The 57,671-nt window shown below is 72.2% G+C and carries 48 protein-coding genes (1 of these 48 running past the window's edge); 22 read left to right on the top strand and 26 right to left on the bottom strand.

Features of this window, described 5'->3' with window-relative positions:
* Nucleotides 1-1,016, top strand: partial view of a GNAT family N-acetyltransferase gene (locus tag ACILRH_RS13580; RefSeq protein ID WP_395694099.1) — the 3' portion only. 64 nt of this gene lie to the left of the window's left edge; the window shows 1,016 of its 1,080 coding nt (coding positions 65-1,080); the start codon falls outside the window, past its left edge; its stop codon occupies nt 1,014-1,016.
* Here ACILRH_RS13580 and ACILRH_RS13575 read toward each other — a convergent pair.
* The 3 genes from ACILRH_RS13575 to ACILRH_RS13565 all read right to left on the bottom strand — a co-directional run bounded on the left by ACILRH_RS13575 (nt 986) and on the right by ACILRH_RS13565 (nt 5,217).
* Entirely contained in the window at nt 986-2,236 is a 1,251-nt protein-coding gene (locus ACILRH_RS13575) for an MFS transporter (protein WP_395694098.1), read from the bottom strand. The genes ACILRH_RS13580 and ACILRH_RS13575 overlap by 31 nt on opposite strands.
* A gap of 262 nt (nt 2,237-2,498) precedes the next feature.
* A complete protein-coding gene (locus tag ACILRH_RS13570) occupies nt 2,499-3,032 on the bottom strand; it encodes a hypothetical protein (protein ID WP_395694097.1) in 534 nt (177 codons plus the stop codon).
* Nucleotides 3,025-5,217 (bottom strand): NADP-dependent isocitrate dehydrogenase, encoded by a 2,193-nt coding sequence (locus ACILRH_RS13565; RefSeq protein ID WP_395694095.1) that lies wholly within the window; start codon nt 5,215-5,217, stop codon nt 3,025-3,027. Before ACILRH_RS13565 ends, ACILRH_RS13570 begins: the two co-directional genes overlap by 8 nt.
* Nucleotides 5,218-5,422: 205 nt before the next feature.
* Here ACILRH_RS13565 and ACILRH_RS13560 point away from each other — a divergent pair, with 205 nt between their 5' ends.
* A complete protein-coding gene (locus tag ACILRH_RS13560) occupies nt 5,423-6,520 on the top strand; it encodes an MIP/aquaporin family protein (RefSeq protein ID WP_395694093.1) in 1,098 nt (365 codons plus the stop codon).
* Nucleotides 6,521-6,552: 32 nt separating this feature from the next.
* Here the strand turns inward: ACILRH_RS13560 and ACILRH_RS13555 are convergent, their stop codons facing one another.
* Nucleotides 6,553-7,182: a hypothetical protein gene (locus ACILRH_RS13555; RefSeq protein ID WP_395694091.1), complete on the bottom strand. Its 630-nt coding sequence runs from the start codon at nt 7,180-7,182 to the stop codon at nt 6,553-6,555.
* A gap of 115 nt (nt 7,183-7,297) precedes the next feature.
* Between ACILRH_RS13555 and ACILRH_RS13550 the strand changes: the two genes are divergently transcribed.
* On the top strand, nt 7,298-8,284 hold the full coding sequence (locus ACILRH_RS13550) for a malate dehydrogenase (RefSeq protein ID WP_395694090.1): 987 nt from the start codon (nt 7,298-7,300) through the stop codon (nt 8,282-8,284).
* A gap of 357 nt (nt 8,285-8,641) precedes the next feature.
* Here ACILRH_RS13550 and ACILRH_RS13545 read toward each other — a convergent pair whose 3' ends face one another.
* The 5 genes from ACILRH_RS13545 to ACILRH_RS13525 all read right to left on the bottom strand — a co-directional run bounded on the left by ACILRH_RS13545 (nt 8,642) and on the right by ACILRH_RS13525 (nt 13,584).
* Entirely contained in the window at nt 8,642-8,998 is a 357-nt protein-coding gene (locus ACILRH_RS13545) for a DUF3017 domain-containing protein (RefSeq protein WP_395694089.1), read from the bottom strand.
* Nucleotides 8,995-9,852, bottom strand: a complete 858-nt coding sequence (locus ACILRH_RS13540; RefSeq protein ID WP_395694087.1) for a bifunctional methylenetetrahydrofolate dehydrogenase/methenyltetrahydrofolate cyclohydrolase — start codon at nt 9,850-9,852, stop codon at nt 8,995-8,997. Before ACILRH_RS13540 ends, ACILRH_RS13545 begins: the two co-directional genes overlap by 4 nt.
* A gap of 168 nt (nt 9,853-10,020) precedes the next feature.
* Complete coding sequence (gene purH, locus ACILRH_RS13535) at nt 10,021-11,595, bottom strand: bifunctional phosphoribosylaminoimidazolecarboxamide formyltransferase/IMP cyclohydrolase (RefSeq protein ID WP_395694085.1); 1,575 nt, start codon at nt 11,593-11,595, stop codon at nt 10,021-10,023.
* A 124-nt stretch (nt 11,596-11,719) separates the two neighbouring features.
* Nucleotides 11,720-12,328 carry a phosphoribosylglycinamide formyltransferase gene (gene purN / locus ACILRH_RS13530; protein ID WP_395694083.1) on the bottom strand — a complete coding sequence of 203 codons (609 nt, stop codon included), beginning with the start codon at nt 12,326-12,328 and terminating at the stop codon, nt 11,720-11,722.
* Nucleotides 12,325-13,584 (bottom strand): DUF6350 family protein, encoded by a 1,260-nt coding sequence (locus tag ACILRH_RS13525; protein WP_395694082.1) that lies wholly within the window; start codon nt 13,582-13,584, stop codon nt 12,325-12,327. Before ACILRH_RS13525 ends, purN begins: the two co-directional genes overlap by 4 nt.
* A 102-nt stretch (nt 13,585-13,686) precedes the next feature.
* Between ACILRH_RS13525 and ACILRH_RS13520 the strand changes: the two genes are divergently transcribed.
* The 3 genes from ACILRH_RS13520 to ACILRH_RS13510 all read left to right on the top strand — a co-directional run bounded on the left by ACILRH_RS13520 (nt 13,687) and on the right by ACILRH_RS13510 (nt 17,465).
* Entirely contained in the window at nt 13,687-15,540 is a 1,854-nt protein-coding gene (locus ACILRH_RS13520; RefSeq protein ID WP_395694081.1) for a hypothetical protein, read from the top strand.
* 106 nt (nt 15,541-15,646) lie between these two features.
* A complete protein-coding gene (locus tag ACILRH_RS13515) occupies nt 15,647-16,141 on the top strand; it encodes an RNA polymerase sigma factor (RefSeq protein ID WP_395694079.1) in 495 nt (164 codons plus the stop codon).
* Nucleotides 16,134-17,465 (top strand): hypothetical protein, encoded by a 1,332-nt coding sequence (locus ACILRH_RS13510; RefSeq protein WP_395694077.1) that lies wholly within the window; start codon nt 16,134-16,136, stop codon nt 17,463-17,465. The genes ACILRH_RS13515 and ACILRH_RS13510 overlap by 8 nt, the downstream gene beginning before the upstream one ends.
* 28 nt (nt 17,466-17,493) lie before the next feature.
* On the opposite strand, the gene ACILRH_RS13505 is transcribed toward ACILRH_RS13510, so the two are convergent.
* From ACILRH_RS13505 to ACILRH_RS13490, 4 genes are all read right to left on the bottom strand, one after another.
* Nucleotides 17,494-17,985, bottom strand: a complete 492-nt coding sequence (locus ACILRH_RS13505; protein WP_395694075.1) for an HIT family protein — start codon at nt 17,983-17,985, stop codon at nt 17,494-17,496.
* Between the two features lie 132 nt (nt 17,986-18,117).
* Nucleotides 18,118-19,011, bottom strand: a complete 894-nt coding sequence (sucD, locus tag ACILRH_RS13500; protein WP_395694074.1) for a succinate--CoA ligase subunit alpha — start codon at nt 19,009-19,011, stop codon at nt 18,118-18,120.
* A 19-nt stretch (nt 19,012-19,030) separates the two neighbouring features.
* Nucleotides 19,031-20,191 (bottom strand): ADP-forming succinate--CoA ligase subunit beta, encoded by a 1,161-nt coding sequence (sucC, locus tag ACILRH_RS13495; RefSeq protein ID WP_395694072.1) that lies wholly within the window; start codon nt 20,189-20,191, stop codon nt 19,031-19,033.
* 172 nt (nt 20,192-20,363) lie between these two features.
* Nucleotides 20,364-20,771: a cobalamin B12-binding domain-containing protein gene (locus tag ACILRH_RS13490; RefSeq protein WP_395694070.1), complete on the bottom strand. Its 408-nt coding sequence runs from the start codon at nt 20,769-20,771 to the stop codon at nt 20,364-20,366.
* 335 nt (nt 20,772-21,106) lie between these two features.
* On the opposite strand from ACILRH_RS13490, the gene ACILRH_RS13485 reads away from it, so the two are divergent.
* Nucleotides 21,107-22,207: a peptidoglycan DD-metalloendopeptidase family protein gene (locus ACILRH_RS13485; protein ID WP_395694069.1), complete on the top strand. Its 1,101-nt coding sequence runs from the start codon at nt 21,107-21,109 to the stop codon at nt 22,205-22,207.
* Between the two features lie 224 nt (nt 22,208-22,431).
* Here ACILRH_RS13485 and pcrA read toward each other — a convergent pair whose 3' ends face one another.
* The 4 genes from pcrA to ACILRH_RS13465 all read right to left on the bottom strand — a co-directional run bounded on the left by pcrA (nt 22,432) and on the right by ACILRH_RS13465 (nt 27,332).
* On the bottom strand, nt 22,432-24,867 hold the full coding sequence (pcrA, locus tag ACILRH_RS13480; RefSeq protein ID WP_395694067.1) for a DNA helicase PcrA: 2,436 nt from the start codon (nt 24,865-24,867) through the stop codon (nt 22,432-22,434).
* Between the two features lie 36 nt (nt 24,868-24,903).
* Nucleotides 24,904-25,260 carry a hypothetical protein gene (locus tag ACILRH_RS13475; RefSeq protein ID WP_395694066.1) on the bottom strand — a complete coding sequence of 119 codons (357 nt, stop codon included), beginning with the start codon at nt 25,258-25,260 and terminating at the stop codon, nt 24,904-24,906.
* Between the two features lie 91 nt (nt 25,261-25,351).
* A complete protein-coding gene (locus ACILRH_RS13470) occupies nt 25,352-26,014 on the bottom strand; it encodes a LuxR C-terminal-related transcriptional regulator (protein WP_395694064.1) in 663 nt (220 codons plus the stop codon).
* The gene (locus ACILRH_RS13465) at nt 26,007-27,332 is read right to left on the bottom strand and encodes a PspC domain-containing protein (protein ID WP_395694062.1); all 1,326 of its coding nucleotides are present in this window, start codon (nt 27,330-27,332) and stop codon (nt 26,007-26,009) included. The genes ACILRH_RS13470 and ACILRH_RS13465 overlap by 8 nt, the downstream gene beginning before the upstream one ends.
* A 143-nt stretch (nt 27,333-27,475) precedes the next feature.
* Here ACILRH_RS13465 and ACILRH_RS13460 point away from each other — a divergent pair, with 143 nt between their 5' ends.
* The 12 genes from ACILRH_RS13460 (at nt 27,476) to ACILRH_RS13405 (ending at nt 42,465) form a co-directional block, all read left to right on the top strand.
* On the top strand, nt 27,476-28,750 hold the full coding sequence (locus ACILRH_RS13460) for a PspC domain-containing protein (protein ID WP_395694060.1): 1,275 nt from the start codon (nt 27,476-27,478) through the stop codon (nt 28,748-28,750).
* Complete coding sequence (locus tag ACILRH_RS13455) at nt 28,747-29,157, top strand: hypothetical protein (protein ID WP_395694058.1); 411 nt, start codon at nt 28,747-28,749, stop codon at nt 29,155-29,157. The genes ACILRH_RS13460 and ACILRH_RS13455 overlap by 4 nt, the downstream gene beginning before the upstream one ends.
* Complete coding sequence (locus ACILRH_RS13450) at nt 29,154-29,351, top strand: PspC domain-containing protein (RefSeq protein ID WP_395694057.1); 198 nt, start codon at nt 29,154-29,156, stop codon at nt 29,349-29,351. The genes ACILRH_RS13455 and ACILRH_RS13450 overlap by 4 nt, the downstream gene beginning before the upstream one ends.
* Nucleotides 29,352-29,386: 35 nt before the next feature.
* On the top strand, nt 29,387-29,929 hold the full coding sequence (locus tag ACILRH_RS13445) for a YbaK/EbsC family protein (RefSeq protein ID WP_395694055.1): 543 nt from the start codon (nt 29,387-29,389) through the stop codon (nt 29,927-29,929).
* 20 nt (nt 29,930-29,949) lie between these two features.
* Complete coding sequence (locus ACILRH_RS13440) at nt 29,950-30,465, top strand: DUF6328 family protein (RefSeq protein ID WP_395694054.1); 516 nt, start codon at nt 29,950-29,952, stop codon at nt 30,463-30,465.
* 16 nt (nt 30,466-30,481) lie between these two features.
* The gene (locus tag ACILRH_RS13435) at nt 30,482-31,519 is read left to right on the top strand and encodes an LLM class F420-dependent oxidoreductase (RefSeq protein ID WP_395694053.1); all 1,038 of its coding nucleotides are present in this window, start codon (nt 30,482-30,484) and stop codon (nt 31,517-31,519) included.
* Nucleotides 31,519-32,667, top strand: a complete 1,149-nt coding sequence (locus ACILRH_RS13430) for an acyl-CoA dehydrogenase family protein (RefSeq protein ID WP_395694051.1) — start codon at nt 31,519-31,521, stop codon at nt 32,665-32,667. Before ACILRH_RS13435 ends, ACILRH_RS13430 begins: the two co-directional genes overlap by 1 nt.
* An 86-nt stretch (nt 32,668-32,753) precedes the next feature.
* Nucleotides 32,754-34,616, top strand: coding sequence for an AMP-dependent synthetase/ligase (locus ACILRH_RS13425; RefSeq protein ID WP_395694049.1), 1,863 nt, complete (start codon nt 32,754-32,756; stop codon nt 34,614-34,616).
* Nucleotides 34,617-34,724: 108 nt separating this feature from the next.
* Nucleotides 34,725-35,399 (top strand): hypothetical protein, encoded by a 675-nt coding sequence (locus ACILRH_RS13420; RefSeq protein ID WP_395694048.1) that lies wholly within the window; start codon nt 34,725-34,727, stop codon nt 35,397-35,399.
* Nucleotides 35,400-35,515: 116 nt separating this feature from the next.
* On the top strand, nt 35,516-37,693 hold the full coding sequence (locus ACILRH_RS13415; RefSeq protein WP_395694046.1) for an MMPL family transporter: 2,178 nt from the start codon (nt 35,516-35,518) through the stop codon (nt 37,691-37,693).
* A gap of 54 nt (nt 37,694-37,747) precedes the next feature.
* A complete protein-coding gene (locus ACILRH_RS13410; protein ID WP_395694044.1) occupies nt 37,748-39,916 on the top strand; it encodes an MMPL family transporter in 2,169 nt (722 codons plus the stop codon).
* 2 nt (nt 39,917-39,918) lie between these two features.
* The gene (locus ACILRH_RS13405) at nt 39,919-42,465 is read left to right on the top strand and encodes a bifunctional FO biosynthesis protein CofGH (protein ID WP_395694042.1); all 2,547 of its coding nucleotides are present in this window, start codon (nt 39,919-39,921) and stop codon (nt 42,463-42,465) included.
* On the opposite strand, the gene ACILRH_RS13400 is transcribed toward ACILRH_RS13405, so the two are convergent.
* Both ACILRH_RS13400 and ACILRH_RS13395 read right to left on the bottom strand, forming a co-directional pair.
* Complete coding sequence (locus ACILRH_RS13400) at nt 42,450-43,478, bottom strand: acetate/propionate family kinase (RefSeq protein WP_395694040.1); 1,029 nt, start codon at nt 43,476-43,478, stop codon at nt 42,450-42,452. The genes ACILRH_RS13405 and ACILRH_RS13400 overlap by 16 nt on opposite strands.
* A 1-nt stretch (nt 43,479) precedes the next feature.
* Complete coding sequence (locus tag ACILRH_RS13395) at nt 43,480-45,891, bottom strand: phosphoketolase (protein WP_395694039.1); 2,412 nt, start codon at nt 45,889-45,891, stop codon at nt 43,480-43,482.
* Between the two features lie 145 nt (nt 45,892-46,036).
* Between ACILRH_RS13395 and ACILRH_RS13390 the strand changes: the two genes are divergently transcribed.
* The 3 genes from ACILRH_RS13390 to ACILRH_RS13380 all read left to right on the top strand — a co-directional run bounded on the left by ACILRH_RS13390 (nt 46,037) and on the right by ACILRH_RS13380 (nt 47,776).
* Nucleotides 46,037-46,477 (top strand): DUF5709 domain-containing protein, encoded by a 441-nt coding sequence (locus ACILRH_RS13390; RefSeq protein ID WP_395694037.1) that lies wholly within the window; start codon nt 46,037-46,039, stop codon nt 46,475-46,477.
* A gap of 53 nt (nt 46,478-46,530) precedes the next feature.
* A complete protein-coding gene (locus tag ACILRH_RS13385) occupies nt 46,531-46,674 on the top strand; it encodes a GPGG-motif small membrane protein (RefSeq protein WP_395694036.1) in 144 nt (47 codons plus the stop codon).
* Nucleotides 46,675-46,909: 235 nt separating this feature from the next.
* A complete protein-coding gene (locus ACILRH_RS13380) occupies nt 46,910-47,776 on the top strand; it encodes a TIGR03619 family F420-dependent LLM class oxidoreductase (RefSeq protein ID WP_395694034.1) in 867 nt (288 codons plus the stop codon).
* A 12-nt stretch (nt 47,777-47,788) separates the two neighbouring features.
* Here ACILRH_RS13380 and ACILRH_RS13375 read toward each other — a convergent pair whose 3' ends face one another.
* The 7 genes from ACILRH_RS13375 to ACILRH_RS13345 form a co-directional block, all read right to left on the bottom strand.
* Nucleotides 47,789-48,241, bottom strand: a complete 453-nt coding sequence (locus tag ACILRH_RS13375; protein WP_395694032.1) for an SRPBCC domain-containing protein — start codon at nt 48,239-48,241, stop codon at nt 47,789-47,791.
* Nucleotides 48,242-48,398: 157 nt separating this feature from the next.
* Nucleotides 48,399-49,982, bottom strand: coding sequence for a glutamine-hydrolyzing GMP synthase (guaA, locus tag ACILRH_RS13370; RefSeq protein ID WP_395694031.1), 1,584 nt, complete (start codon nt 49,980-49,982; stop codon nt 48,399-48,401).
* A 268-nt stretch (nt 49,983-50,250) separates the two neighbouring features.
* A complete protein-coding gene (locus ACILRH_RS13365) occupies nt 50,251-52,014 on the bottom strand; it encodes a GMC family oxidoreductase N-terminal domain-containing protein (protein ID WP_395694030.1) in 1,764 nt (587 codons plus the stop codon).
* Entirely contained in the window at nt 52,011-53,630 is a 1,620-nt protein-coding gene (locus ACILRH_RS13360; RefSeq protein ID WP_395694029.1) for a succinic semialdehyde dehydrogenase, read from the bottom strand. The genes ACILRH_RS13365 and ACILRH_RS13360 overlap by 4 nt, the downstream gene beginning before the upstream one ends.
* 182 nt (nt 53,631-53,812) lie before the next feature.
* Complete coding sequence (locus ACILRH_RS13355; protein WP_395694027.1) at nt 53,813-55,255, bottom strand: aldehyde dehydrogenase; 1,443 nt, start codon at nt 55,253-55,255, stop codon at nt 53,813-53,815.
* Between the two features lie 51 nt (nt 55,256-55,306).
* On the bottom strand, nt 55,307-56,428 hold the full coding sequence (locus ACILRH_RS13350) for a hypothetical protein (protein ID WP_395694025.1): 1,122 nt from the start codon (nt 56,426-56,428) through the stop codon (nt 55,307-55,309).
* A 2-nt stretch (nt 56,429-56,430) separates the two neighbouring features.
* Nucleotides 56,431-57,558 carry a phosphotransferase family protein gene (locus tag ACILRH_RS13345; RefSeq protein ID WP_395694024.1) on the bottom strand — a complete coding sequence of 376 codons (1,128 nt, stop codon included), beginning with the start codon at nt 57,556-57,558 and terminating at the stop codon, nt 56,431-56,433.
* Nucleotides 57,559-57,671: the final 113 nt, after the last annotated feature.

The raw sequence follows: 57,671 nt of genomic DNA, 5'->3' as shown, positions 1-57,671 counted from the left end.
GCGTCCTGGAGCAGTCGCTCGACCCGGTCTCGCAGCGCTGGACGACCGTCCCGGTGCCCTACTCCCGGGCCGATGCCGAGCACTTCGTCGGACGGATCATGCCCGGCGGGTGGGCCGACGACAGCGAGTGGGGATTCGCGCTCGAGGTGGCGGGCCGGTTCGCCGGCAGCGTGTCGCTGCGCCCCGCCGGCGACGGTCGGGCCGAGGTCGGGTACGGCGCCCTCCCGTCGGCGCGCGGGCACGGGCACGTCGAGCGGGGCCTGCGCCTGCTCCTGGACTGGGGCTTCACGGCCAAGGACCTGCGCACGGTCATCTGGTGGGCCCACGTCGGCAACTGGCCGTCGCGCCGGCTGGCCTGGCGGCTCGGCTTCACCGTCGAGGGCACGGTCCGCGACTGGCAGCCCCAGCGCGGGGACCTGCGCACCTCCTGGGTGGGGACACTGCTGCGCGAGGACCCGCGCGAGCCGCGCACGACCTGGCTCGACAACCCGGTGGTCGAGGGCGACGGCGCGCGGCTGCGGCCGTTCACCGACGCCGACGTGCCCCGAGTGGTCGAGGGGCTCGGCGACCCCGGGACGCAGTACTGGCTCGCGTTCCTGCCGCGCGAGCCCGACTTCGCGGCGGGCGCGCGCTACGTGGAGCAGGTGCAGGAGCGACTGGCGACCGGCCACACGATCACCTGGGCGTGGTCGGCGGCCGACGACGACGCGCTCCTGGGCGTGGTCGGCCTCTACCGGATCCCGGAGGAGGCCGAGCTGGGCTACTGGACGCACCCCGAGGCGCGTGGTCGCGGGCTCACGGTGCGGGCGGCGCGGCTGGCGGTCCGGCACGCATTCGGCGAGCTCGGCCTGCCGCGGCTCGCGGCCTACGCCTCGGCACCCAACGCCGCCTCCCTCGGCGTGCTCGAGGCGCTCGGCATGCGGCGGACCGGCGTACGCCGGCGGGCGGCCCGCACCGGAGCCGGTGAGGTCGTCGACCTCGTGGGCTACGACCTGCTGCCCGACGAGGTCGGCTGAGACTCGGCGGCTGCCGTGCGGCGGTGGACCGCGGCCGACCAGAAGAGCACCCCGATGCCGAGCACGGACAGCGCCGCGCCGACCAACGCCGGCGCCTGGTAGCCGTAGCCCGCGGCGATGACCAGCCCGCCGAGCCAGGCGCCGAGGGCGTTCGCGAGGTTGAGCGAGGCATGGTTCATCGCGGCGCCGAGGGTCTGGGCGTCGCCGGAGACCGTCATCAGCCGCAGCTGCAGGTTGACCACGAGCACCGACCCCACCGCGGTGACGAGGAAGATCGCCGGCATCAGCAGCCAGCCCAGCGGCGCGAGCGCCCAGACCAGGAGCATCACGAAGAACGAGGCCACGCCCGAGAGGATCAGCGAGCGGAACACCGACCACTCGGCGAGCCGGCCGGCCAGCCACGTCCCGGCGACCATGCCGAGCCCGAAGGCCGCGGTGAAGACGGGCACCGCGGACTCCGGGAGGCCACCGACCTCGGTGACCGTCGGGGCGATGTAGGAGTAGACCGCGAACAGCCCGCCGAAGCCCACCGCCCCGGCGAGCAGCGTCAGCATCGCCTGGCCGTTGCGGAAGAACTGGAGCTCGCGCCGTCCGGTCGCCGCCGGGTTGCCGGGGCAGGACGGCACGAACAGCGCCACCATGAGGACGGTGGCGGCGGCGATCCCCGCGGTGAACACGTAGGCCGTGCGCCAGCCGGCCACCTGGCCCAGCCAGGTCGCGGCGGGGACGCCCACGACGTTGGCGACCGAGAGCCCGAGCATCACGCTCGCGACCGCGCGTCCCTTGCGGCCCGGCGGCGCCAGGTCGGCCGCGACCAGGGACGCGACCCCGAAGTAGGCGCCGTGCGGGAGGCCGTCGAGGAAGCGCGCCACGAAGAGCACGCCGTAGCTGCCGGCCGCCGCGCTGAGCAGGTTGAACGCGGCGTACGCCGTCATCAGGCCGACGAGGAGCGCTCGCCGGGGCAGCTTGGCACCGAAGACCGCGATCAGCGGGGCGCCGACCACCACGCCGAGCGCGTACGCCGAGATCACGTGTCCCGCCTGCGGGATCGAGACGCCCACACCCTCCGCGATCTGCGGGAGGAGACCCATCGTGACGAACTCGGTCGTGCCGATCGCGAACCCACCGAGCGCGAGCGCCAGCATGGCGAGCGTCAGGTGGCTCGTCCGCACCGGGGCGGTCGGGAGGTCGGCGGAGGCGCCGGGCGCGGTCGTCGTCATGGGTCTGTCGGGAAGGCCTTCTCCGGTCGGTGATCGAGGCGGCTGACGGCGTGCTCAGCCCACCCAGTCTGCAACCGGACCCGCGTGACGGCCTATTCCGCGGCGGGCGTCGAGGCGTCGGAGGTCGACGCTGCGTCCCGGCTCTCGGCCCCAGTCGTCGCAGGTTCATCACGGTCTGTCGGTGAACCTGCACTTCCCACGGCGGGCAGGCCATGGGAAGCGCAGGTTCACCGACATCCCTTGATGAAGCGGCGGCGGGCGGCTACTGCACCACCGTGACCGCCGACTCGACCACGGACACGTCGCCGCTGTCGGGCAGGCAGGTCTCGGTGGCGTAGGTGCTGACCGAGGTGGTGCCGCCGGTCATCCGGACCACGTCACCGAGGCCGGCGACCGGCTTGTCGTCGCCGTCGTAGATCGTCAGCCGGCCCTGGTCGAGGATCGCGTGGAACCCGGCCGGCCACACCACCCAGACCTGGTCGGGCTCGTTGCCACCGCGCACGGTCGGGGTGAGGTAGACGCACCGCCGCGCGTCGATGTTCACGGTGCCCTCGATGACGGCGTTGCCCGGGACGTCCCCGCCGCTGTCCGGCGCCCACCCGGACACCGGCAGTCGCACGGTCGTCCCGCTCGGCGTGTCGTCCCCGGTCGAGATCAGCGAGATCAGGCCGAAGCCGGCCGCGGCCACCAGGATGGGCACGACGACCGCGAGCACGTAGCCCCGGTTGCTCAGGGCAGGCTTGCGCGTCCAGCGGTCGTACGCCGGCTGCTCCTCCTCGGGCGGGTGCTCAGCCAAGGCTCGAGATCGCCTCGTTCAGCGTCGCCGACGGGCGCATGACCGCGTCCGCCTTGGCATCGTCGGGCCGGAAGTAGCCGCCGATGTCGGCCGGCGAGCCCTGGACCGCGATCAGCTCGTCGACGATCGTCTGCTCGGCGGCCGCGAGCCGCTCGGCGAGCGGCGCGAAGGCGGCGGCCAGCTCGGCGTCCTCGGTCTGCTTCGCCAGCTCCTGGGCCCAGTAGAGCGCCAGGTAGAAGTGCGAGCCGCGGTTGTCGATGCCGCCCAGGCGACGGGTCGGCGACTTGTCCTCGTTGAGGAACGTCTCGGTCGCCCGGTCCAGTGCCGCGGCGAGGACCGTCGCGCCGGGCGTCCCGGCCTGCTCGGCGTACAGCTCCAGCGACGGCACCAGCGCGAAGAACTCGCCGAGGCTGTCCCAGCGCAGGTAGTTCTCCTTGACGAGCTGCTGCACGTGCTTCGGCGCCGAGCCGCCGGCACCGGTCTCGAAGAGGCCGCCGCCGTTCATGAGCGGGACGACCGAGAGCATCTTCGCCGAGGTCCCCAGCTCCAGGATCGGGAAGAGGTCGGTGTTGTAGTCGCGCAGCACGTTGCCGGTGACCGAGATCGTGTCCTCGCCCCGGCGGATCCGCTCGAGGGAGTACGCCGTGGCCTCGGCCGGCGGCATGATCTCGATCGTGAGCCCGTCGGTGTCGTGCTCCGGGAGGTACTCCTTCACCTTGGCGATCAGGTTCGCGTCGTGGGCACGGTTCTCGTCCAGCCAGAAGATCGCCGGGGTGCTCGAGGCGCGGGCGCGGGTGACGGCGAGCTTGACCCAGTCGCGGATCGGGGCGTCCTTGGTCTGGCAGGCGCGCCAGATGTCGCCCGGCTGGACCTCGTGCTCGATCAGCACGTCGCCGGCGCTGTTGACGACCTGGACCCGGCCCGCGGCCGGGACCTCGAAGGTCTTGTCGTGGGAGCCGTACTCCTCGGCCGCCTGGGCCATCAGCCCGACGTTGGGCACCGAGCCCATCGTGGACGGGTCGAGGGCCCCGTGGGTGCGGCAGTCGTCGATCACGGCCTGGTAGACGCCGGCGTAGGACGAGTCCGGGATGACCGCGAGGGTGTCGTCCTCCTCGCCGTCCGGGCCCCACATGTGGCCCCCGATCCGGATCATCGCCGGCATCGAGGCGTCGATGATCACGTCGGAGGGGACGTGGAGGTTGGTGATGCCGCGGTCGGAGTCGACCATGGCCATCCGCGGCCCCTCGGCGAGCCCGGCGTCGACGGCCGCCTTGATGGCGTCACCCTCCGGCAGGCCCGCGACCGCGCCGAGCAGGGCACCGAGCCCGTCGTTGGGCGAGATGCCGGCGGCGGCCAGCTGCTCGCCGTACTGCTCGAAGAGCGTGGGGAAGAACGCCTGGACCACGTGCCCGAAGATGATGGGGTCCGAGACCTTCATCATGGTGGCCTTGAGGTGGACGGAGAAGAGCACGCCCTCCGCCTTGGCGCGGGCGATCTGCTCGGTCAGGAACCGGCGGAGTGCCGCCACGTCCATGAACGTCCCGTCGACGACCTCGCCGGCGAGCACGGCGAGCCCGTCCTTGAGGACGGTCTCGGTGCCGTCGGAGGCGACGTGCTTGATCGTCAGCACGTCGTCGGCCGGGAGCACCACCGACTTCTCGTTGGAGAAGAAGTCGTGCTCGCCCATCGTCGCCACCGAGGTCTTGGAGTCCGCGGACCAGGCACCCATGCGGTGCGGGTGGTTCTTCGCGTAGTTCTTGACCGAGGCCGGCGCGCGCCGGTCGGAGTTGCCCTCGCGCAGGACCGGGTTGACCGCGGAGCCCTTGACCTTGTCGTACGCCGCGCGGACCGTGCGCTCCTCGTCCGTCGAGGGGCTCTCGGGGTAGTCGGGGACGTCGAAGCCCTGCTCCTGCAGCTCCTTGACGGCCGCCTTGAGCTGCGGCACCGACGCGGAGATGTTGGGCAGCTTGATGATGTTGGCCTCGGGGGTCTTGGCCAGCGCGCCGAGCTCGGCCAACGCGTCGTCGGCCAGACCGAAGGCGGCGAGGATGCGCCCCGACAGCGAGATGTCACGGGTCTCCACGTCCACACCGGCCCGGGCGGCGTACGCCTGGAGGATCGGGAGGAAGGAGTACGTCGCCAGCAGCGGCGCCTCGTCCGTGTGGGTGTAGATGATGGTGGCCATGCTCGGCGACTCCTGATGCTCGGCTGCGGGGACGTTCCGAAATACCTTGACGTCAAGATACCTGACGGGTCCGACCGGTCCAGCCTCGCACCCGCTCCCCTGCCGGGCAACGCGGCCCGGGGCCGCGACCCTCGTCCGGCGGCGCGGCGTTCACTAGAGTGCTGCCGCGCGTCCGCGAGGGCGCCGCCACGAGGGGAGCAGACGCATGAGCCAGCCCGACGCCCAGCCGGTCGACCAGTCCGTCGACCAGTCCGTCGACCAGTCCGTGGAGGGCACGGCGGCAGCCCCGAGGATCCAGCAGAAGGTGGCCGCCGAGGTCATCGGGACGTTCGCGCTGGTGTTCTTCGGCTGTGGCTCGGTCGTCTACGCGAGCCGGGTCGACCAGTTCACGATCGCGACGGTGGGCTTCACCTTCGGTCTGGTCGTGATGGTGATGGCGTACGCGTTCGGACGGGTCTCGGGCGGGCACTTCAACCCGGCGGTGTCGGTGGGTGCGGCCGTGGGCGGCCGGATCGCGTGGCGCGAGGCCGGCACGTACGCCGTGGCCCAGCTCGGCGGCGCCGTCCTCGGCGCGCTGGCCCTCTTCCTGCTCATGCACGGGTTCCCGGGCTACCGGGCCACCCGCAACATGGGCCAGAACTTCTACGGCGACCAGGGCAACGGGTACGCCTGGTGGGCGGCGTTCCTGCTCGAGGTGCTGATCACCGCGACCTTCGTGATGGTCATCCTGGCCGTCACCGACGAGCGGTTCGAGCACCCGGCGCTGGCGCCGCTGGCGATCGGCCTGACGCTCACCGCGATCCACTTCGTCGCCATCCCGGCGACCGGCACCTCGGCCAACCCCGCTCGCTCGATCGGTCCCGCCCTCTTCGCCGGCGGCGACGCCATCATCCAGCTGTGGCTGTTCATCCTGGCGCCGCTGCTCGGCGGCATCGCGGCCGGAGCGCTCTACCCGGCGGTCTTCGGGCGGCACGCCGAGAGCATCCCCGGGTCCGGCCTGGCGTTCCTCCGACCGCGCGCGCAGGTAGTCGTGCTCGGTCCGGACCAGTACCAGCAGCAGTGGAACCAGGAGGCGGGCACGGCGTCGTACGCCGTCGCGCAGCCGATCGTGCAGGACGGCTGGCAGTGGGACCCGGTCGGGCAGCAGTGGCACCCGGTCGGGCAGACGCCCGAGCAGTGGCGGGCCCAGCAACAGGCCCAGCAACAGGCCCAACAGCAGGTCCAGCAGCAGGTCCAGCAGCAGGTCCAGCCGAGCGCGGACGACGACCCCGGCGACCACACCCAGATCCGCCCGCCGCAGTAGCGCCGGGCCGCCGCGCCCGAGCGACCCGGCGGTCAGCGCACCAGCCGGACCACGCGGTAGCCGCCGGAGCTCTGCTCCTCCTGCACCGGTCCGGTGCCGCGCTCGTAGGTGAGCTGACGGACCTGGTCGGGCGCGAGCTCGGTGCGCTGCTCGACGACCAGGTCCACGTCGTCCAGCGCGACCACCCGGGCCGTGTCCTGGGCGACGCCGGGCGCCCAGTCCATCCGGTAGCCGTCACCGACCCGCGGGGTCGCCGCCATCGCCAGGCCGGCCCGGGCGCCGGCCACCCCGGCACGCCACTGGCCGGCACGGCCGAACCACCACACGTTGCCGCGAGTGTCCTGGGCGTACCAGTCGACCACCTGCCGGCCCGACTCCCGGGCCACCCGGGCGGTCGTGGCGACGCCGGCCACCGTGGGACCCGGCGCCGCCGAGACGAGGAGCGTGTGGTTGCCGGAGCTGTCCGCCACGTCGTAGCGCCACGTGGTCCCGACCGGCAACGGGAACCACGGGTTGTCGACGGTGGCGACGAAGTCGGCGGGGTCCGGGCTCGGGGTCGGGACGACGAGCTCGTCCACCCCGGCCGGCGGGCTGGGTCGCGACGCGGTGCCGCACCCGGCGAGCGGGAGGGCCGTCAGCAGCACGGCGGCGAGGGTCGCCACGGTCCGTGCCCTCCCCCGCACCGTCATGGACCCCAGCATCGCAGGGCACCGGCGCGCTGCTAGCGTCGGGAGGCGGAAACCACCAGTGCTCGATGAGCGTGTCCGAGGAGTCGTCGTGAGCTCTACCCCGTTGAAGGTCGCCGTCACCGGCGCCGCCGGCCAGATCGGCTACAGCCTGCTGTTCCGCCTCGCGAGCGGTGCCCTGCTCGGCGACCGGCCCGTCGAGCTGCGCCTGCTCGAGATCACCCCAGCGCTCAAGGCGCTGGAGGGTGTGGTCATGGAGCTCGACGACTGCGCGTTCCCGCAGCTGGCCGGCGTGGAGATCGGTGACGACGCGGAGACCATCTTCGACGGCGTCAACCTCGCACTGCTCGTGGGTGCCCGCCCCCGCACCGCCGGCATGGAGCGCGGCGACCTGCTCTCGGCCAACGGCGCGATCTTCACCACGCAGGGCAAGGCGCTCAACAAGGTCGCCGCCGACGACGTCCGCATCGGCGTCACCGGCAACCCGGCCAACACCAACGCGCTGATCGCCATGACCAACGCCCCCGACATCCCGCGCGAGCGCTTCTCCGCGCTCACCCGGCTCGACCACAACCGGGCCATCTCGCAGGTCGCCGCCAAGACCGGTGCGGCGGTCACGGACATCACCAAGATGACGATCTGGGGCAACCACTCCGCCACGCAGTACCCCGACGTCTTCCACGCCGAGATCGGTGGCCGCAACGCCGCCGAGGTGATCGGCGACCAGACCTGGGTCGAGGAGACCTTCATCCCGACCGTCGCCAAGCGCGGCGCGGCGATCATCGAGGCCCGGGGCTCCTCCTCCGCGGCGTCGGCCGCCTCGGCGACCATCGACGCCGCCCGTGACTGGCTGACCTCGTCGGCCGCGGGCGACTGGGTGTCGATGGCGGTCGCCTCCGACGGCTCCTACGGCGTCCCCGAGGGCCTGATCTCGTCGTTCCCGGTCACCACCAAGGACGGGGACTGGGAGATCGTCCCGGGCCTGGAGATCGACGACTTCTCGCGCGCCCGCATCGACGCCTCGACCGCCGAGCTGGCCGAGGAGCGCGAGGCCGTCACCGAGCTCGGCCTGATCTGAGCACCGCCCGGCCCGAGCTTGCTCGGGCCGGGAACCCGGTGCCACGTCGAGTAGCGCCCGCAGCCGAGGGACGAGGCTGCGACGGCGCGTATCGAGACTGAGCTGCCCTGGTCCGAGCTCGCGAGGACCAGGATCCGGCAGCCAGGTCGAGTAGCCGCGCGGCTGAGGAACGAAGCCGCGGCCGGCGTACCGAGACCACACCACGGCAGGGGTCTCGATACGCCGCCGGTCGTTCCTCACGGCGGCTACTCGACCAGCGAAGACCACCGCCGCCCGCTCGCGGCGGCTACTCGACCGGCGAAGACCACCGCCGCCCGCTCGCGGCGGCTGCTCGACCGACGAGCCCGAAGGCGTCTGCTAGAGCGGCTGGTCGGGGATGGAGCCGGCCAGGAAGATCAGCGCGGCTCCGGTCGCGGCCAGCAGGAGGCAGTCCCACCACCGCCGGCGTACGGCGAGCATGCCCGCGTCCTTGGTGGGGAGCACCGCCCGCACCAGCGCGGCGAAGATCAGCGCCCCGCCGAACCAGCGCACGCCCAGCCGCCAGCTGCCGGTGGTGACCAGGCCGATCGAGATGCCGACGACCGCGAGGACGCCGAGGTAGAACGCTCCGCCGATGGTGGACGGGTAGCGCCGGCCGTGCTCCTCGGTGCCCGGCTCCGCCGAGAGGGGCGGCTCGTCGTGCGGGGGCTCGATGTCGGCCACGGGCCGGCTCACGCCACCGGCTGACCGGCCGACTGCTCGGCCGCCGACACGATGTTCGACAGGAGCATCGCGCGGGTCATCGGACCGACGCCGCCCGGGTTGGGCGAGACCCACGCCGCCACGTCCCACACGTCGGCGGCGACGTCGCCCGCGATCTTGCCGTCACGGCGCGAGACGCCGACGTCGAGGACGGCGGCACCGGGCTTGACCATGTCGCCGGTGACGATGTCCGGGACCCCGGCGGCCGCGACGACGACGTCGGCGGCCCGGGTGTGCGTCGCCAGGTCGCGGGTGCCGGTGTGGCACAGGGTGACGGTCGAGTTCTCGCTGCGTCGCGTCAGCAGCAGCCCCATCGGCCGGCCCACGGTGATGCCGCGACCGATGACGACGACCTCGGCGCCGTTCAGCTCCACCCCGTTGCGGCGCAGCAGCTCGATGCAGCCGATCGGGGTGCACGGCAGCGGCCCGGACTCACCCAGCACCAGCTTGCCCAGGTTGGTCGGGTGCAGGCCGTCGACGTCCTTCTCCGGAGCCACCCGCGACAGCAGCCGGAACTCGTCGAGGCCGGTGGGCTGCTGGACGATGAACCCCGTGCACGCCGGGTCGGCGTTGAGCCGGTCGATCTCCGCCTCCACCTCGGCCTGGGACGCGGTCGCCGGGAGGTCGACCCGGAACGACGCGATGCCGATCTCGGCGCAGTCCTTGTGCTTGGCGGACACGTACCAGTGCGAGCCCGGGTCGTCGCCGACGAGCACGGTGCCCAGGCCCGGCACGACGCCCCGCTCCCGCAGCCGGGCGACCCGCTCGGTGAGCTCGGCCTTGATGGCCTTGAGGGTCGCGGTCCCGTCGAGCTTCTGTGCGGTCACGGGGTCATCCTTCCACTGGTGGTTCGCTCGGTGGTCGAGTGCCGCCGCGGAACGAGGCGGTGTGTCGAGACCCGTCACAGATCAGGTCTCGATACACGCCGTCGCGGCTTCGTTCCTCAGCCGCGGGCGCACTCGACCTTCCACTGCACGCCCCGGCTTCGCCGTGGCTCAGTGGAAGAAGTGCCGGGTGCCGGTGAAGTACATGGTGACCCCGGCCGCCTGGCAGGCCTGGATCGTCAGCTCGTCGCGCACCGAGCCGCCCGGCTGGACGATCGCGGCGACCCCGGCGTCGATGAGCACCTGCGGACCGTCCTCGAAGGGGAAGAAGGCGTCGGACGCGGCGACCGAGCCCGCGGCCCGCTCGCCGGCCCGCTCGACGGCCAGCCGGCAGGAGTCGACCCGGTTGACCTGGCCCATGCCGACGCCGACGGAGCCCCCGTCCTTGGCCAGCAGGATGGCGTTGGACTTCACCGAGCGGCAGGCCTTCCACGCGAACGCCAGGTCGGCGAGCAGCTCGGGCGAGGCGGCCTCGCCGGTCGCCAGCGTCCACGTCGACGGGTCGTCGCCGGGGGCGTCGACGTAGTCGCGCTGCTGCATCAGCAGCCCGCCGGAGATCGGCCGCATCTCGACCTCGCCGCGCACTGCCGGCTCGGCCACGAGGATCCGGATGTTCTTCTTGCCCTGCAGCACCTCGACCGCGCCGTCGTCGTACCCGGGAGCGACGATCACCTCCGTGAACACGTCGGCGACCTGCTCGGCCATCGCGACCGAGACCGGACGGTTGACCGCGATCACGCCGCCGAACGCCGAGACCGGGTCGCAGGCGTGGGCCTTGCGGTGCGCCTCGGCGACGTCGGCACCGACCGCGATCCCGCACGGGTTGGCGTGCTTGATGATCGCCACGGCGGGCTCGTCGAAGTCGTACGCCGCCCTCCGGGCCGCGTCAGCGTCGACGTAGTTGTTGTAGGACATCTCCTTGCCGTGCAGCTGCTCGGCCTGCGCCAGCCCCGACCCGAAGCCGTTCAGGTAGAGCGCGGCGCTCTGGTGGGGGTTCTCGCCGTAGCGCAGCACCGCCTGCTTGTCCCAGGTGCCGCCGACCCAGGCCGGGAAGCCTCCCCCAGATCCAGCGGAGCCGTCGGAGGTGTCGGTCAGCACGTTGCCCATCCAGGACGCGACGGCCACGTCGTACGTCGCGGTGTGGACGAACGCCTCGGCGGCGAGCCGCTGCCGCTCGGCGAGCGTGAAGCCGCCGGCGGCGACGGCCGCGAGGACGTCGCCGTAGCGGTCCGGGGAGGTGACGATCGCGACCGAGGGGTGGTTCTTCGCGGCCGCGCGCACCATCGACGGCCCACCGATGTCGATCTGCTCGACGCACTCGTCCGGGGTGGCACCGGAGGTCACGGTCTGGACGAACGGGTAGAGGTTCGACACCACGAGGTCGAACGGCTCCACGCCGAGGTCGGCCAGCTGCTCGACGTGGGAGTCGAGGCGGCGGTCGGCGAGGATGCCGGCGTGCACCTTCGGGTGCAGGGTCTTCACGCGACCGTCGAGACACTCCGGGAAGCCGGTGAGGTCCTCGACCTTGGTGACCGGCACGCCGAGGCCCTCGATCAGCGCGGCGGAGCCACCGGTCGACACCAGCGCGACGCCGGCCTCGTGCAGGCCGCGCACCAGGTCCTCCAGGCCGGCCTTGTCGTAGACCGAGACAAGCGCTCGGCGGATCGGGATGCGGCGGTCGGACACGGGCACTCCTGCGGGGTCAGCGTGGGGTCAGGGTCGTCGGGCGGGCGAGGAGCACCCAGGCGGACGATGCTCCCGACGTCACTCCCCGGTGGTCCCCCACCTGCGCCAGTCGTGTGGGGCCAGCCTAGCGGCCGAAGCGGACCCGGCGCCCGTCGACCCGGAACCCCTCGCGCGCCATCCGGCCGACGGACTCGACGAGCATCGCGCGCTCGGCGACCTTGATCCGCTCGTGGAGGGTCTCGACCGTGTCGTCCTCCTCCACCGGCACCGCCCGCTGCGCCACGATCGGGCCGGTGTCGACGCCCGCGTCGACCACGAACAGGGTGCAGCCGGTCACCGTGACGCCGTACGCCAGGGCATCTGCGGGACCGTGCATCCCCGGGAACGAGGGCGACAGAGCCGGGTGGGTGTTGACGACCCGGCCGCCGAGGCGATCCAGGAACGTCGGGCCGACCAGCTTCATGAACCCGGCGAGCACGACCAGGTCGGGCTCGAAGGCGGCGACGGTGTCGGCCAGCGCGCGGTCCCAGTGGTCGCGGCTGGTGAACTGGCCGACCTTGCGGACGAAGGTCGGCACGCCGGCGCGGTCCGCCCGCGCCAATCCCTCGATGCCGTCCCGGTCGGCGCCGACGGCGACCACGCGGGCGCCGTACGCCGGGTCGGCGCAGGCGTCCAGGAGCGCCTGCAGGTTGGTCCCCGAGCCCGACACCAGGACGACGAGGCGGGCGGTCACGCGGGTGAGTCTAGAGAGGCCCGACGGGCCGCCCGCCGCTGCCACCCGGTCATGAGCAGCCCGCCGACCAGGCCGCCGATCCCGAAGGCGGTCACGGCGTGCACGAGGACGTCGACGGTGTCGGGTCCGACGGCCCGCATCCGACCAGGACCGACGGCGCCGCCGGAGACCGCGGCGAGCAGCGCGAGCACGATCCCGGCGAGCACGCCACCGGCACAGCCGCGGAGCATCCCCTCCTCCCACCGCTGCGTCGGCAGGCGCCGCTGCGACCAGGCGGCGGCCAGCGCCGCGACGAGCGGACCCAGGCCGAGGAGGTACGCCGTCCAGGCCGGCGGCGTCCCGCTGTCGGGGAGCGCGGCCAGCAGCGGGAACATCGGCAGCGGGCCGAGCTGGACCACCGCCGGGGACACCAGGGTGCCGATCCCGACCGTGAAGCCGGGTCCGAGCAGGTAGCTGGCGGAGAACAGCACGGCGTTGGGCACGACGGTCGCGGTCGCGACGACGTAGACGGTGGCGTCGCCGGCGTCGGTGTGCAGCCGCGACATCACGTTGACGGCCGTCCCGAAGTCGACGACGAGCGCGGCCAGGAACGCGACCGCGGCCACGGCGAGGTACCACCCGAGCACCCGCAGGCAGGTCGCGGCGGCCGCCCGCGCGCCGGCCGGCAGCAGCGCGGTCCAGATGGCCGCCCGGCCGGACCCGACGGCGATGGACGCCAGACCGGAGGTCGCGCACAGCAGCAGGCACCACAGCAGGACCCGCGGCGCGGACGGGCCGGTCGCCGGCGTGTCGGCGAGCCGGAGCGTGACGAGCGCCACGGCGACGTACCCCGCGGCGAAGCAGGCGGTCGCCACCGCGACGGTCCAGTCCCGCTCGCCGTCGGCGATCCGGTCGGCGTCCGGCCCGTGGCCCGACACGGAGTCGCCGACGCGGTGTCCGAGCCGCCAGATCGCCCAGGCGGCGAGCGCGGTCAGCCCCAGCGGCACGACGGTCACCGTGACGCCGCTCACGTGGAGCCCCGAGCCGTGGGCGAGCAGCCAGGCGAACGCGCCCACGCGGAGCCCGTCGCGCGGCGCCCCGTGGGCGCCGGCGTCGGCGAGGAACCAGCCGACGACCCCGGCGGCCAGGCACACCACCAGCGTGCTGAGCGCCGCGGCGGCACCGCCCAGCACGGCGACGAGGACCAGCGGCCGGCGGTGGCGGGCGTCCAGCGGCGCCGCTGTCGCGGCGGCCGGACCCGGGAGCAGGGACGTCATGACCCCGCCATCATCACCGTCGCGAGGGCCCGGGTGCGGCTCCCACGCCGGTCGCCGGCAGTTCGGTCCCCGGGTGCCCACCGGGTTACGGTGGACGGTGCCATGAAGGACCCCGACGAGTTCGACCAGTTCTACAAGGACGTCCGCGACCGCCTGCTGGTCATGACGTACTGCCAGACCGGCGACCTCCCGTCCTCCCGCGCGGCCGTCCGGCACGCCTTCGTCGTGGCCTGGCACCACTGGCGCAAGGTCTCGCGGCTGGAGGACCCCGAGGCCTGGACGCGGGTGCAGGCCTGCTCGCGCGCGCAGCGCCGCCACACCGCGAAGCTCTGGCACCGGGAGAAGGGTCTCGACCCCGAGGTGAAGGCCACCCTCGACGCGCTCGGCCGGCTCCCGCTGCGCCAGCGGCGGGTGCTGCTGCTCAGCCACCTCACCACCGCGACGCTCGCCGAGATCTCCCGCGAGGTCGGCCTCCCCCGGACCGAGGCCGAGCAGGAGCTGCAGGCCGCGACCGCGCAGTTCGCGATGGCGCGCGAGGTCCCGACCACGACCGTCCGGCACGCCTTCGAGCCCGTCCGCGCCCACCTCGCCGACGAGCGCTGGCCCCGGCCGACGATCGTGCGGCGCTCCGGAGCCGCGCGCCGACGTACGCACACGCTCGTCGGGGTGGCCGGGACGGTGGCCGCCCTCGCGGTGGTCGGCACGCTGGTCACCGACACCACCGGCGTGCACCCCTCGCTCGCCCAGGAGCGCGTGCAGACGTCCGACGGCCCGGCCGCGAGCCGCACCCCCAGCCCGCCCGACCTGCCGGCCGAGGCGCTGGTGAGCGCCGAGGAGCTCACCCGGGCGACGCCCGGGACCCGCTGGACCGAGGCCGGCACCGACGACAACTCGACCGGCTCCGGGCTCGTCATGCCCTGCCAGCGGGACCGCTACGCCGACCCGCGCGGCACCACCGCGCTGGTCCGGACCTTCACGCCCGAGACGACCCGGCCTCCCCGGGCCGGGCGGACCCCGCCCGTGGCAGTGCAGACCGCGCAGGCCTCGGCGACGGCCAAGGCCGCCGACCGCGGGTACACCACCGCGCTGGGCTGGTTCGCGACCTGCGACACCGACCGGGCCCAGCTGGTCGGCACGCACGCGGTCGACGGCGTCGGCGACGACGCCATGCTGCTCGAGCTGCGCACCTGGGACGGCGACGGCTCCACGGTCGTCGCGGGGGTGGCCCGCACCGGCCAGCTGGTCACCACGACGCTGACCCGGTTCCCGGTCGGCAAGCAGCCACCGCTCGAGCGGTCCGCAGGCCTCCTGGCCGACGCCGTCACCGGCCTGTGCAGCCTGCAGGACGCCGGATCCTGCGCCGTGGCTCCCCGGGTGCGGACGGCAGCGCCGGTGCCCGCAGCCTCGGTCCCGGCGATGCTCGCGGAGGTCGACCTGCCGCCGGTGAGCGGCACCACGCGCCCCTGGGTCGGCACCGAGCCCCGGCAGGCGCGGTCCAACGCCGCCGCGACCGGCTGCGACCAGACCGACTTCTCCGCCGCGCCGATGACCGACAGCGCCACCCGCACCTTCCTGGTGCCGGGAGCCCACCTGCCGGCGCAGTTCGGCCTGACCGAGACCGTGGGCGCCCTGCCGAGCACCGCCAAGGCCGAGGCCTTCGTCGAGCAGGTCCGCACCGACCTGGCGAAGTGCTCGGACAAGCAGATGGGCACCGACGTGAGCCGGCTGGCCCACGTCGAGGGCAAGGAACGCGACCTCACCGTGTGGCACGTCTCCACCGAGATCAGCGACGACCAGACGGTGGACTACCTGATGGGCGTGGTCCGCAACGGCACCGCGGTCGGCCAGGTCGGGTTCGTCCCGGCGCCGCACGTCGGCTTCACCAACGCCGCCTTCGTCGCCCTCACCGAGCGGGCGCTGGCGCGCCTGGGCGCGATGGCGCCGAGCGCGTCGTGAGCGCCTGACCAGAAATATCCACCGTCCCGTGCAACCGTGGGGCCGGGTACGGCGTATCCCTCCCGACTCAGCACCTCGCTGAGCCCACACGAGACGGGACGGGTCGATGGACGAACGCGAGTTCGACGACTTCTACTCGGCGTCCTTCCAACGGGTCACGGCCCAGGTCTACGCCATGATCGGCAGCCGCGACGAGGCCCAGGAGTGCGTCCAGGAGGCGTTCGCCCGGGCCTGGGCGCACCGCCGCAAGCTCGACCGGGCAGAGCACCCGGAGGCGTGGGTGCGCACCACGGCGTACCGCCTCGCGGTCAGCCGTTGGCGGCGGACCGTGCGCGGCCGCAGGCCGGTCGACCGGGCAGTCGGCGCACCCGTCGTCGCCGCTGCACCCAGCGAGGCGCACGTGGCCCTGGTCGAGGCGCTCAAGCAGCTCCCCGAGGCGCAGCGCCAGGCGCTGGTGCTGCACCACATCGCCGACCTGCCCGTGCACGACGTCGCTCGCGAGGTCGGCGTCCCCGAAGGCACCATCAAGGCCCGGCTCAGCCGCGGGAGAGCAGCGCTGGCCGCGCTGCTGTCCGAGGAGGAAGGACTCCGTCATGCCTGACCCGATCGACGAGCTCGAAGGTTTCGCCATGCCTCCCCTCACCCCGCTGCCGCCCACCGAGGTGCGCCGGCGCGGCGACAAGATCCGCCGGCGCAACAACGCCCTGGCCGCCGTGGGTGGCCTCGCCGCGGTTGCGGCCGTCGTCGCCCCGATCGCCGTCCTCGCCGGCCACTCCTCCTCCTCGCAGCTGCAGCCCGCACCGGCGCCGTCCGTCGTCACGACCGTCCCGGAGACGTTCGACATCACGGCGGTCCCCGCCTCGTCCCCGGTGCGGTTCCAGGCCAGCCCGAGGAGCGCGATCGACAGCTTCTCCCTGTGCGGCACGTCGGCGTTCGCGCTGCCGGGCAGCTCGGCCGACACGGTCGGTGCCACGTACGCAGAGCCGGGCACGGAGAGCTCCGCCGCGCGCACCGTAGCCCTCTTCCCGGACAGCGCCACGGCCGCACGCGAGGTGGCCGGCCTCCGGGAGGCGGTGCAGGGCTGCCCCGAGGACCGCGCCGGAGGCAACGACGTCGTGTGGGGCACGGTCGACGCGTCGGTCCCGGCCGACGAGTCGCTCGTGATCAGCCAGCAGGTCCGGTTCGACCCGAGCACGCTCTCCGACCTCACGCTCATCGAGGTGGCGCGGGTCGGCAACGCCGTGTTCGTGGGCTCGACCCACACGTCCGCCGCCGGTGAGCAGGCGATCCAGCAGACGCTGCCGGCGCTGACCGCGCTCTCCCAGCCGGTCGTCGACCAGCTGTGCGTCTTCTCCGCCACGCCCTGCGCAGGAGCACCGACGTCGCCCACCGCCAGCACCGGTGAGGGCGCCGTCAGCGCCATCCCGGCCGACTTCCCGCTCGACCGCGGCCTGCACTCCCAGGACGGCGGGCCGCTGGTCGGGCCGTCGGCGACGGCCGACGGCGTCCCGCCGGTCGAGCTGTGCGGCAGCACGACCTGGCCGGTCCCCGGCGTGGAGCGGCTCGCCGTCACCGCGACCGGTCCGGAGTACCTCGAGGCCCGGGAGCTGGTCACCTTCGCCCGGTCCGCCGAGGTCACCGCCGCCCTCGACGCGGTGCGGCAGGCGGCGGCCGGCTGCGCCGACGCGACGACGTACGACGTCGCCGTGCCCGGCGCCGACGACGCCGTGACCTTCGCCGTGCTGCCCGAGCAGGGGCTCGGAGGAGGCATCTACCAGCTCGCCGCGGTCGGTCGCGCCGTCTACGCGACCTACCAGGGCGGCGAGTGGAGCGCCGACACCGCGGCGACCGGCGCCGAGACGCTGACGAAGGACACCGCAGGGATGCTCCCCGAGCTCTGCGTCTGGACCGAGACCGGCTGCTGACCCACCTCGAGAAGTCCCGACCCGACCGTCAGAGCGGCCGGACCGGGGCGAGGCGGTCAAGCTCGGCGACGATCCGAGCCCGGAGTCCGTCGTGGCGGGCGGAGAGCGCCACGGCTCCGTCGGCGAGCGCCTCGGTGCCGTAGAGCCAGACGGGGTGGCCGACCCGCTCGGCGGGCTCCCAGTCGTATCGCGGGAACAGGTGGGCGTGCAGGTAGGCGTCGGTGTTGCCGAGGATCTCGTAGTTCAGCCGCCGGAACCCCGGCTGGGTCGCCCGGCACGCGGCCTCGACGGCCTCGCCGAGCAGGTCCATGCTGGCGAGGAACTCCAGGCGGCGCTGCCTCGGCAGGTCTGTCAGGCGGTCGACTCGAGGATCGTCGACCAGCAGCACGCAGTAGCCCGGCAGGAGCTGGGTGACACCGATGACCGCGTAGGACTGCGGCAGCCTCGCCAGGACCGTCGGGTTGGTCCCGCGCCGTGCCGACCCGATCCGGTCCGCCCGCCAGTCCTCCACCGCATCCATGGCTCCATCCAAGCCCGCCCGGCCCCCGGACGTCGCACGGCCCCGGGACGCGAGGTCCCGGGGCCGTGCGATGACAGTGAGTGACGACAGGGGGTGACGACAGGGGGTGACGACAGGAGTGACGACAGGGGCTCAGAGTGCGGCGAGCACCTCACGCATCAGCTCGGCGGTCTCCGACGGCGTCTTGCCGACCTTGACGCCGACGGCCTCGAGGGCCTCCTTCTTCGCCTGCGCCGTGCCGGAGGACCCGGACACGATGGCGCCGGCGTGGCCCATGGTCTTGCCCTCGGGGGCGGTGAAGCCCGCGACGTACCCGACCACCGGCTTGGTGACGTGCTCCTTGATGTACGCCGCGGCCCGCTCCTCGGCGTCACCGCCGATCTCGCCGATCATGACGATCGCCTTCGTGTCGGGGTCCGCCTCGAACGCCGCGAGGGCGTCGATGTGCGAGGTCCCGACGATCGGGTCCCCGCCGATGCCGATCGCGGTGGAGAAGCCGTAGTCCTTCAGCTCGAACATCATCTGGTAGGTCAGCGTGCCGGACTTCGAGACCAGGCCGACCGGGCCGGTGCCCGCGATCGTCGCCGGCGTGATGCCGGCCAGGGACTCACCGGGGGTGATGATGCCGGGACAGTTCGGCCCGATCATCCGGGTGCCGCCGACGTTGGCGTCGCTGTGGAGGTAGGACCACACCTCGGCGGTGTCCTGGACCGGGACGCCCTCGGTGATGACCACGAGCAGGCCGATGCCGGCGTCCACTGCCTCGAGGCAGGCGTCCTTGGTGAACGCCGGCGGGACGAAGACGACCGAGACGTCCGCCCCGGTCTCGGCCATCGCCTCGGCCACCGTCCCGAAGACGGGGAGCTCCTTGCCACCGAGCTCGACGCTGGTGCCGGCCTTGCGGGCGTTGACGCCGCCCACGACCTGCGATCCGGCCTCGACCATGAGGGCGGTGTGCTTGGACCCCATCCCGCCCGTCATGCCCTGGACGATGATCTTGGAGTCCTTGTTCAGGTAGATCGACATCTGTTCTGGTTCTCCGGTCTCAGGCGTTCGCCAGCTCGGCGACCTTGTCGGCCGCTCCGTCCATGGTGTCGACCATGGTCACCAGCGGGTGGTTGGCTTCGTTCAGAATGCGGCGGCCCTCGTCGACGTTGTTGCCGTCGAGGCGGACGACCAGCGGCTTGGTGGCCTCGTCGCCGAGGATCTCCAGCGCGCCGACGATGCCCTTGGCGACCTCGTCACAGGCGGTGATGCCGCCGAAGACGTTCACGAAGACCGCCTTGACCTGCTGGTCCCCGAGGATCACGTGCAGACCGTCGGCCATCACCTGGGCGTTCGCGCCGCCACCGATGTCCAGGAAGTTGGCCGGGCGGACGCCGCCGTGGTGCTCACCGGCGTAGGCGACGACGTCGAGCGTCGACATGACCAGTCCGGCGCCGTTCCCGATGATGCCGACCTCGCCGTCGAGCTTGACGTAGTTGAGGTTCTTGTCCTTGGCCTGGGCCTCGAGCGGGTCCTCCTCGTCACGCAGGACGAAGGCCTCGTGCTCCGGGTGGCGGAAGTCCGCGTTCGCGTCCAGGGTCACCTTGCCGTCGAGCGCCTCGAGCTTGTCGCCGGCCAGCCGCGCGAGCGGGTTGACCTCGACGAGCGTCGCGTCCTCCTCGTCGAACACCTTCCACAGCGCCAGCACGGTGGCGACGGCCTGGTCGGTCAGCGGGGCGGGGAAGCCCGCCTCGGCCACGATCTCCCGTGCCTTCGCCTCGTCGACGCCGGTGCCCGGGTGGATCGGGATCTTCTTCACCGCGTCCGGGTTGGTCTTGGCGACCTCCTCGATCTCGACGCCGCCCTCGACGCTGGCGATGCAGAGGTACTGCCGGTTGGACCGGTCGAGCAGGAAGGAGAAGTAGTACTCCTCCTCGATGGCGGCACCCGGCGCGACGAGGACCCGGTGCACGGTGTGGCCCTTGATGTCCATGCCCAGGATCGCGCGGGCGTGCTCCTCGGCCTCGTCGGGGGTCTTGGCGAGCTTGACGCCGCCGGCCTTGCCGCGGCCGCCCACCTTGACCTGTGCCTTGACGACGACCACACCCAGCTCCTCGGCGGCGGCCCTCGCCTCCTCGGGGGTCGTCGCGACGATGCCCGTCGTGACCGGTACGTCGTGCTTGGCGAAGAGCTCCTTCGCCTGGTACTCCATCAGGTCCACTGATCCACCATGTCCTCTAGGGGGTTCTGGTCGGGGCTCCACGACGGGGCGGGCGGGCGCGCGGCACCCGCCGGGGCCCCGGGTGACCTTCGCACCCTAGACCTGGCCTCCGGCGTACGACGAGGGTGGGCGGACGTGACGCGGGCCACGCCCGGGCTCCTGCCCGGCCGCGTCAGTCGGCGAACTGCTGGGCGACCCAGCCGGTGATCTCGCCGGTGGCGGCACCCGGAGTGAACACCTTGGCCACCCCGATCTCCTCGAGGACGGGGATGTCCTCGTCCGGGATGATCCCGCCACCGAAGACCACGATGTCGGACGCGTCGCGCTCGGCGAGCAGCTCGACGAGCCGCCGGAACAGCGTCATGTGCGCACCGGAGAGCACCGAGAGGCCGATCAGGTCGGCGTCCTCCTGGATCGCGGTCTCGACGATCTGCTCGGGGGTCTGGTGCAGCCCGGTGTAGATGACCTCGTGACCCGCGTCGCGCAGCGCCCGGGCGACGATCTTGGCCCCGCGGTCGTGCCCGTCGAGGCCGGGCTTGGCGACCACGATCCGGATCCGGCGCGTGGAGGTGACGGTCATGGCCGCAGGCTAGCGGACCCGTGATCATCGCCACGTCCCCGGCCGCGGCTGCCGCTGGCGGGCGAGCGGAAATTCTTCGTCCGAGGACGTTTCCTGGCGGGGAGAACCGGTCAGAACACCTGTGGGGCGCCGCCGTCTCGGGGGGCGGCGTGCTCCTCGTGGTCCACAGACGACCGAGGCCGATTGCCCGACGCCGTGACCTTTCCGTTACAGTCGGGCCTCGCCGTCTGAATCCCCGAGCAGCGGAGTAGTCATCTATGGGTAACCACCGAGCGGACCGTCGCGGCCACAGCCGCCGTCCCTCGGACCTCCCGACCCCTGGCGCAAGCGCGTCGGTGGCGGGAAAGCGCCGGGCCACCAAGCCCGCGAGGTCGAAGGCCAACCCGGCCGCACCCCTCGAGCGCACCGCTGAGGTCCTCGTACCCAGTTCGTCCGAGATCACCCCTGCTGCGGTCACCGACCTCCACGCGACCGGTGTCCACGCCGTCGTGCAGGCCGAGGTCCATGCTCGCGCCGCCGCCGAGCTGCCGGTCGCCGGTCCGCCCGTGGCGGACCACCCGGCCGAGCTGCGCCCGGTCGAGGCGGCCCCGGCCGACCTGCCGACCGCGCACCTGGTGGCCCCCGAGATCGCCGAGCCGCGGCGCGCGTCGCGTCCCCGCGGCAAGCGGGTCGCCAGCCGGCACTCCTCCGCCCGCGGCCCGCTCTTCCGCGGCCTGCCGTCGCCGCCGGTCCTCATCGGGGTCGCCGCACTCGCCATCTCCGCCGGCGGCGCGCTCACCGCGGCCGGCACCGGCCTGTCGGGTCAGGACGCCCGGTTCAGCCAGGCCAGTGCCCTCAGCGGCGCCAGCGACGTCTCGCGGGTGAGCCTGCTGGACCGCTCCACCATCTCGCGTGACTCGCGGCGCGACGCGCTCGCCGACGCGACCGACGCCCGCCTGGTCGACCAGGCCGAGTCCCAGCTCAAGCAGCGCGACGCCGCGCTCGCGAAGTTCGCCCAGCAGGCCGAGCAGCAGGCCGCCAAGCTCCGCCTCAACCAGTGGCAGCTCCCGGTCACGCCCGGCGTCTACCACCTCACCGCCCGGTTCGGCGAGGTCAGCGGGCTGTGGTCCAGCGTGCACACCGGGCTCGACTTCGCGGCACCCAGCGGCACCCCGATCCACGCCGTCGCGAACGGCGTCGTGACCTCGGTCGGCTACGACGGGGCCTACGGCAACAAGACCGTGATCACCCTCGACGACGGCACCGAGCTCTGGTACTGCCACCAGACCTCCTACGAGGTGACGGTCGGCCAGGAGGTCCACGCCGGTGACGAGATCGGCACCGTCGGCTCCACCGGCAACACCACCGGCCCGCACCTGCACCTCGAGGTCCGCCCCGGCGCCGGCGACCCGGTCGACCCCTACCAGGCGCTGGTCGTCCACGGCCTCCAGCCCTGACGAGGACGCGCCAGCGGACTCGTCGTTGGTGGTCGAGTAAGCGTCTCCGGCCGAGCTCGCGAGGCCGGAAAGAGCGCATCGAGACCCGGTGACGTGCCCTCCGGCGGTGATCACGACATCGCCGCCCGTGGACACCTCACTGGGTCTCGACACGCCGGTCGCGACCTCGTTCCTCGGTCGCGCGGCTCGCTCGACCACCATCAGAAGCTCTGACAGCTCCGCTGTCAGAGCTTCTCCACCGGCGCGTAGCGCAGCAGCAGGCGCTTGACGCCCTCCGAGCCGAAGTCGATCGAGGCGACCGCCTTCTCGGCGACTCCCTCGAGGGCGACGACGGTGCCGAGGCCGAAGGAGTCGTGGAGGACCCGGTCGCCCGGCTCCAGGCTCGGCACCGCCCGGGCCGGCTTCGCGCGGGCCGCGGCGTCGGCGCGCACCGCCGCGGCGGAGAAGTTGCGCCGTCCGGCGGCGGTGGGACTGCCGAGCCGGGCCGGTGAGCCGCCGGCCAGATCGGGACGACCCCACCGCGTCTGGGCCGCCTCGGTGCGACGCCAGTCGACCAGGTCGACCGGGAGCTCGTCGAGGAAGCGCGACCCCGGGTTGTGCGACGGGGCCCCCCAGGCCGAGCGCACCACCGCCCGGGAGATGAACAACCGCTCGCGGGCCCGGGTGACGCCGACGTACGCCAGCCGGCGCTCCTCCTCCAGCTCGGTCTGGTCGCCCAGGGCGCGGGCGTGCGGGAAGACGCCGTCCTCGAGCCCGGTGAGGAAGACGACGGGGAACTCCAGGCCCTTGGCGGTGTGCAGGGTCATCAGGGTCACGACCCCTGAGTCGTCGGGGTCGTCGTCGGGGATCTGGTCCGCGTCGGCGACCAGCGCCACGCGCTCGAGGAGGTCGGCGAGGCCGGGCGCGACCGTGCCGGCCTCGACGTCGGCCGGGTCCGCGGACGGGCCGGCGAGTGGGTCGTCGGCGAACTCGCGGGCCACGGCGACGAGCTCGGCGAGGTTCTCCAGGCGGGCCTCGTCCTGCGGGTCGTCGCTCTCCTCGAGCGAGGTGAGGTAGCCCGACCGTGCCAGCGTCGTCTCCAGCACGACGTCGGGCCGCTCGCCGCCGTCGACCATCGACTGCAGCTCCTCGACCAGGGCGACGAAGCCCTGGATCTGGGTCAGCGAGCGGGTGGCGAGCCCCGGGGCGTCCTCCGCCCGCCGCAGCGCCTCCCAGAACGTGATGCGCTCGCGCTCGGCGAGCGCGTTGACGCACGCGACCGCCCGGTCACCGATGCCGCGCTTGGGCGTGTTGAGGATCCGCCGCAGCGAGACCTGGTCGGCCGGGTTGACCAGCAGCCGCAGGTAGGCCAGCGCGTCCCGGATCTCCCGACGCTCGTAGAAGCGGACGCCGCCGACGACCTTGTAGGGCATGCCGAGGCGGATGAACACCTCCTCGAACACGCGGGACTGCGCGTTGGTGCGGTAGAAGACCGCCACGTCGCCGGGCCGGTGCGCGCCCTCGTCGGTGAGCTTGTCGATCTCCTCGGAGACGAACCGGGCCTCGTCGTGCTCGTCGTCGGCGACGTAGCCGACGATCCGCTCGCCGTCCCCGGCGTCGGACCACAGCCGCTTCTCCTTCCGGCCCTTGTTGTGGCCGATGACCGCGTTGGCGGCGTTGAGGATCGTCTGGGTGGAGCGGTAGTTCTGCTCCAGCAGGATCGACGTGGCGTTGGGGAAGTCCTGCTCGAAGTCGAGGATGTTGCGGATGTTCGCACCACGGAAGGCGTAGATCGACTGGTCGGCGTCCCCCACCACCATCAGCTCGGCCGGCTCGACCCGCTCCGTGCCGAGGTCCGCCTGCTCCTCCATCTGGTGGGCGCACAGCTGGTGGATCAGCGCGTACTGGGCGTGGTTGGTGTCCTGGTACTCGTCGACCAGGACGTGCCGGAACCGGCGCCGGTAGGTCTCGCGGACCTCGGGGAGCTGCTGGAAGAGGTGGACGGTGAACATGATCAGGTCGTCGAAGTCCAACGCGTTGGCCTCGCGCAGCCGGCGCTGGTAGGTCGTGTAGACGGCCGCGTAGGTCTCCTCGAGGTGGTTGCGGGCATCCTTGGTGGCGTCCTCGGGGTCGCGCAGCTCGTTCTTCTGGTTGGAGACCCAGTGCAGCATCGCGCCGGGCTGGTAGCGCCGGGGGTCGAGGTCGAGGTCGTTGCAGACCAGGGTCATCAGGCGCTTCTGGTCGGCCGCGTCGTAGATCGAGAAGTTGGAACGGAAGCCCTCGCCCCCGACCTCCAGCGCGGTGATCTCCTTGCGCAGGATGCGCACGCACGCCGAGTGGAACGTCGAGACCCACATGATCCGGGCCCGCTTGCCGACCAGCTCCTCGACGCGCTCCTTCATCTCGGCAGCGGCCTTGTTGGTGAAGGTGATGGCGAGGATCGAGCCCGGGTGCGCGCCGCGCTCGGAGATCAGCCAGGCGATCCGGCGGGTGAGCACGCGGGTCTTGCCGGAGCCGGCGCCGGCCACGACGAGCAGGGGCGCGCCCTGGTGCACCACCGCCGCCCGCTGCGGCTCGTTGAGCCCCGCGAGGAGCTCGTCGGAGGTCGGGCCGCTGCGGGTGGTGCGGGCCTCGGCGGGCGCAAGGGACTCCAGGCCGGGGAGGGGGATCGAGCTGCTCATCTCGGTGCCCAGCCTACGGGCGGGCACCGACGACGATCAGGTGCCCGAGGTCTCCCAGAGCACCGCGATGCAGATGTTGGCGACGGTGAGCAGGAGCAGGAGCGCCCAGAGCCCCTGGGAGATCCGCGGCTTGCGCAGGTTCGCCATGGTCAGCACCAGGATCACGAGCGCGATGACGCCCTTGACGGCGATCTTGGTGTTGTTGATCTCGCCGTCGTCGGCCTCGATGACGCCGACCATCAGCAGGCCGGCCACGAAGGCGGTGCCGATGCCGTCGCGCATCAGCGCGTTGACCGACTTCTCGGGGCTGCGCGCCTGCACCAGCAGGCCGCCGAGCAGGGCGGAGAAGCCGAGGATGTGGACGACGAGCAGCAGGTGCTCCAGGAACTCCATGCCCGGATCCTAGGACGTGGCCTCCTGCGTGCGACGACCGCGCCCATCAGATCTGACCACACCCGGACGGCCGTGGGACGCAGCGTCCCCGTCAGAGCAGGCGGCGGTCGGAGGCCCAGCGGGTCAGCTCGTGGCGCGAGGAGAGCTGGAGCTTGCGCAGCACGCTGGACATGTGGGTCTCGACGGTCTTGATGGAGATGAACAGCTCCTTGGCCACCTCCTTGTAGGAGTAGCCGCGGGCGATCAGCCGCATCACCTCACGCTCCCGCTCGGTGAGCCGGTCGAGGTCCTCGTCCACCGCCGCGACGTCGATCGACCCGGAGAAGGCGTCGAGCACGAACCCGGCCAGGCGCGGCGAGAAGACCGCATCGCCCTCCGACACCCGCTGGATGGCCTGCACCAGCTCCGGTCCGGTGATCGTCTTGGTGACGTAGCCGCGCGCGCCGCCGCGGATCGTGCCGATGACGTCCTCGGCCGCGTCCGACACGCTGAGGGCGAGGTAGCGGGTCCCGGGGGACGCACCCGTGGCGGTCACCCTGCGCATCACCTCGGCGCCACCACCCCCGGGCAGGTGCACGTCGAGGAGGACGACGGCGGGCCGGTGGTGGCCGACCGCGGCCACCGCCTCGTCCACGTCCGCGGCCTCGGCGAGCACCTCGACCACCCCGCGGCCCACGCTCTCGAGCTCGGCGCGCACGCCGCGGCGGAACATGGCGTGGTCGTCGACGATGACGACGCTGACCAGGTCACTCATGGCTGTCCTCCTCGAACTGGGGCTGGGCCTGGGGCTGAGCCTCTGGCTGGCGGGCGAGGTGCAGCCGCACCTCGGTGCCCTCGCCGGGGGTCGACCGGACCTCGGCCGTCCCGCCGTGCCGCTGCATGCGGTCCACGATGCTGTGCCGCACGCCGTACCTGTCCGCCGGCACGGCGCCGAGGTCGAAGCCGCTGCCCCGGTCGCGGACGAACACGTCCACGGCCCCCGGGTTCACCTCGGCGTAGACGTCGACGCGCCCGGTGCCCGCGTGCTTGGCGGCGTTGGTGACGGCCTCCCCGGCCGCCTGGACGAGGGGTCGGAGCAGCTCGTCGGAGTCGCAGTCGCCCACCGTGACGACGTCGACGGAGACGGCGTACTCGTCCTCGACGCGTGCGGCGAGGCCGCGCAACGCGCTGGCCAGCGTCCGCTCGTCGGTCGACTCCCCTGCGTAGAGCCAGGCCCGCAGGTCACGCTCCTGGGCGCGGGCCAGCCGCGCGACCGTCGGGCCGTCGTCGGCGTTCTTCTGGATCAGCGCGAGGGTCTGCAGGACCGAGTCGTGCAGGTGGGCCGCCACGTCGGCGCGCTCCTGGGTGCGCACGCGCTCCGCGCGCTCGTCGCTCAGGTCGGAGGCGAGCCGGTAGACCCACGGGCCGATCACGATGCCGAGCCCGACGATGGTGAGCACCGCCGCGACCGTGATGTCGCGCGCCATCGACAGCGACCCACCGTGCACCGAGTAGAGGACGAGGGCGAGGAGCACGAGGAGGACGCCGGCGGCGACGCGGGCGTACGACGCCCAGCCGCCGCTCCCGAACACGACCCGGTAGATGTCGACCCGTCCGCCGCTGTCGAGCCAGCGCTCGCGCTGGGCCTCGTCGGCCTGCCGCCAGAGCAGCCCGATGCCGATGATGCCGATCACCATCGGCCAGAAGACCGCGCCGCGACCCAGGACCGCCTGCAGCAGCAGGATGCCGCCGAGCCCGAGCGCCGCCACGGCGATGACGGGGCCGAGGTCGCCGAGGCGACGGATCCGGCCCGGCCGGCGTCCCCCGCGGGTCGCGCTCTCGATGCCGGGCGCCGCGGTCTCGAAGTGGGTGTCGGCCGGGAGCATCCACCACAGACCGGCGTAGAGGACGACGCCGAGGCCACCGAAGAAGGCCGCCAGGACGAAGCCGGCGCGGACCCAGAGGACCGGCACGGCGAGGTGCCGGGCGAGCCCGGCGCCCACGCCGCCGAAGATCGGCTCCTGGGTGTCGCGCGCCGCGCGCCGGCCACCGAGCGGGACCGGAGCGTCGGCGGCGGTGTGCGGAAGGCTCATGTCCCCTCCATCGTCCCACCAGCGGGGACCCGCCACCATGAGGGCCGACCCCGACCTGACCCTGAGCCCGGGACCGGGTGGCACGACCAGGATCAGGGGCGTCCCCGATGGTCCGGGGCGCCCGGGAGGGACAGGCTGGTGCCATGACCACGACCCCGCCTGCAGCACCCCCTCCCCCGCACGACACCGGCCAGCCCGGTCCGCGGGTCACCGGCGAGGAGGTCCGCGACCTCGGCCGCCTGCGCCGCTCGCGCACCGACCGCAAGGTCGCGGGCGTCGCCGGCGGCCTGGCGCGCCACCTCGACGTCGACCCGCTCGTCCTGCGGGTGGCGTTCGTGGTGCTCGTCTTCTTCGGCGGTGCCGGCCTGATCCTCTACGGCGCCTGCTGGCTGCTGGTGCCCGAGGACGGTGCCATGCGGGCACCTCTGCACCTCGACGAGCGCAGCCGGACCGTGGCGCTGGCCATCATCGGCGCGGTCGCGGCGCTCGCCGTGATCGGCGACTCGTGGGGCGCCTTCTGGTTCCCGTGGCCGATCGCCCTGGTCGCCCTGGTGGCCCTGTGGCTCCTGACGCGCAACAGCACCCCGCCGGCGCCGCCGGTCCCCCCGGCGTACCCGCCGGCCGGCGCGCCGCCGGCCTACGCACCCACGTACGCCGCGGGCCCCCCCTCGACCTACCAGCCGGCCTCGCCCGTGACGCCCCCCTCGCCCGAGGCACCGACCCCGGCGCCGGTCCCGGCGCCGGCGCCGGCACCAGCCGCGCCGAGCTACTACCAGCCGTACGTGCCTCCGCCGCCCGTGCGTCCCCCGAACCCGCGCAGGCGGGGGCCGATCCTGTTCTGGTTCACCCTCGCGCTCCTCGCCCTCGCCGAGGGCGTGCTCGGGATCGTCGACCTGGCCGGCGTGGACGTCGCACCGTCGGCGTACCCGGCGCTGGCCGTGGCGATCTGCGGCGTGATGCTCCTGGTGGGCGCGTTCTACGGTCGCGCCGGCGGGATCATCCTGGTCGGCCTGCTCGCAGCCGGCGTGCTGGCGGTCACGACCGCGGCCGACCGGTGGGAGGGCGACCGGGTCCGTGAGACCCCTGCGTCCGCCTCGGCGGTCGAGAGCCGCTACTGGCTCGACGCCGGCGAGCAGGTGATCGACCTGAGCCGGGTGAGCGACGTGTCGGCCCTGGACGGGCGGCGGATCGAGGTCGAGGGCGGCGTGGGCCGCATCGAGGTCATCCTGCCCACCGAGCTGGGCGCCCGCGTCGTCGCGGACGTCGACGGCCCCGGCCACGTGACCCTCTTCGGGGTCGAGCACGGCGGGATCGACGTCTCCGAGACCGCGTCCGACGGGCCCGTGGATCCCACGGAGCCCCACATCGTCCTCGACACCCACCTGGGTGTCGGCGAGATCGAGGTGAGCCACCGATGAGCACGACCACCACGTCCACCGCCCCCACCGAGCGTCCGACCGGGCGCCACCCCGTGAACGTGGGGCACCTGGTGATGGGCATCGCCTTCCTCGGCATCGTCGGGGTCTGGGCCCTGGTGCAGGGCGAGGTCGTCGCCGGCGGCGACGTGCGCTGGCTGCTCCCGGTCCCCTGGGTCCTCGCCGGCGCCGGCGGCCTGCTGGCCCTGGCCCTCTCCGGCAGCCGCCGGTGGGCCACCCGGCAGACGGGCTGGGTCGAGCCCGCGGCCGGCAGTGCCGGACCGAGCACCCCTACCGAGACCCCTACCGAGACCACGACCGAGACCACGACCGAGACCACCGCATCCACCACCACCGACGGCGACACCGCCGTCATCGAGAGCACCACCGATCCCGAGGAGGAACGATGAACACCACCGACACCCGACGCCTGGTCCGTCGCCGCGACGACCGCATGGTCGCGGGGGTCTGCTCCGGCCTGGCCGACTACCTCGCGGTCGACCCGACGCTGGTCCGGCTGCTGGCCGTGGTCGCCGTGGTGTTCACCGGCGGAACCGCGCTGATCGCCTACCTGGCCGCGTGGATCCTCGTGCCGGAGGTCTGAGAACCCCTTCGCGAGCCGGTGACAGGATGGCCGCCATGAGCACGCCGACCCTGGGCCGACTCGCCACGGTGCCCGCCCTGCAGCGTCCCGATCTGCTCGCCGACCCGGTCGCCGCCGCGCTCCGCGCGTGGCCGCACGCCGACCGGGTCGGCGTCGTCGAGATCGACCCAGCGCTCGCGGACACCGCGGCGCTCGCCGAGGCCTACGACCTCGGCATGGACACCGGCGCGAACTGTGTCGTGGTGGCTGGGAAGCGGGCCGGCGACGAGCGGGTCGCCGCCTGCCTGGTCCGCGCCGACACCCGCGCCGACGTCAACAACCTGGTCCGGCGCACCCTCGACGTCCGCAAGGCGACGTTCCTGTCGATGGACCGCGCGGTCGAGGAGTCGGGCATGGAGTACGGCGGGATCACCCCGGTCGGGCTTCCCGCCGGGTGGCGGCTGCTGGTCGACACCCGGGTTCTGGACGTCCCGGTGGCCGTCATCGGGTCGGGCGTGCGCCGTTCCAAGCTGTTGATCCCCGGCGCGCTCGCTGCCGAGCTGCCGGGTGCGGAGGTCGTCGAGAATCTCGCCGGCTGATCCGGGGTAGAAGTGCTCGCATGGGAGACGAGCGGGCCGGCACCGACGGCAGGGACGAGACCCGCGAGGAGCGGCTCGACCGGTTGTGGAACGACCTCCTCCAGGAGCTTCGCGTCATGCAGACCGGGGCGCAGCTGACCGCGGGGTTCCTGCTCACGCTGCCGTTCCAGCAGAAGTTCGCGACGCTCGACACCGCCCAGCGCGGCCTGTACCTCGGGCTGGTGCTCCTCGCGGCCCTCACGACCGCTCTGGTGCTCGCCCCGGTCGCCATCCACCGGCGCCTGTCGGGTCAGCACGTGAAGGAGCGCATCGTCGGCTCCGCGCACCGGCTCGTCTACGGCGTGCTGACCTGCCTGACCCTCCTGGTGTCCGGCATGGTGATGCTGGTCTTCGACGTCGTCGTGGACCGCACGTACGCCGCGGTGGCCTCGGGGTGCACGCTGCTGGTCCTCGTCCTGCTGCTCGTCGTGCTCCCGGCGCGCCTGACACGGGACCGACCACCGGCGGACCCGACCTTGCGGGCGCCCCGACCGTGACAGTTATGCTGTCACAATGAAGCTCTCCATGCCGCTCATGTACGACGGGAACCCTCGTCAGGCCGCCGACCAGATCATCGGGCTGGAGAAGGCCGGGCTCGACCTGGTCTGGGTCGCCGAGGCCTACGGGTTCGACTCCCCCACGCTGATGGGCTACCTCGCGGCGAAGACCGAGACCATCGAGATCGCCGCCGGCATCATCAACGTCTTCTCCCGCACGCCGAGCGCCATCCTGCAGACCGCCGCGGGCCTCGACAACGTGTCCGGCGGACGGGCCGTCCTCGGCCTCGGCGCCTCGGGCCCGCAGGTGATCGAGGGCTTCCACGGCATCCCCTACGAGCGTCCGCTGGGCCGGACCCGCGAGGTCATCGAGATCGTGCGGATGGGCCTGCGCCGTGAGCCGCTGGTCCACCAGGGCCGCAACTTCACCCTGCCGCTGCCGGCCGACCAGGGGCTCGGTCTCGGCAAGCCGCTGAAGATCCTCACCAAGGTCGAGCGCGACACCATCCCGATCTGGGTGGCAGCACTCGGCGACGCCAACGTCGCGATGACCGCCGAGATCGCCGACGGCTGGCTGCCCCACCTCTTCTACCCAGAGAAGGCCCACGACGTGTGGGGCGACGCCCTCGCCACGGGCACCGCGAAGCGGTCGGCCGACCTCGGGCCGCTCGAGGTCAGCGCCGGCGGCATGGTCGCGATCGGCGAGGGGCCGGAGACCAAGGCCCTGCTCGACTTCGTCCGCCCGATGTACGCGCTCTACGTCGGCGGCATGGGCGCGCGCGGCAAGAACTTCTACAACGACCTCGCCTGCCAGTACGGCTACGAGAAGGAGGCCAAGCAGATCCAGGACCTCTACCTCGACGGCAAGAAGAAGGAGGCCGAGGCGCTGGTCCCGATGGAGTGGCTGGAGGCCGGCAACTTCGTCGGTCCGGAGTCCTACGTCAAGGAGCGGCTGGCGGCGTTCGCGGAAGCCGGGGTGACCACGCTGTCCGTCGTACCGGCCAGCGCCGACCCGACCGCGACGGTCGCCCAGGTCAAGGAGTGGGTGTCCTGATGCCCGAGGCGCCGAGCATCCTCGAGCAGGAGCACGAGGACTTCCGCCAGACCGTCCGCGCCTTCCTCGAGAAGGAGGTCGTCCCCCACCACGCTCAGTGGGAGGCCGATGGTCAGGTCAGCCGCGAGGTGTGGCGCGCGGCCGGCGACCAGGGACTGCTCTGCTTCGACGTCGACGAGCAGTACGGCGGGGCCGGGGTGCAGGACTTCCGCTACAACATGGTGGTCGCGGAGGAGATGTGCCGGGCCGGGGCCAGCGGGCCGGGCTTCCCCGTGCACACCGACATCATCGTCCCCTACATCAGCCAGCTGGGCACCGAGGAGCAGAAGCAGCGCTGGCTCCCGGGCCTCGTCAGCGGTGAGCTGATCTCCGCGATCGCGATGACCGAGCCCGGCGCCGGGTCGGACCTGCAGGGCATCCGCACGTCGGCGGTCGACAAGGGCGATCACTACGTGCTCAACGGCGCCAAGACGTTCATCAGCAACGGGATCCTCTCCGACCTAGTGATCGTCGTGTGCCGCACGAACCCCGACGCCGGCCACCAGGGCATCAGCCTGCTGGTGGTGGAGCGCGGCATGGAGGGCTTCGAGCGCGGCCGCAACCTCGACAAGGTGGGGATGAAGGCCCAGGACACCGCCGAGCTGTTCTTCGACGACGTCCTCGTGCCGAAGGAGAACCTGCTGGGCCAGGAGGGCTCCGGCTTCATCTCGCTGATGATGAACCTGCCCCAGGAGCGCATCTCGATCGCGGTGATGGCGGTCGCCGCGGTCGAGCAGATGCTGGCGCTGTCGCTCGAGTACGCCAAGGGCCGCGAGGCCTTCGGCAAGCCGATCGGCAGCTTCCAGCACAACCGGTTCCTGCTCGCCGAGATGGCCACCGAGGCCCACATCGCCCGCGTCTTCGTCAACGACTGCGTCCAGCGACTGAACGCCGGGCAGGTCGACACGTCGCTCGCCTCGATGGCGAAGTGGTGGACGACCGAGCTGCAGAAGAAGGTCACCGACCAGGCGGTCCAGCTGCACGGCGGCTACGGCTACATGCTGGAGTACCCGGTCGCCAAGGCGTTCCTCGACGGCCGGATCCAGACGATCTACGGCGGCACCACCGAGATCCAGAAGGAGATCATCGGGCGCAGCCTGGGGGTCTAGCTGCGAGCGGTCCGGCAGACCACCGGGGACCCGGGTTGTCTGCACATCGCTCCCGGCGGCTGGACCGCAGCTCTACCCTGTGACCCATGACACACCCCGCGGACACCCCCGTCGCTCCCGAGATCGACCCCGAGATCGCCGCCGAGCGGGCACGCGTGCAGGCCCAGGTCGAGGGGCGCACCCTCGTGCACGCGCTGGCTGATACCGCCCGCGAGCACGCCGACCAGCCGGCGTACTCCGACCGGCACCACACCGCCGAGGGTGAGAGCTGGCGGACCCTGACCTGGCAGGAGACGCGTGAGCGCGCCCTCGACGTGGCCGCCGCGCTCATCGAGCTGGGCGTCGCCACCGGCGACACGGTCGCGATCATGGCGACCAACCGGACCGAGCACTTCCTCGCCGACATGGGCGCCGTCCACGCGGCCGCCACGCCGATGTCCATCTACAACACGCTGTCGCCCGAGCAGGTCGCCTACGTCGCCGCCCACGCGCTGCCCACCGTGGTCTTCCTCGAGACCGCCGACCACCGCACCCGCTGGGAGAGGGCGCTCGCCGAGGTCGACAGCGTCCGGCGCGTCGTCATGCTCGACGACGACTGGGCGTCGCTGGTGGAGGCCGGTGCGGCGTACCGGGCCGCGCACCCCGGCGTCGTCGAGGCCCGGGCCGCCGAGCTCAGGCCCCACTCCCCCGCGACCATCCTCTACACCTCGGGGACCACCGGGAACCCCAAGGGCGTCGTGCTCACCCACCACAACGTGCTCTACGAGGCCATCTCCACCCAGGAGAACGCCGGCCTGATGGATCCCCAGCGCACCGTGAGCTACCTGCCGCTGGCCCACATCGCGGAGCGGGTGCTGGGCCTCTACGGCCCCCAGATCCAGGGCAGCCACGTGCACGCGATCGGCGACCCGGCCGAGCTGCTCGCGACGCTCGGCGAGGTCCACCCCACGGCGTTCTTCGGGGTGCCGCGCGTGTGGGAGAAGATCAAGACCGGGCTGTCGGCCAGGCTCGCCGCCGACCCCGACCCCGCCAACCGCGAGATGGTCGAGGGCGCCATGGCCGCGGCGCTGGCCTGGGTCGAGGCCCAGGAGGTGGGCGGGACCATGACGCCCGAGATCGAGCAGGCCTACCAGCAGGCCGAGGAGCAGATCCTCGGGCTGCTGCGCCTGCTGCTCGGCCTCGACCAGGTCACCTGGGCGGGCTCGGCCGCCGCACCGATGCCGCTGGACGTCGCGAAGTTCATGGCCGGGCTCGGGTTGAAGGTCTTCGACGTCTACGGCATGACCGAGACCTGCGGCGCGGTGACCGCCAACGGGCCGACCGGGTTCAAGCTCGGCACCGTGGGCAGGGCCAACCCCGGCATGGAGATCAAGCTCGGCGAGGACGGCGAGATCCTGGTCCGCGGCCCGGTCAACACCCCCGGCTACCACCGGCAGGACGACGCCACCCGCGCGCTGATCGACGAGGACGGCTGGGTGCACACCGGTGACATCGGCACCCTCGACGACGACGGGTTCTTCGCCGTGGTGGACCGCAAGAAGGAGCTGATCATCACCTCCGCGGGCAAGAACATCGCCCCGTCGAACATCGAGAACTACCTCAAGGAGTCGCCGATCATCGGCCACGCGATGGCGATCGGGGACGCCCGGCCGTACGTCGTCGCCGTGCTCACCCTCGACGGCGAGATCGCACCCGTCATGGCCCAGCAGATGGGCATCGAGTTCACCGACCTCGCCGACCTCGCTCAGAAGCCGGAGATCCTCGCGATGGCCCAGGCCGCGGTCGACGCCGCGAACGAGCGGCTCTCGCGGCCGGAGCAGGTCAAGTCCTTCGAGCTGCTGCCGGTCGAGTGGACAGCGGAGTCCGAGGAGCTCACCCCGACGCTCAAGCTCAAGCGGCGCGTGGTCAACCAGAAGTACGCCGACGTGGTCGACCGCCTGTACGGCTGACCACCCGTCCAGACATACCAGGCACCAGGGCCGTCCGACCCTCGACCGGGGTGCGGCCTCCCCACTAGGTTCGAGAGGACAGCACGGGGGGGCTGGGAGGTCGGGGCGGTGGACGACGTGGTGGCACGTCCGGTCGCGCGCGCCTGGGAGCTGACGGGCGGCGACCTGCACGACCGCGGGGTCGCCGAGGCCGTCCGGGCCGAGTTCATCCCCCTCCTCGCGGAGCTGCCGGGCCACCTCGGTGCGATCCTGCTCGTGGACCGCGGCCGCCGGCTCATGCGGGGGGTTTCGTTCTGGACCGATCCCGATGCACGGAACGCCGCGGGCACCATCCTCGCCCCGCGCATCGAGGTCGCCATCGAGGTGTCGCAGGCCACCTTCCGCGGGACGTGGCTCTTCGACGTCGGCTTCAGCCGGTTCCGTGGCAAGGCGCGGGTCGACTCGGACGGGGCGGCGGAGGAGATCGACCCGATGCTGGTCCGGGTCGCCGTGTTCGAGGACGGGACCGCCGCGGAGCCGGCGATGGTCGACCTGTTCCGGTCGCACCTGGCCACCACCACCGACCTGCCGGGGTGCCTCGGGTCGCTGATGCTGGTGGACCGGGACCGGGCGACGGTGATCGCGGGAAGCATGTGGACCGACGCGGACGCGGCGGAGCGCACCAAGGCGCTCGCCGCCGACTCGTTCCGGGCCATCGTCGAGGCGACCGGGTCGACGTCGCCTGCCACCCAGATGGGCACGTTCGAGGTGCTGGAGAACCGACCGATCCCTCGACTCGTCTGAGCCGGCGGTGACGCCCGGCGAGACGTGCCCGGGCGATGAGTTCTCCTCCCTCGAGGAGTCGAAGTCAGGGAAGACCCCGATGCCGACTGTCCCCGCCCCCTGAGAGAGTTCCTCCCATGCACCGTCAGATCGCCGGCAAGCTCACCGGTCGGGTCACCAAGTGGCTCGTGCTCGTCTTCTGGATCGTCGCGCTCGGCGTGCTCGGGTCCTTGTCGTCCAAGCTCGCGGACGTGCAGAACAACGAGGCGTCCTCGTGGCTGCCCGGCAGCGCGGAGTCCACCGAGGTGTCCAACGAGCTCGCCTCGACCGTCGACCCGAACGACATCCCGACCCTGGTCATCTACTACCGCTCGTCGGGCCTCACCGACGCCGACAAGGCGGCGATCGACCAGCAGGCCCAGGAGCTCTCCGGCGTCGACGGTGTCGTCGAGGGCACCGTGCTGACCCCGACCCAGGCGGCGGAGGCCGGCTACGGCGGCGTCTCCGAGGACGGCCAGGTCGCGGTCACCGCCCTGACGTTCAACTTCGGCTCCGACGGGTGGAACTCCATCCCGGCGGCCGCCGACCAGATCCGTGACATCGCCCAGATCGACGGGGTCACCGTCCACCTGGGCGGCTACGGCGGGCAGGCGGCCGACGCCGCGGAGGTGTTCTCGGGGGTCGACACGACGCTCATCCTCGGCGCTCTCCTGGTGGTCATCGTCATCCTGCTGTTCACCTACCGCAGCCCGATCCTGTGGATCCTCCCGATCTTCAGCGTGGTCGTCGCCTACAGCGTCTCCGGTGGCGTGGTCTACCTGCTCGCCAAGTACGCGGACCTGACGGTCAACGGGCAGAGCCAAGCGATCCTGGGCATCCTCGTCATCGGCGCCGGGACGGACTACGCGCTGCTCCTCGTCGCCCGATATCGCGAGGAGCTGCGGCGTCACGAGGACCGGCACGAGGCGATGGCATTCGCCCTGCACCGGGCGGCGCCCGCGATCTTCGCGAGCGCCTCCACCGTCGTGGTCGGCATGCTCTGCCTCCTGCTCGCCGAGCTCAACTCCACCGCCGGACTCGGGCCGGTCAACGCCGTCGGCATCGCGGTCACCTTCCTGGTGATGGTCACCCTGCTGCCCGCGCTGCTGGTGATCTTCGGGCGCTGGATCTTCTGGCCCAAGCGCCCGCACTTCGGCTCCGTCGAGCCGAACACGACCGGCTTCTGGTCCAAGGTCGGCGCGTCGATCGCGCCGCGCCCCCGCAGGGTGTGGGTGGTGACGGCCGGGCTGCTGCTGGTCGCCTGCCTCGGCGTGCTCAAGATCGACGCCGGCGGCATGTCGACCGAGGACGGCTACACCAAGGAGTTCGACGCGATCAAGGGCCAGAAGGTGCTCGCCGCCCACGGCCTGACCGACAGCTCCAACACGATCCAGGTCGTCACCAACACCGACCAGGCCGACGCCGTCACCCAGTCCCTCGACGGCGTGCCCGGCCTGGGCGCCCCGACGCCGGCCCAGCCGATCTCCGACACGCGCTCCTACTTCGAGGCACCGATCCAGGCCGACGTGTCGTCTCGGGCGGCCTACGACACGGTCCAGGCCAGTCGCGAAGCGGTCCATGCCGTGCCCGGGGCCGACGCCCGGGTCGGCGGCGGGTCCGCGTTCTACCTCGACACCAAGGAGGCGTCGAACCGGGACAACCGGGTGATCATCCCGACGGTGCTGCTGGTCGTGCTGCTGATCCTCATCTTCCTGCTCCGGGCCCTCGCGTCCCCGCTGATCCTGATGGGCACGGTGGTGCTGTCCTTCGGGGCGGCCATGGGGATCTCGGCGCTGGTCTTCGACTACCTCGCCCCGCTGGTCACCGACCACTGGCCCGAGGGGGTGCAGGTGGACCCGGGCTTCCCGCTGTTCGCCTTCGTCTTCCTGGTCGCCCTGGGGATCGACTACAACATCTTCCTGATGACCCGGGTGCGGGAGGAGACCGCGACCCACGGCACCCGCCGGGGATCGCTGATCGCCCTCAGCTCGACCGGTGGCGTGATCACCTCGGCCGGCATCGTGCTCGCAGCGACGTTCATGGTGCTCGCGTCGATCCCCTTCGTGTTCCTCGCCGAGCTGGGCGTCGCCGTGGCGATCGGGGTGCTGCTCGACACGATGATCGTCCGCTCGGTGCTGGTGACGGCGATCAACCTCGACCTCGGCGGCAAGATCTGGTGGCCCAGCGCGTTGGACCGCAAGCCGCCGGTCGAGCCCCCGACCGAGCCACCGACCGAGCCGACCGCGGAGGAGCCGGAGTCCGTGCCGGTGGGGTGAGCGTCACCCCGCGGAACCGTCCCGGCCGCGGGACGGTCCTGGGATAGTCGTGGCATGCACCGTCAGATCGCCGGCAAGCTCACCGGTCGGGTCACCAAGTGGCTCGTCGTCGCCTTCTGGCTCGTCGCCGTCGCCGGCCTCGGCTCGTTCGCCGGCAAGCTGAGCACCGTCCAGGACAACCAGTCGTCGTCCTGGTTGCCCGCCAGCTCCGAGGCGACCCGAGCGCTGGCGAAGCTCGACGCGTTCCAGAGCCCGAACGCGATCCCGACCACGATCGTCTACCACCGCGACGGTGGACTCACCGACGCCGACTTCACCGCCATCGGCCAGCAGGCACAGGAGCTGCAGGGCCTCGACGGCGTCGAGGGTCAGGTCGTCGCCGCCCCCGACGCCGCCCAGGGAGCGGCGATGGGTCTGGTCTCGCAGGACGGCCAGGTGTCGCAGACCATCGTCACCTTCGACCTCGGCACCGACGGCTGGAACAAGATGCCGGACCTCGCCGACCAGATCCGGTCGATCACGGCGATCGACGGGGCCGACGTCTACGTCGCCGGTCCCGGCGGCCAGGCCGCCGACTCCGCCGACGCGTTCGAGGGGCTCGACAGCACGCTGCTGTTCGCCACCGTCGGGGTCGTCATCGTCATCTTGCTGATCACCTACCGCAGCCCCCTGCTCTGGCTGCTGCCGGTGATCTCGGCCGGCGTCGCGCTGACCACCGCGCAGGCGGTCGTCTACTTCCTGGCCAAGTACGCCGACCTCACGGTCAACGGGCAGAGCCAGGGCATCTTGACGGTGCTGGTCTTCGGCGCCGGCACCGACTACGCCCTGCTCCTCGTGGCGCGCTACCGCGAGGAGCTCCGGCGCCACGAGGACCGGCACGAGGCGATGGCGTTCGCCCTCCACCGGGCCGCCCCGGCCATCGTCGCGAGCGCCTCCACCGTCATCGTCGGGATGCTCTGCCTGACCTTCGCCGAGATGAGCTCCACCGCAGGCCTCGGGCCGGTCGCGGCCATCGGCATCGCGGTCGGCCTGCTGGTGATGATCACGCTGCTACCGGCGCTCCTGGTCATCGCCGGCCGCTGGATCTTCTGGCCGCAGCGGCCGACGTTCGGTTCCCACGAGCCGACCACGACCGGCTTCTGGTCCCGCGTCGGCCGGCGGATCGCGCCGGCGCCCCGCCGGGTCTGGGTCGTGACCAGCATCCTGCTCGCCGTCGCGTCGCTCGGGGTCTTCGCGATCGACCACAACGGCCTCTCCAGCGACGACCAGTACACCCAGAAGGTCGAGTCGGCCCAGGGACAGGCCGTGATCCGCGACCACGGGCTGGCCGACCAGTCCAACCCGGTGATGGTGGTGGCCAACGCCGACCAGGCCGACGCGGTCCTGGCGGCGATGACCGGCGTGCAGGGCGTCGGCACCCCCACCCCGCCCCAGGTGAAGGGCGGCGTCGCCTACATCAGCGCGCCGCTGGAGGGGGACGCCACGTCTCCGCAGTCGTTCGCGGCCGTCGAGCGCGTCCGGGACGCGGTGCACGCCGTCCCGGGGGCCGACGCCCTGGTCGGCGGCTCGTCCGCGATCTTCCTCGACGTCGAGCACGCCTCGAGCCGGGACAACAAGGTGATCATCCCCCTGGTGCTGCTGGCGGTCTTCGTGATCTTGATGCTGCTGCTGCGTGCGGTGCTCTCACCTCTGCTGCTGATCGCGACCGTGGTGCTCTCCTTCGGTGCTGCGCTCGGCCTGTCGTCGCTGCTGTTCGAGTACGTCTTGTCCAACCTGTCCGCGGTGTTCCCCAACGGGGAGGGCTTCCACCACGCCGACGCCTCGCTGCCGCTGTTCGTGTTCGTGTTCCTGGTCGCGCTCGGCATCGACTACAACATCTTCTTGATGACCCGGGTCCGGGAGGAGACCGTGACCCGCGGCACCCGCCCGGCCTCGCTGGTCGCCCTGGGCGCCACCGGTGGCGTCATCACGTCCGCGGGTGTCGTGCTGGCGGCGACCTTCCTGGTGCTGTGCACCATGCCGCTGGTCGCGTTCGTCGAGATCGGGGTCACGGTCGCGGTCGGCGTCCTCCTCGACACCCTCATCGTCCGGTCGGTGCTGGTGACTGCGATCAACCTCGACCTCGGCGGTCGCATCTGGTGGCCGAGCGCCCTGGACCGCAGGCCCCCCATCCAGCCCGCGGAGCCCACGGAGGAGGACGAGGCGGTCCCGGCTAGCCTCTAGCCATGTCTGCGGGCGAGAACGAGCGGCCCACCCCCCAGCAGGTACGCCGCGCGCTGGCGCGTGCCGAGCGTGGTGCCGCACTGGACGTCGGTGAGGCCGCGGTCCTGCTGGCTGCGACCGGCGAGGACCTGGACCGGCTGACGGCCGTCGCCGCGCGGGTGCGTGACGCGGGCCTGGTCGCCGCCGGGCGGGTGGTCGAGGGGCGGGGCGTGGTGACGTACTCGCCGAAGGTCTTCATCCCGGTGACGCGGCTGTGCCGGGACCGCTGCCACTACTGCACGTTCGTGGAGACCCCGGCCCAGGCCACGCGCGAGGGGCGAGCGCCGTACCTCTCCCCCGACGAGATCCTCTCGATCGCCGCCCAGGGCGCCGAGCTGGGGTGCCTGGAGGCGCTGTTCACGTTGGGTGACCGCCCCGAGGACCGGTGGCCCGAGGCGCAGGCGTGGCTGGACGAGCAGGGCTACGACTCGACGCTGGCCTACGTCCGCGCGATGGCCGTGCGGGTGCTGGAGGAGACCGGCCTGCTGCCCCACCTCAACCCCGGCGTGATGTCGTGGGAGGAGATGAACCGGCTCAAGCCGGTCTCGCCCTCGATGGGGATGATGCTCGAGACCACCTCGCGCCGGCTGTACGAGACCAAGGGGCTGGCTCACCACGGGTCGCCGGACAAGGACCCCGCGGTGCGGCTGCGGGTGCTCGAGGACGCCGGCCGGCTGTCCATCCCCTTCACCACCGGTCTGCTGGTCGGCATCGGCGAGACGCTGGCGGAGCGGGCCGAGACGATCTTCGCGCTGCGGGCCACGATGAAGGCGTACGGCGCGGTGCAGGAGGTCATCGTCCAGAACTTCCGCGCCAAGCCCGACACCGCGATGCGCCACGCGGACGACCTCGACCTCGACGAGTACCGCGCCGCGATCGCGGTCACCCGGGTCGTGCTCGGCCCCAAGGCCCGGGTCCAGGCTCCACCCAACCTGGTCGACCTCGAGGAGTGCCGGCAGCTGCTGGCAGCCGGCGTGGACGACTGGGGCGGGGTCTCCCCGCTCACGCCCGACCACGTGAACCCCGAGCGACCCTGGCCGTCGCTGGAGCGGCTGCGGTCGATCACGACCGAGTGCGGGTTCGAGCTCGCCGCCCGGCTCACCGTGCACCCGGAGTACGTGCGGCAGGGCGAACCGTGGCTCGACCCGCGCGTGTCCGCGCACGTCGCCGCGCTGGCGACCGACGAGGGCCTCGCGAAGCCCGGCGTGCGTCCGGTCGGCCTGCCGTGGCAGGAGCCGGACGGTGGGTTCGCCTCCGTCGGCCGCACCGATCTGTTCGCCGCGGTCGACACCGAGGGGCGGACCGAGGACCGGCGCTCCGACTTCGCCGACGTCTACGGCGACTGGGACACCATCAAGGAGGCGGCCGGACGGATAGTCCCTGACGATCGAGTGGTCGGCAGCCCTCGATCGGCACTCGATCGTCAGGGACTATCCGCCCTCCGGGCGGCCGAGAAGGATCCGGGGAACCTGTCCGACGAGCACGCGCTCACGTTGATGACCGCCGAGGGATCGCTGCTGGAGCAGGTCTGCCGGCTGGCCGACGACCTGCGCCGCGAGACCGTCGGCGACGAGGTCACCTACGTGGTCAACCGCAACATCAACTTCACCAACGTCTGCTACGTCGGCTGCCGGTTCTGCGCGTTCGCCCAGCGCCGTACCGACGCCGACGCCTACTCGCTGTCCCTGGACGAGGTCGCCGACCGCGCCGCCGAGGCCTGGGACCTCGGGGCCACCGAGGTGTGCATGCAGGGCGGCATCGACCCCGAGCTGCCCGCCACGGCGTACTTCGACCTCGTCGCGGCCGTCAAGCAGCGGGTCCCCGAGATGCACGTGCACGCCTTCTCCCCCATGGAGGTCGTCAACGGCACCGCCCGCACCGGGCTGTCCATCGAGGACTTCCTGATCAAGGCCCGCGAGGCCGGTCTCGGCTCGCTGCCCGGCACCGCCGCGGAGATCCTCGACGACGAGGTCCGCTGGGTCCTGACCAAGGGCAAGCTGCCCACCCGCACCTGGATCGAGGTCGTCACCACCGCCCACCGCGTCGGCATCCCGACCACCTCCACGATGATGTACGGCCACGTCGACAACCCGCGGCACTGGGTCGGCCACCTCCGCGTCCTGTCGAAGATCCAGGACGAGACAGCAGGGTTCACCGAGTTCGTCCCCCTGCCGTTCGTGCACACCTCCGCGCCGATCTACCTCGCCGGCGTCGCCCGCCCCGGCCCCACCCTGCGCGACAACCTCGCCGTCCACGCGATGGCCCGCATCCTGCTGCACGGCCGGATCCCCAACATCCAGACCTCCTGGGTCAAGCTCGGAGTCGACGGCACCCGCGCCATGCTCCGGGCCGGCGCCAACGACCTCGGCGGCACCCTGATGGAGGAGACCATCTCCCGCATGGCCGGCTCCGAGCACGGCTCCGCCAAGACCGTCGCCGAGCTCGTCGACATCGGCGCCGGCATCGGCCGCCCCGTCGTCGAGCGCACCACCACCTACGGCCGTCGGTAGCCCCCCACGAGCGCGGCGACCTGGCGGGCGATCTCGAGGTCCTCGCGGGCCTCGACGACGACGACGCCGTCCCCGACGACCGCGTCACCGGCGGCGGTGTCGTTGCGCCCGTCGACGCGCACGTCAAGGTGCGCCAGGCTCCCGACGACGGCCGAGCGCAGCTCGGGTGCGTGCTCGCCGATGCCCCCGGTGAAGACCAGGACGTCGAGCCCACCGGCGGCCGCGGCCATCGCGCCGGCCTCCCGCACCAGCCGGTGGACGTAGACGTCGAGGGCCAGGGCGGCGTCGGCGTCGCCGGCGTCCCGCGCCCGGCGTACCTCCTGGAAGTCGCCGGACGTGCCGGAGAGGCCGCGCAGGCCGGACTCCCGGTCGAGCGCCTCGTCGAGGTCGTCGGGGCTGACCCCCTCGCGGCGCAGCAGGTGGAGCAGCAGGCCGGGGTCGACCGAGCCGCTGCGGGTCTGCATGACCAGGCCCTCCAGCGGGGTGAACCCCATCGTCGTGTCCACCGACCGGCCACCGCGCACGGCGCACAACGACGCGCCGCCACCGAGGTGGCAGGTGACCATCCGCAGGTCCTCCACCGGTCGGCCGACCAGCTCGGCGGCCCGGCGCGACGCCCAGCCGTGGGACAGTCCGTGGAACCCGTAGCGACGCAGGCGCCACCGCTCGTTCCACGCCCGTGGCAGGGCGTACGTCGCCGCAGCGGCCGGGATCGTGGTGTGGAAGGCGGTGTCGAAGCAGGCGACCACCGGCACCCCCGGGTGCCGGTCGAGCAGCTCCCGCGCCGCCCGGAGCGCCGGGGGGTTGTGCAGCGGCGCCAGGTCCGAGACCCGGTCCAGGTCCGCGAGCAGCTCCTCGTCGACGAGTGCCGCCTCGGTATGGTCCGGGCCGCCGTGGACGAAGCGGACGCCGACGGCGTCGTACGGACCGCCGTCGTCGTCGACCGCCCGGCCGTCATGCACCAGGGTGACCTTGAGGCTGCTGGACCCGGGGTTGACGACCAGGATCCGCACCTCAGCCCTCCGGGCCGGTCCGCTCGGGGTGCGGCGTGCGCACCTGCGGGCCGGCGTCGCCGGTCCACGACCACTCCCGGACCTCGGGCAGGTCCTCGCCGTGGGTGCGGATGTGCTGACGGTGCCGGATCAGCGCGTTCTTGAACTCCTCGCGCGCCGCGCCCGAGGTCGCGGAGAGTCGCGGCACCCGGTCGATCACGTCGATGGCCAGGTTGAAGCGGTCGACGTTGTTGAGCACCGTCATGTCGAACGGCGTCGTCGTCGTGCCCTCCTCCTTGTAGCCCCGCACGTGGATGTTGTGGTGGTTGGTGCGCTTGTAGGTCAGCCGGTGGATCAGCCACGGGTAGCCGTGGTAGGCGAAGATGACCGGCCGGTCCCGGGTGAACAGCGCGTCGAAGTCGGCGTCCGAGAGCCCGTGGGGGTGCTCCGAGGCCGGCTGGAGCCGCATCAGGTCGACGACGTTCACGACCCGGATCCGCAGCGACGGCAGGTGCTCGCGGAGCAGGGAGACCGCGGCCAGCGTCTCCATCGTGGGGACGTCGCCGGCGCACGCCATCACCACGTCCGGGCCCTCCTCCCCCTCGTCGTTGGAGGCCCACTCCCAGATGCCCACACCCTTGGTGCAGTGCACGATCGCGTCGTCCATCGAGAGGTACTGCAGCGCCGGCTGCTTCCCCGCGACGACCACGTTGACGTAGTGCTTGCTGCGCAGGCAGTGGTCGGTGACCGACAGCAGCGTGTTGGCGTCCGGCGGCAGGTAGACGCGCACCACGTCCGCCTTCTTGTTGACCACGTGGTCGATGAACCCGGGGTCCTGGTGGGAGAAGCCGTTGTGGTCCTGGCGCCACACGTGGGAGGTGAGCAGGTAGTTCAGCGACGCCACCGGTCGGCGCCACTCGATCCGCCGCGTCGACTCCAGCCACTTCGCGTGCTGGTTGAACATCGAGTCGACGAGGTGGATGAATGCCTCGTAGCAGGAGAAGAACCCGTGCCGACCGGTGAGCAGGTAGCCCTCCAGCCAGCCCTGGCAGGTGTGCTCGGAGAGGATCTCCATGATCCGGCCGTCGGGTGCCAGGTGGTCGTCGTAGGGCTCGATCTCGGCGTTCCACGCCCGGTCGGTGACCTCCATGACGTCCTGCAGGCGGTTGGAGGAGTTCTCGTCGGGCGAGAAGAGGCGGAAGTTGTCCATGTTCTGGGCCATCACGTCCCGCAGGAAGCCGCCCATCACCCGGGTCGCCTCGACCGCACCGGTGCCCGGGTCGGTGACGTCGACGGCGTAGTCGCGGAAGTCCGGCAGCCGCAGGGGCCGCAGCAGCAGGCCGCCGTTGGCGTACGGCGACGCGCTCATCCGCAGGTCCCCGTCGGGGTGCAGCGCCGCGATGTCGGGGGCCGGCGCCCCGGAGGCGTCGAACAGCGACTCCGGGTCGTAGCTGCGCATCCACTCCTCGAGCACCTGCCGGTGGGCGTCGTCGGAGCGGGCGTTGGCGAACGGCACCTGGTGGGAGCGCCAGTAGCCCTCGACGCGCTGCCCGTCGACCTCCTTCGGGCCGGTCCAGCCCTTCGGCGAGCGCAGCACGATCATCGGCCACGGTCGCCGCGGCACCGGCCCGTCGGACGCCCGGGCCTCGCCCTGGATGTCGGCGATCTCGTCGAGGCAGCGGTCCAGGGTGCCGGCGAAGTCGGCGTGCATCTGGGCCGGGTCCGAGCCCGCGACGACGTGCGGCGCGTGCCCGTAGCCACGCAGCAGGCTGACCAGCTCGTCCTCGGGGATGCGTGCCAGCACCGTCGGGTTGGCGATCTTGTAGCCGTTGAGGTGCAGGATCGGGAGCACCGCGCCGTCGCGGCGTGGGTCGACGAACTTCGTGGAGTGCCAGCTGGTCGCGAGCGGTCCGGTCTCGGCCTCGCCGTCACCGACGACGGCGGCGACGACCAGGTCGGGGTTGTCGAACGCGGCGCCGTACGCGTGTGACAGCGCGTAGCCCAGCTCCCCGCCCTCGTGGATGGAGCCGGGGGTCTCGGGTGCGGCATGGCTCGGGATCCCACCAGGGAAGGAGAACTGGGTGAAGAGCCGGGCCAGGCCGCGCTCGTCGAGCCCGATCTCGGGATAGATCTCGGAGTAGGTGCCCTCCAGGTAGGACGACGCGACCACGCCCGGGCCGCCGTGACCGGGACCGGTCACGAAGATCATCCGCTGGCGTCGCGCCATGATCGCCCGGTTGAGGTGGGCGTAGACGAAGTTCAGGCCGGGGGTGGTGCCCCAGTGGCCGAGCAGCCGCGGCTTCACGTGCTCGGCGACCAGCGGCTCGCGGAGCAGGGGGTTGGCCATCAGGTAGATCTGGCCCACCGAGAGGTAGTTGGCGGCCCGCCACCAGCGGTCGAGGGTCTCGAACTGGGTGTCCAGCTGGGTGTCCATGCCCCCACGGTTCCCACTCCGGGCCCTGCGGTGCAAGCGATCTTCGCCCTGTTCACCGGATCTCGCCCGATTCGGGTGGGGCCCGGCCGGTACACCGTCGAGACGTGAGCAGTAGCGTGGACGGCAGCCCCGCGAAGGAGGATCGATGACCACCAGCCACGGTGACGGCGACCAGGAGATCTACGGCGACTACAGCGTCGACGACGAGGACCAGCCGTCGAACCTCGAGGACCTCCCGGACGGCGACGTCGACGACGAGCTGGACCGCGGCTACTCCCCGCCCGAGCGCTACTCCGCCGGCCAGGGCTACGGCAACACGCCGTGGGAGGAGGAGCACCGCGAGAACATCGACCAGCGCCTCGCCCAGGAGGAGCCGGAGCCCGACCCCTACGCCCCGGTCGACGACGACTTCGTCGACGACGGGGAGGTCGGCGACCGCCGGGCCGGCCGGCTGGTGGACCCCGACGCCGGCCTGGGCGAGGACACCGAGAAGGACCTGGTGGGCGACGACGTGGGCATCGACGGAGCCGGCGCGTCGGCCGAGGAGGCCGCGGTGCACATCGTCGAGGACTTCCGCGACGAGTGAATCCGCACCGGAACGGGTAGTTCTCCTCGGAATCGAGAGGGAGGTACACCTACATGGCATTCCTGCTGTGGATCCTCGCCGTGATCCTGGTGATCGCCGGCATCGTCCAGCTCTTCAAGGGCGCGTGGCTCTGGGGGATCGTGCTGATCATCGTCGGCTTCGCCGTCGGCCCGGGCGGCTACAGCATCTTCAAGTAGCTCAGCGAGCCGGCGCGGCCGCGACCTCCGCAGGTCGGCGACGACACTCTCGTCCGCCGACCTGCGGTCGTCGGTCCGGGACGCACCGGGCGGCGGGCCGGGCGCCTGCGTGAGTCGCCCGGCCCCGCCGCCGACGGTCCTGTACCCCGTCCGCGCGCCTGAAATCCCACCCCAACAGGTGACATTCGCCGACCTTTGACGAGAACACGTTCTAGTTCCGGGCTACGCTGACGCCGTGCGCTTCTCGATCAGCACCGCCTTCCAGCCCGTCGACCACCTGCCCGTGCTGGCCCGGGCCGCGGACGAGCTCGGCTACCACTCGATGGCCGTGCCGGACCACGTGGTCGACCTCGAGGAGCTGTCGACGCCCTACCCCTACACCGCCGACGGCAGCCGCCGCTGGAGCAACGACGCCCCGTGGCCGGACCCGTGGGTGCTGATCGGCGCCCTGGCCGCGGTCACCACCCGGCTGCGCTTCCTCACCTCGGTCTACGTGCCGGCGATCCGGAGCCCGTTCCAGGTCGCCAAGAGCGTGGGCACGGCCGCGGTGCTCTCGGGCAACCGGGTGACGCTCGGGGTGGGGATCGGCTGGTGCCGCGAGGAGTTCGAGCTCCTCGGTCAGGACTTCCGCACCCGCGGGCGCCGCACGGACGAGGCCCTGGCCCTGATGGCGCAGCTGTGGGCGCCGGGCCCGACCGAGTTCGAGGGCGAGTTCTACACCGCTCCCCGGCTCGTGATGGAGCCGACGCCCACCGAGCGGGTCCCGGTCCTCGTGGGCGGGCTCTCCGAGGTCGCCTTCCGGCGCGCGGCGCGGCACGACGGATGGGTCGGGGACATCTACTCCACCGACGAGGCGGTGGCGCACGCGAGCCGGCTGGCCGACGTACGCCGGGAGCTGGGTGCCGAGGGCGACTTCTCGGTCGTCGTGGCGCTGGGTGACGCGTTCGCCCCCGAGCACTTCGCCCGCGCCGAGGCCGGTGGCGTGACCGACTGCTGGACGATGCCCTGGGCCTACTACCACGGGCTGGAGTGCTCGGTGGAGCAGAAGGTCGATGCCCTGGAGCGGTTCGCGGCCGACGTCCTCGAGCCCCTGCGGGGCTGAGGACCCCGCTCGCTACCCGGTGCGCGTGCCGGCGACGCGGCGCTCGGCGATGAAGGCCAGCCGGCGCAGCGACTCGACGTTGCGCCAGGCGAGCGGCAGGTCGCGCAGTGGCTTGGGGACCAGTCGCGCCGGCCCGCTCGCGGCGTCCTCCTCGATCGTCACGTCGGTCTCGGTGCCGACCGCCTCCAGGCGGATCGTCACCCCGGCCGCACCGGTCGGCCAGGCCCGCGCGTGCAGCACCAGCCGATGGCCGGGCACCGCCTCCAGCACCTCGGTGTCGTCGTCGAGGAGCAGCGGCCAGGTGCCGACGGAGTGGTGCAGCCTGGCACCGACCTCCGGCCAGTGACCGTCGACCTCGCGCATGCGCGAGGCGCCGACGACCCACAGCGGGTAGAGCCAGCCGTCGGCGAGCACGTCCCAGACCTGCTCGGGAGTGGCTCGGATGCGGCGGGTGTTGGTCGACATGGCCGGTCAGTACCCACTGTGGCGACCGCGAAAAGGCCGCCAGGAAAGAGAAGAACCGCTGGCGTCTCGGGTCACCAGCGGTTCTTCGTGGCCGAATGTACTCACCCGTTGGGGTGGTTGTCTCGGGTTCGACGGGATCTTCCCGACGTGGCGTGCGTCACTCCCACTCGATGGTGCCCGGCGGCTTCGACGTGATGTCGACCGTGACCCGGTTGACCTCGGCCACCTCGTTGGTGATCCGCGTGGACACCTGCTCGAGCACGTCGTAGGGCAGCCGGGCCCAGTCCGCGGTCATCGCGTCCTCGGAGGTGACCGGGCGCAGCACGACCGGGTGTCCGTACGTGCGGTGGTCGCCCTGCACGCCGACGCTGCGGACGTCGGCCAGCAGCACGACCGGGAACTGCCAGATGTCGCGGTCCAGGCCCGCCCGGGTCAGCTCCTCGCGGGCGATCGCGTCGGCCGCGCGGAGGATGTCGAGGCGCTCGCGCGTCACCTCCCCGATGATCCGGATGCCGAGGCCCGGGCCGGGGAACGGGTGCCGCCACACGATCTCGGCCGGCAGCCCCAGCTGCTCGCCGACCAGGCGCACCTCGTCCTTGAACAGCGTCCGCAGCGGCTCGACCAGCTCGAACTCCAGGTCGTCGGGCAGCCCGCCCACGTTGTGGTGCGACTTGATGTTGGAGGTGCCCGCTCCACCACCGGACTCGACCACGTCGGGGTAGAGCGTGCCCTGCACCAGGAACGCGACCTTGCTCCCCTGCTCGTCGGCCAGCGCGTCGCCCAGGATCTCGGCCTCGGCGGCCTCGAACACCCGGATGAACTCGCGGCCGATGATCTTGCGCTTCTGCTCCGGGTCGGTCACGCCGGCCAGCGCGTCGAGGAACTGCTTCTCCGCGTCGACGACCTTGAGGTCCACGCCGGTGGCGGCCACGAAGTCCCGCTCCACCTGCTCGGTCTCGCCCTGCCGCATCAGCCCGTGGTCGACGTACACGCAGGTCAGCCGGTCGCCGATGGCGCGCTGCACGATCGCCGCTGCGACCGCGGAGTCGACCCCACCGGAGAGCCCGCAGATCGCCCTGCCCCGGTCACCGATCTGCGCGCGGATCGCCTCGATCTGCTCCTCGACGATGTTGACCATCGTCCAGGTCTGACGGCAGCCGGCGATCTGGATCAGGAAGTGCTCGAGGACCTTCTGGCCGTGCTCGGTGTGGAGCACCTCCGGGTGCCACTGCACGCCGGCCAGGCCGCGCCCGACGTCCTCGAAGGCCGCCACCGGGGTGGTCCCGGTCGAGGCCAGGACGTCGAAGCCGGCGGGCGCCGCGGTCACCGAGTCGCCGTGCGACATCCAGACCGTGTGCCGGGCCGGTACGTCGGCCAGCAGCGTGCCCGGGGTGACCACGTCGACCGCGGTGCGGCCGTACTCGCGCGACCCGGTGTGGGCGACCTCGCCACCGAGCCCGCGGGCCATCAGCTGGAAGCCGTAGCACATGCCGAAGACCGGCGTGCCGGCCGTGAAGACCGCGGGGTCGATGCTGGGCGCGCCCTCCTCGTAGACCGACGACGGGCCCCCGGAGAGGACGATCGCCTTGGGCTCGCGGGCCAGCATCTCGGCGACCGGCATGGTGTGCGGCACGATCTCGGAGTAGACCCGCGCCTCGCGCACGCGCCGGGCGATCAGCTGGGCGTACTGGGCGCCGAAGTCGACCACGAGGACCAGGTCGTGCTCGGCAGGCTGCGTCATGGCGCTGAGCCTACCGACGCCGCAGCCGCCGACCTCAGGCGGCGTGGCGGCCCGACCGGCCGGCGACCTCCCCTGCCAGGGCCCGGCCGGGGAGGGAGGGATGGCCGGGCCCTGACCGTCCACGCATCTGCTGGACAGAGCCTGGACATGGGACCCGGCCGGTGGGAGGGAGCGTGTGACCGGGTCCGCTGGCTCAACGACAGGTGGTGGGGCCGGTTACGGGTCCAGTCACCCTCCGCCCGGAAGTTTTTCCACGCCCCCCGGCGGCTCAGCTGACGCCGACGATCGGCAGGCGCAGGGCCGCCGGCGCGGTGTCCGGGACCACCGGGGCCGCCGGCGCGACCGGCGCGATCCGGCGGTACGCCGACCCCGGCTCGGGCCGCGGGTCCGGCTGGCCCTTGTTGGGCCAGAACGACATCGCCCGCTCGGCCTGCGCGGTGATCGTCAGCGACGGGTTCACGCCGAGGTTGGCGGTCACGGCGGAGCCGTCGACGACGTGCAGGCCCGGGTGGCCGTAGAGCCGCTGGTAGGCGTCGATCACGCCGGTCTCCGGTGAGTCGCCGATCGCGCAACCGCCGATGAAGTGGGCGGTCAGCGGCATGTTGAACGCGTCGCCCACGGCTCCGCCGGGCATGCCACCCATGATCTGCGCCATGATGCGGATCGCCTCGTTGCCCTTGGGGATCCAGGTCGGGTTGGGCTCACCGTGCCCCTGCTTGGAGGTGACGTAGCGCTTGCGGGTGAACGGGATCCGCTTGGTGTACGTCGTGATCGAGTTGTCCAGGCTCTGCATGACCAGCGCGATCACGGTGCGCTCCGACCAGTGCTTCATGTCGTAGAGCTGGGGCACGTCGCGCCGCTGGCGCCACATCTCCCGCAGCCAGGTCCGCCACCGCGGCTCGTCGCCGTCACCGTCGGTCAGCACCGACTGCAGCAGGGCCATGAAGTTGCTGCCGGGGCCGTAGCGGACCGGCTCGACGTGGGTGGACTCGTCTGGGTGGAAGCTCGAGGTGATCGCGACGCCCTGGCTGTAGTCGACCTCGAGGTCGGGGGCGATCACGCCGCCGATCTGCTCGGAGTTCGTGCGCGCGAGGTGGCCCAGCCGCTGCGAGACGTTCGGCAGGTGGCCCTCGTCGCGCATCCGGTGCAGGAGCCGCTGCGTGCCCAGGGCCGCGGCGGAGAACACGACCTGCTCCGCCGTGAGCACCCGCTGCGCGACCTTCCGCCTGACCTTGGCCTTCGTGTAGCGGACGTGGACGTCGTACCCGCCGTCGTCGCGCGGGACGACGCGGGTCACCGTGGTGAGCGGGAGCACCCGGGCGCCGTGCTGCTCGGCGAGGTAGAGGTAGTTCTTCACCAGCGTGTTCTTCGCGTTGTGCCGGCAGCCGGTCATGCAGGAGCCGCACGCGGTGCAGGTACGCCGCTCGGGGCCGACGCCGCCGAAGAACGGGTCCTCGACCGCCTGGCCCATGCCCGCGCCGGGGCCGCCGAAGAACACGCCCACCGGCGTGGGGTGGAAGGTGTCGGCGACGCCCATCTCGGTCGCGACCTTCTCCATGACGTCGTCCGACGGCGTGCGCAGCGGGTTCTCGACCACGCCGAGCATCCGCTTCGCCTGGTCGTAGTAGGGCGCGAGCTCCTCGCGCCAGTCGGTGATGTGGCTCCACTGCGGGTCCTCGTAGAACGCCGGCAGCGGCTCGTACAGCGTGTTCGCGTAGACCAGCGAGCCCCCGCCGACACCGGCGCCGGAGACGATGAGGCAGTCGCGCAGCGCGTCGATGCGCTGGATGCCGTAGCAGCCGACCTCCGGTCGGAAGAGGTACTTCGAGGTCTCGAAGGACGTCTCCGGGAAGTCGTCGTCGGCGAAGCGGGCACCCGCCTCGACGACGCCGACGCGGTACCCCTTCTCCGTCAGCCGCAACGCGGTGACCGAGCCGCCGAAGCCGGAGCCGATGACGAGGACGTCGAAGTCGAACTCGCGGTCGTGATCGGGGTCGGGGGTGGTGGAGGTGGCGGTGGTGCTGTCGGTCACGGGCGTCCCAGCTTCTTCATCAGCCGCAGGTTCGCGGTCATCATCTTCGCGTAGGCCTCGTCCGACATCCCGAGCTGCGGGGCGAAGCGGATCAGTCGCTGCGTCGCGACCGACTGTGTCTCGGTGTAGCGCAGGATGCCCTCGCCACCCTGCCGACGGCCCATGCCGGACTCCCGCATGCCGCCCATCGGGGCGTCCAGGCTGGCGAAGGTCGCCGCGAACGCCTCGTTGATGTTCACGGTCCCGCACTTGACGAGCTTGGCGATGGCGCGGGCCCGCTCGCCGTCGCGGCTGTAGATCGAGGCGTTCAGGCCGTACTGCCCGTCGTTGGCGCGGGCGATCGCGTCGGCCTCGTCGTGGAACCGGTAGAGGGAGACGACCGGCCCGAAGGTCTCGTGCCCGAAGCAGGTCATGTCGGGGCTGACGCCCTCGAGGATCGTCGGCTCGTAGAAGTACGGCGCCAGGTCCGGCCGCGCCCGACCACCGGTGAGCACCCGGGCGCCCTTGGCGACCGCGTCGTCGACGTGGGCGGTCACGGTCTCCAGCTGCTGCTGGGAGATCAGCGGCCCCATGTCGTTGCCCCACTGCAGGGTCGCGCCCAGCGTGAGCGCCTCGGTGCGGGCGACGAACCGCTCGACGAACCGGTCGTAGACCTGGTCGGCGACGAAGATCCGCTCCATCGAGACGCAGAGCTGTCCGGAGTTGGAGAACGACGCCCGCACCGCGCCCTCCGCGGCCTTCTCCAGGTCCGCGTCACGCAGCACCAGGAGCGGGTTCTTGCCGCCCAGCTCCAGCGAGCACCCGATCAGCCGGTCGGCGCAGCCCTGGGCGATGAGGCGACCCGTCGCGGTGGAGCCGGTGAAGCAGATGTAGTCGGCGCGGCCGACGATCTCCGGGCCGATGTGGCTCCCGGGCCCGGCCACGACCTGCCACAGGTCCTTCGGGAAGCCGGCCTGCTCGAGCAGCTCGACCGCGAGCAGCGCCGAGAGCATGGTCTGGTGGTCGGGCTTGGCGACCACCGCGTTGCCGGCCAGCAGGGCCGGAAGCCCGTCGACCAGCGCCATCGTGAACGGGTAGTTCCACGGCGAGATGATCCCGACGACGCCCTTGGGGATCCGGTTGACCTCGACCCGGGTCAGCCCCGGCACCACCCCGATCTTGCGCCGGGTGTCGAGGTGCTGGTGCGCCGTACGCGCGTAGTAGCGCGCGGTGAGGGCAACGTGCAGCGGCTCGTCGAAGGCGTGCTTGCGGGCCTTGCCGGACTCCAGCTGGATGAGGTCGATGATCTCGTCCTGGCGGTCCAGGATCAGGTCGTGCAGCCGGAGCAGGAGGCTCGCCCGGTGGTCGAGGGAGGTGCGCGACCATGCCACCTGGGCGCGGCGGGCGCGGGCGAAGGCCTCGGCGACGTCCGCGTCGGTCGACTGGGGGATGTGGGCGAGCGGCGCGTCGTCCAGCGGCGAGCGCACCTCCGCGCTCGTCCCGGACGTGGCCAGGACCCGCGCGGTCAGCGCCGCGGTGTAGTCCGGCTCGAGCGCGTACGACGCGCGCGGGTCGTGCTCGGGGTCGTGTGGACCGTCGACCACCGGGCCGCCGGCAGCGGGGTTCTGGGCGCTCATGCAGCGAGCGTATGTGACCCGCGTCTCGCCCGACTACCCTTCGGGGGTTTGTGTGGCGTTTGACACAGCGCACGCGGATGTCAAGCGGTCGCGGCGTTCGTTTCACCGGTCGGCCGGGGAAACGTGCAGACACGCCGGTGATGCGCCGGGGTGTCTGCACGTTTCCCCTGACGACCCCCTGCTCAGGGTTGGTAGATCGACTTCAGCTCGGTGTAGTGCGCCAGCCCCTCAGGGCCGAACTCGCGGCCGATGCCCGAGGACTTGTAGCCGCCGAACGGGGCGGCGAAGTCCATCGTGTAGGTGTTCACGCCGTAGGTGCCGGCGCGCACCCGACGGGCGACCTCGAGCCCGGACTCCGCGTCACCGGTCCAGACCGTCCCGGCCAGGCCGTAGTCGGAGTCGTTGGCGATCCGGATCGCGTCCTCGACGTCGTCGTAGGGGATCACCGACAGCACCGGGCCGAAGATCTCCTCCTGGGCGATCCGCATCCCGTTGTCGACGTCGGCGAAGACGGTCGGACGCACGTACCAGCCCGAGGAGAGCCCGTCGGGCATCCCGTTGCCGCCGACGACGACGCGGGCGCCCTCCTCCTGGCCCAGCGCGATGTACTTCTCCACCCGCTCCTGCTGGCGCTGGGCGACCATCGGGCCGATCTCGGTCGCCGGGTCGAGCGGGTCACCGACCTGCATGCCGGCGACGGTCTCGGCGAGGGCGTCGACGACGTTCGCGTAGTTGGACCGCGACGCCAGGATCCGGGTCTGGGCGACGCAGGCCTGGCCGGAGTTCATCAACGAGGCGAACTTCAGGCCCTCCATCGTCGCCGCCAGGTCCGCGTCGTCGAGCACGATCGCGGCCGACTTGCCGCCGAGCTCCAGCGACACCCGCTTGAGCTGCTCGCCGCACACCGCCGCGATCTTGCGGCCGGCGGCGGTCGAGCCGGTGAAGGCGACCTTGTCCACGCCCGGGTGGGCCACCAGGTGGGCACCGACCTCGCGCCCGGCGGTCACGATGTTGACGACCCCCTCGGGGACGCCGGCCTCCTGCAGCAGCTCCGCCATCAGGTACGGGTCGAGCGGCGTCTCGGGCGCCGGCTTGATGACGATCGTGCAGCCGGACAGCAGGGCCGGGACGAGCTTGGACATGATCGTGAACTGGGGGACGTTCCACGGCGGGATCGCCGCGACCACACCGACCGGCTCTCGGCGTACGACGACCGGCGAGCCGAGCACGCCGGGGCGGGACTCCTCCCAGGGGAAGGCCCGGGCGATGCCGAGGAACGCCTCGATCTGCATCCAGGGCGCCGGCGCCTGGGCCAGGTTGGAGAAGGAGAGCGGCGCACCCATCTCGGTCGAGATGATCTCGGCCATCTCGCCCATCCGCCCCGCGTAGAGGTTGGAGAAGGCCTGGACGACCTCGATGCGCTCCTCCGGGCTCAGCCGCGGCCAAGGGCCGTGGTCGAAGGCCCGGCGCGCAGCGGCGACCGCGGCGTCGATGTCAGCGGTGGTGCCCTCGGGCACGGTCGCGACCACCTCCTCGGTGTGCGGTGAGACGACCTCGATCAGGTCGGCGTCGGCCGGGGTGGCCCAGTCACCGTCGATGAAGAACGCGTTGCGGTCCAGGCTCATTGCGGTTTCCTCTCAGCTGCGGGGTCTCGACGAGCTCGACCACCGGTGGGGTCAGGGGGCGAGGGTGAAGAAGTCGGTGAAGCCGGACGGGTCGTGGCGGCCGATGCAGAAGTGCTCGAAGAGGCCGAAGCCCTCCTGACCGTCGGCACCGTCGGCGCTGCAGAGCGCTCGGCCGACGTGGTCGACGCAGCCGAACATGAACCGACCCTGCACGGCGTCGTCGGCCATGTCGTAGGTGACCCGCTCGGCGAATCCCTCGCCCTTCCAGGTGCCGTGGATCCAGTCCGGATCGCCGCCATAGCCGCCGCCGACGTGGAGGGGTACGGCGAGCCGCGACTCGACCTCGAGCACGAGCGGCTTGCCCTCCGGCGTCGTGCACCGGATCGTCGCTCCGGTCGGCGTACGCGTGCCGGAGGCGTAGCGCACGTCGATGAGCGGCCAGCCGAGCTGCTCCACCCGGCCGTCCTTCCAGACCCGGGTGCAGTCGTTGAGCGTGCGGTAGCCGTCGGGGCTCTCCTGGATGATGACGACGACCGCGAAGTCCTCGAACTGCATCGGCACGTACAGCCACCACATGCCCTCGAACGGCGGGTCGGCGGGCGCTCCCGGTGGCTCCGCCTCACCGACCGGGCGGATGCCCCACGACCGGTCGCGGCTGCCGAGCCAGACCTCTGGGTCGACGGCGATGTCCTCGCCGTCGATCGCGATGGTGCCGCTCCACGTGCCGAGCTGGGCGAACCGCTGGGCGTCGAGGGTGACCCGGCTGCCCGAGCGCAGCACGTGTGGCTGCTCCTGGACGACGGGGCAGGTGCCCTCCCAGGTCAGGTCCAGGGCGAGGCCGTCGGTCTCCTCGAGGACCACCCGGATCGTGTGCAGCGGCTCGGGCACCTCGATGCGGTAGCGGCCGACCCTCGGGTTCAGCCGGTCCTGGTCCATCAGGTCGGACAGGTGCACGGCGGTCTGCTTCCCGTTGCGGGCCACGAGGACGAACGCGTCCTTGGTGCCGAGGTTCGGGTAGTAGCCCATGCCCGTGATCAGCATGATGTCGCCCGTGCGGTCGTGGGCGTTGAAGTACCAGCGGTCGTAGAAGTTGCGGTCGCTGCTGTTCGCGTACGCCAGCGGGAGCGGCGCCTGGTGCAGCGGGAACTCGTCGAGCGGGATGATCCCCGGCATGGTCACGCCCCCACGTCGTCGAGCAGCTGGTCGAGCAGCGGCTTGTGGTGGAAGAGCGACTCGAGGTCGTCGGGCCGCTCGATCTCGCCGAAGTGGATCTGGCGGGCGCCGGTGCGCATGAACACGATGGCCCACTGCACGCCGTTGTAGACGTGGTACCAGCGCAGGTCGCCCAGCTGTGTGCCGGAGCGGCGCTCGTACTCCGCGACGACGTCCTCCTCGCGCAGGAAGTGCGGCATGCCCGGCATCGCGAGCATCCCGGTGATCGCCTCGAAGACCTGGTGGGCGAAGACGATCCAGGAGACGTCGAGCTCGCGCGGCCCGATGGCGGCCATCTCCCAGTCGAGGACGGCGACCGGCTCGAAGTCCCGGTACATCACGTTGCCGATCCGGGAGTCGCCCCAGCACAGCACGGCCTCGTCGGTGTCCGGGAGGTTGGCCTCGAGCCAGGCCAGCGCCCGCTCGACCGTCGGTGAGCGGCCGATGTCGGCGACCGCGAAGTCGTACCAGGCACGGGTGCGGGCCAGGTTGCGCTCGAGCAGGGTGTCACCCTCGTGGGGCGGCGCGAGGAACCCGAAGGTCTGCTCGGCGTCGTCGATGGCGTGCAGCGCGGCCAGGACGGCCACGCTCTGGTCCTGCAGGCGCCGTTGGTCCTCCGGGGCCGCGTCGTGCAGCCAGTTGTCGCCGAAGTTGTACGGCAGCACGTCCTGCGGCACCAGCCCGTCGACGCGGTCCATGAGGAAGAACGGCGTCCCGAGCACCTCGCCGCTCGGCTCCATCCAGCGCACGGTCGGCACCGGCACGTCGGTCAGCTCCGCGACGAGGCGCATCGCGTCGTACTGGTCCTGCAGCGCGTAGTTCGGGAAGACCGGCAGGTCGTGGGGGGAGGGGGCGACCCGGGCGACGTACTCACCCCGGCGGCGCTCCCCGTCCTCGGTCCACTCCGCATCGAGGATGAGCGTCTCCGAGCTCATGCCGTTGGCGTCCACGCCGCTGTGCAGCGTGACGGCGGGGTCGGCGCCTTCCGGCAGGACCGTGGCCAGCCACGCGGCGAGCCGGTCCGGCAGCGTCGAGGCATCCCTGCTCGAGCGCTGCATCCTCATGTCCGCGGGCGGAGGCGCCTGGGTCACGTTCCCTCCCTGGAAGCTGCTGTGACGTGGCTCTCAGCATCATTGGAACGTGTTCTAGTTGTCAACGGATGTCCGGTCGGGGTTCGCTTCCCCGGTCGGCCGGTGAAACGTGC

The sequence above is a fragment of the Nocardioides sp. genome, assembly GCF_044226765.1.
Lineage (GTDB): Bacteria > Actinomycetota > Actinomycetes > Propionibacteriales > Nocardioidaceae > Nocardioides.
This window is presented reverse-complemented; position numbering and strand designations above follow the sequence as displayed.

Bases quoted from the DNA above. Each gene is read 5' to 3' on its own strand.
- ACILRH_RS13575 (WP_395694098.1), bottom strand. From the start codon at position 2,236: ATGACGACGACCGCGCCCGGCGCCTCCGCCGACCTCCCGACCGCCCCG.
- ACILRH_RS13565 (WP_395694095.1), bottom strand. From the start codon at position 5,217: ATGGCCACCATCATCTACACCCACACGGACGAGGCGCCGCTGCTGGCG.
- ACILRH_RS13560 (WP_395694093.1), top strand. From the start codon at position 5,423: ATGAGCCAGCCCGACGCCCAGCCGGTCGACCAGTCCGTCGACCAGTCC.
- ACILRH_RS13525 (WP_395694082.1), bottom strand. From the start codon at position 13,584: ATGACGTCCCTGCTCCCGGGTCCGGCCGCCGCGACAGCGGCGCCGCTG.
- ACILRH_RS13520 (WP_395694081.1), top strand. From the start codon at position 13,687: ATGAAGGACCCCGACGAGTTCGACCAGTTCTACAAGGACGTCCGCGAC.
- ACILRH_RS13515 (WP_395694079.1), top strand. From the start codon at position 15,647: ATGGACGAACGCGAGTTCGACGACTTCTACTCGGCGTCCTTCCAACGG.
- ACILRH_RS13510 (WP_395694077.1), top strand. From the start codon at position 16,134: ATGCCTGACCCGATCGACGAGCTCGAAGGTTTCGCCATGCCTCCCCTC.
- ACILRH_RS13505 (WP_395694075.1), bottom strand. From the start codon at position 17,985: ATGGATGCGGTGGAGGACTGGCGGGCGGACCGGATCGGGTCGGCACGG.
- sucD (WP_395694074.1), bottom strand. From the start codon at position 19,011: ATGTCGATCTACCTGAACAAGGACTCCAAGATCATCGTCCAGGGCATG.
- ACILRH_RS13490 (WP_395694070.1), bottom strand. From the start codon at position 20,771: ATGACCGTCACCTCCACGCGCCGGATCCGGATCGTGGTCGCCAAGCCC.
- pcrA (WP_395694067.1), bottom strand. From the start codon at position 24,867: ATGAGCAGCTCGATCCCCCTCCCCGGCCTGGAGTCCCTTGCGCCCGCC.
- ACILRH_RS13475 (WP_395694066.1), bottom strand. From the start codon at position 25,260: ATGGAGTTCCTGGAGCACCTGCTGCTCGTCGTCCACATCCTCGGCTTC.
- ACILRH_RS13470 (WP_395694064.1), bottom strand. From the start codon at position 26,014: ATGAGTGACCTGGTCAGCGTCGTCATCGTCGACGACCACGCCATGTTC.
- ACILRH_RS13465 (WP_395694062.1), bottom strand. From the start codon at position 27,332: ATGAGCCTTCCGCACACCGCCGCCGACGCTCCGGTCCCGCTCGGTGGC.
- ACILRH_RS13460 (WP_395694060.1), top strand. From the start codon at position 27,476: ATGACCACGACCCCGCCTGCAGCACCCCCTCCCCCGCACGACACCGGC.
- ACILRH_RS13455 (WP_395694058.1), top strand. From the start codon at position 28,747: ATGAGCACGACCACCACGTCCACCGCCCCCACCGAGCGTCCGACCGGG.
- ACILRH_RS13450 (WP_395694057.1), top strand. From the start codon at position 29,154: ATGAACACCACCGACACCCGACGCCTGGTCCGTCGCCGCGACGACCGC.
- ACILRH_RS13445 (WP_395694055.1), top strand. From the start codon at position 29,387: ATGAGCACGCCGACCCTGGGCCGACTCGCCACGGTGCCCGCCCTGCAG.
- ACILRH_RS13440 (WP_395694054.1), top strand. From the start codon at position 29,950: ATGGGAGACGAGCGGGCCGGCACCGACGGCAGGGACGAGACCCGCGAG.
- ACILRH_RS13435 (WP_395694053.1), top strand. From the start codon at position 30,482: ATGAAGCTCTCCATGCCGCTCATGTACGACGGGAACCCTCGTCAGGCC.
- ACILRH_RS13430 (WP_395694051.1), top strand. From the start codon at position 31,519: ATGCCCGAGGCGCCGAGCATCCTCGAGCAGGAGCACGAGGACTTCCGC.
- ACILRH_RS13425 (WP_395694049.1), top strand. From the start codon at position 32,754: ATGACACACCCCGCGGACACCCCCGTCGCTCCCGAGATCGACCCCGAG.
- ACILRH_RS13415 (WP_395694046.1), top strand. From the start codon at position 35,516: ATGCACCGTCAGATCGCCGGCAAGCTCACCGGTCGGGTCACCAAGTGG.
- ACILRH_RS13410 (WP_395694044.1), top strand. From the start codon at position 37,748: ATGCACCGTCAGATCGCCGGCAAGCTCACCGGTCGGGTCACCAAGTGG.
- ACILRH_RS13405 (WP_395694042.1), top strand. From the start codon at position 39,919: ATGTCTGCGGGCGAGAACGAGCGGCCCACCCCCCAGCAGGTACGCCGC.
- ACILRH_RS13395 (WP_395694039.1), bottom strand. From the start codon at position 45,891: ATGGACACCCAGCTGGACACCCAGTTCGAGACCCTCGACCGCTGGTGG.
- ACILRH_RS13390 (WP_395694037.1), top strand. From the start codon at position 46,037: ATGACCACCAGCCACGGTGACGGCGACCAGGAGATCTACGGCGACTAC.
- ACILRH_RS13385 (WP_395694036.1), top strand. From the start codon at position 46,531: ATGGCATTCCTGCTGTGGATCCTCGCCGTGATCCTGGTGATCGCCGGC.
- ACILRH_RS13375 (WP_395694032.1), bottom strand. From the start codon at position 48,241: ATGTCGACCAACACCCGCCGCATCCGAGCCACTCCCGAGCAGGTCTGG.
- guaA (WP_395694031.1), bottom strand. From the start codon at position 49,982: ATGACGCAGCCTGCCGAGCACGACCTGGTCCTCGTGGTCGACTTCGGC.
- ACILRH_RS13360 (WP_395694029.1), bottom strand. From the start codon at position 53,630: ATGAGCGCCCAGAACCCCGCTGCCGGCGGCCCGGTGGTCGACGGTCCA.
- ACILRH_RS13355 (WP_395694027.1), bottom strand. From the start codon at position 55,255: ATGAGCCTGGACCGCAACGCGTTCTTCATCGACGGTGACTGGGCCACC.
- ACILRH_RS13350 (WP_395694025.1), bottom strand. From the start codon at position 56,428: ATGCCGGGGATCATCCCGCTCGACGAGTTCCCGCTGCACCAGGCGCCG.